Genomic DNA, 57,001 nt, shown 5'->3' with positions numbered 1-57,001 from the left:
AGCGTCGAATCGTCAATCGACGCCCTCGACCAGGAACAACCGGCTGTCCGTAAGCGACTGGCGCAGGGCCAGCAATCCGGCGTATTCCCTGGATTCATAAAAGGCCTTCGCCTTCTCGTAACTGGGAAACCGGATGACGACGACCCGGCCCAGCGGCGGCCGCCCTTCCCTGGCGTCGAATTTTCCGCCGCGCACGATGAATTCACCGCCGAATTTGGCCACGACCGCCGGCGTTCCGGCGACATATTCCTTGTATGCTTCCGGATCCTTGACGTCGACTTCGCCGATCAGATAGCCAAATGACATGCCTTCCCCTCTCACACGCAATTCTCTTTCGAATAGATTAACGCATCCGGCAGGGTATGGAAATCATCAGCCACGACCATTGACCCCTGAAAATACGTGACTTTATGCGCAGACGCGCCGGTTCCACGCCTTCAGCCCCGGGCAAGCGCCAGTACCGCATCGGCGAATTCCTGCGGCGCTTCCTGCGGTATGTTGTGGCCGATCCGCGGAATTTCCCGTCGTTCGTATGCGCCGGAGAACCGGCGTTTATGGGCAACCGATTCCGCGGGCGGATGCACCCCGTCTCCGCCCCCATGCAGCGAAATTGCCGGCACCGTGATCGCCGGCTGCGCCGCGAGGCGCGCCTCGATTGCGTCATAGGCGGGATCGCCCGCCGTGTAGCCGTAACGGTGACGATAAGACTGGATGACAACATCGACGAAGTCCGGATTGTCGAAGGACGGGGCCGACGCGTCATAAACAGAATCGTCGAAGGCCCAGTTCGGCGACCACAAGCGCCACAGCAGCCGGCAGAATTCTTGACGATTGGCCATCAGCCCGGCCCGGCCGCGCGCCGTATGAAAATAATACTGGTACCAGTAGCGGTGTTCCTGTTCGGGCGCGACGGGATATGCCGAACCGGCAATGTCCTGGATATTGTAGCCACAGCCGGTCACCAGGCCCCGCACCCGCTCCGGCCACAGGGCGGCAACGATGCAGGCCGCCCGCCCGCCCCAGTCATACCCGGCGACAACCGCCCGCCGTATATCCAGCGCGTCCATCAACTGCAGCAGATCATGCCCCAGCGCCCCCTGCTGTCCGGAACGGACCGTATCGGCGGACAGAAACCGCGTCGGTCCATAACCGCGCAGATATGGTACAATCGCGCGGCAACCCGCCGCCGCGATCCGCGCCGCCACGTCGTCGTAGCAGCGGGGATCATAGGGAAAACCGTGCATCAGCATGACCGGAACGCCGTCCGCCGGGCCGGATTCCGTATAGGCGATTTCCAGAACGTCGGTCGCAACCCTTTTTAGCTGTATATCCGGCATTTACACACACCATAAAAAAAGGGCCGCTGCGTATGCTGGCGCAGCGGCTCCTGCCCACTCTACCGGTTATACGACCGGCGACATCCCGCCATCGACGTTAATGGCGCAGCCGGTAATGTAGGAGCCTTCCTCGGAGCACAGGAAGGTCGCGATATTGGCGAATTCCTCCGCGCGGCCCAGCCGGCCAAGCGGTATGCCGATCTCCCTGGCGCGTCCGTCCTGATATTCCTGATAGGTCATGTTCCGGTCGGTCGCCAGGTAGCGGTTGAGCTGCTGGTCGCTTTCAATGGTCCCGACCAGCAGGCCGTTGACCAGCACGTTATGCGGCGCGCCTTCCTTCGACAGGACCTTGGTCAGCGCCATGCCCGTCGCGCGGGAAACCGCCGTCGGCGCTCCGCCGGCCTGCGGGGCCTTTGCGCCGAGGTTCAGTACGTTGATGATCCTGCCCCAGCGGCGCTCCATCATCCCGGGCAGCACCCGGCGGCAGGTGCGGATCGCGCCGAATACCTTCAGGTCGAAATCCGATTGCCACTGCTCATCGGTAATATCGAGGAAATTGGCGCGAAACGATGCGCCCGCGTTGTTGACGAGCACGTCGACCGGACCGAGTTGCGATTCGACGGAAGCGATCAGGCTGTTGATGCTGTCAGCGCTGTAGATATCCGCCGTGATCGCCGCGACCTTGCCCGGCCCTGCGGCTTCGACCTCGGCCTTGGTTTGCGCCAGCACATCCTCCCGGCGACCGCAGATCGCGACATGCGCCCCGGCTTCGGCAAAGCGGAGCGCCATTGCACGGCCCAGCCCCCGGCTGCTTCCCGTCACCAGCGCGACACGCCCATCCATATGACATTTCATGGATATTCTCCCTCAATTGGTTTTTTTCAGCGTTGATACAAAGATTTCCCGCCCTGTATAGACCAAGGCGGCAGGCCCCGAAACTCGCGTCTTCCGTGCGGCAGGAATTATTTCTGAACGCGATACGTCGCGACGATCTTGCTACGGCGCCAGTACCCAGTCGCCCAGGGCCAGAATAATTCCGGCAACGACGAGAATACCAGCCACGTCAAGAATGACACCGGCACGCAACATGTGGTTCATCCCGACGGCGCCGCTGCGACTGACTTTGCACCGGGCGGTTATCGGTATGTGCCCGGCCGTTTCAGTATTCCGGCGGCGTGGCCGCTCAGCCGGGTTTCGCTACGGTTTCCTGGCCGATGGAATTATCCACCGGGGCGCCGCGCCGGCGGGCGTGGCATCGTATTATGCGCGGCCACCGGTTCAGGGCCTGGCATACGAAATGAATGTCCGCGGCGCTCCGCGGCAGCGCGTCTTCTGACCGCTCCGATCCGGACGAAAATGTAACGTCACCGTAATATTTGCGGAACGGAATCGACATCTTGCTGCCCTAATTTTCCCTATCCATATCTGGCCAGGGAGAGAACTATCGTGAACAGGCTAACGACAGACAATGCAGTTGCCGACAGGGCGGCAACCGAACCGGAATTCAACCGGATCGCGGACCGGATGGTATCCCGGCGCGGCTTTCTGGCCCGGACCGCGGCCTTCAGCGCCACGGCCTTTGTTATGGGGACGACGGCGCTGACGCCGGCGGCGAAAGCGGCGGGCATGAAGCTGATCGGTTTCCGCGCCATCCCGGCGAGCGGCGCCGATACAGTTACCGTACCCGAAGGCTATAGCTGGCAAACGCTGATCAGCTGGGGAGACCCGCTGTTCAGCCAGGGGAAGCCTTTCGATCAGGCGACCCGCGGTACGGGCGAATCGCAGGAACTGGCCTTCGGCGACAATAATGACGGCATGAGCCTGTTCGCCCTGCCCGATGGGCGTTTCGTCATGGCGGTCAACAATGAATACGACAATCAGGAATGGCTCTTTCCGACCGACAGCAAGGATCGAACCGCCGACGACGTTCGCAAGTCCAAGGCGGCGCAGGGCGTTTCCATTTTCGAGGTCCGGCAGGATGGCGGCGCATGGCAGGTTGTCATCGATGGCGCGCTGAACCGCCGGATCACCGCCGACACGCCGATGGCGATCACCGGGCCCGCCGCCGGGCATGCCCTGCTGAAAACGCCCGCCGATCCCGAAGGCAGGCTGGCCCTCGGCACCTGGAACAATTGCGGCAATGGCCGGACCCCGTGGGGCACCTATCTGACCTGCGAGGAAAACTTTAACGGCTATTTCGCGACCGATGCCGAATATGTCCTGACGGACGCGCAGAAACGGTACGGTATCAAGACTAGGGATCGCGGCGTCCAGTGGTACCAATATGACGACCGGTTCGACCTGTCGAAAAGCCCGAACGAGGCCAACCGATTCGGCTATATCGTCGAAATCGACCCGATGAATCCGGACAGCACGCCGAAGAAACGCACGGCCCTGGGCCGCTTCAAGCATGAGAACGCCGAAGTCACTATCGCGGCGGACGGCCGTGTCGTCGTCTATTCTGGCGACGACGAGCGCGGCGAGCATCTCTATCGGTTTGTGTCGAAGAACCGCTACGTACCCGGCAATGACGCGGCGAATGCCAGCCTGCTGGAAGACGGTACGCTGTATGTTGCGAAATTCGGATACGTCGGCACGGATATGTCCGGCCGGGGCGAGTGGATTGAACTGACCCACGGCAGGAACGGGTTGACGGCTGAAAATGGCTTCAGCAGCCAGGCTGAAGTGCTGATCCACACGCGCATGGCGGCGACGACCGTCGGTGCCACAACGATGGACCGCCCCGAATGGGTCGCCGTGCATCCGACGCAGGCGGAAGCCTATTGCGCCCTGACCAACAACTCGGCGCGCGGCGTGAAGAAAAACAGCGGCGGCGTCGAGCAGCCTGTCGGCGGCCCCAATCCGCGTGAGAAGAACGGGTATGGCCAGATCGTCCGCTGGCGGCCGGACGGCCAGGATCACGGCGCCAATGCCTTCTCCTGGGACCTGTTCGTGATGGCGGGCAACCCGGAAGTGCATCCCGGTACGCATAACGCCGGCAGCGCCAATATCAATGCCGCGAACATGTTCAACAGCCCCGACGGCCTCGCCTTCGACGGTGACGGACGGCTGTGGATCCAGACGGACGGCAATTACCAGGACAAGGACGACTTCGCCGGCATGGGCAACAACCAGATGCTCTGCGGCGACCCGGCAACCGGCGAAATCCGGCGCTTCCTGACCGGTCCGATCGCCTGCGAGATCACGGGCATCAGCTTCACGCCGGATCAGAAAACCATGTTCGTCGGCGTCCAGCACCCGGGCGCAAAGAAAGCGCCCTCGCATTTTCCTGGCGGCGGGGACACGGTGCCGCGCTCATCCGTCGTTGCGGTTACCAGGAAAGACGGCGGCGTGATCGGCGGTTAACCGCACTCCGCATAGCAGACCAACGCGCGGCGGTCGCCTAAAGCAAATCGTGATTAATCGGAATCACCCGGATGATTCCGATTAACACGTGAATTTGCTTTTAATCTAAAATGATAGAGCAGATTCACGCCTTTTATCTGACGCAATTATTGCGTCAGATAAAAGGCGATCTGCTCTATTCAGCGGCCGCCGTTGCCGCTCTGGATCCGCGCTTCAGTTGCATGACGCTGAGGATGCCCAGCAGGTACATTGTGGCGACGACGACGAAGACGAAACGGAATTCGCCGCCATCCATCAGCCAGCCGAAGAGGATCGGGCCGGTGGCGCTGCCGAGGTCCAGGCCGGAATAGACAAATCCGAACACCTTGCCCGTGGCGCCCGGCGGCGTCGCGCCGCGGATCAGGATGTCGCGGGACGGGCCGGTTATGCCGATGCAGAACCCGGTACAGGCCATCAGCCCGATGATCACCGGAATTGGCAGTGCGAATATCGCAATAGTGCCCATGAAAAGGGCGCCCAGGGCCAGCCCGGTGGTTGCAATCAGCGCATGGCGCGAGAAACGGTCGGCCAGTTCGCCGCCGACGATGATCCCGCCGGCGGTTGCCCCGAGATAGGCTGTCAGCGCGATACCGGCAATAGCGAACGGCGAGTCGTACAATTCCATCAGCGCCGCAACGGAAAACTGCTGCACCCCGCCGCCGGCTGCCGCAATCACGGTAAAGTAGAAGAATGCCGCCATCAGCGGCAGGTTGGTCACGAGCTTGCGGTAGAAATCGATACTTGGCGCCGGCCCGCCGGCGCCATCGCCGCCCCCGCGCGGCATCTGGAGAACAGAACGATTGGTGAAAATCACCAGCGCCGCCACCAGACCCATGGCGCCGGCCGTCATCAGAGCGACCCGCCAGCCTGCGAAAACCGCAAGACTGAGGATGATGACCGGAGACATGAAATAACCGATGGTTCCGCCCAGCCCGTGCACCGCGAAGGCGCGCCCGATCCGGGCCGGGCTCACTTTTTCCGACAGGATCGACAGGTCGGCAGGGTGAAAGACGCAATTGCCCAGCGCCGCCATCACCGCCAGCGGCAACAGCATCCAGTAGGCGTCGATACAGCCCATCAGGAACACCGCCGAGGCCATCATCACGACGCCGAACAGCATCAGCCGGTCGGCCCCGTGCCGGTCCACCAGAATGCCGACAAAGGCCTGACAGGCGCCGGACACGCCATACATCAGCGATATGACGAAACCGAGCTGGGTATATGTCACGTCGAATTCGGCGCGAAGCAGCGGAATGAGCGGCGCCAGCGCCATCTGGTAGAAATGGGAGAGCATGTGAGCGAGCCCAACCATTCCGATTACAAGCGTATCGGAGCGTATCGCGGAATCTGTCGTGGCCATGCGGGGATCGTCGCTCAGGAATTTTCGGACGCCGCATGATGCGCCGCGCCAGCCGCCCACGCAAGCGCTGGCATTTTGGTTCCTGAATTACTCCCAAAAAACAGGGTGTTGCGTCAGGATTCAGGATACACGAAACTGTGATTTCAGCGCTATTGCACCTCTCCGCAGCCAGCGTAACATCGCTCCGGAAACGACAGGATCCGAAGGAAGAAAAACGGACCCGGCCGGCCTGAATCAACAAAATGCGCCACCCGGAAGCCGACAGCCTTCGCCACACCATATAGCGGGAGGAAACCATATGGACCGCCAACAAGCCAGTGACTTCGACCAGGAACTCCTGGATCTGTATGACAGCTACGCCCATAACGGAATCGACCGCCGCGAGTTCTTCGACCGCGCGTCGAAATTCGCGGTTGGCGGTCTCGGCGCCGCGGCGCTGCTCGAAACCCTGTCGCCGAATTACGCCCTTGCGAACCAGGTCGAGGCATCCGACCCGCGCATCAAGGCCGATTTCATCGAGTACGATTCACCCAAAGGCCACGGCACGATCCGGGGTTACCACGTCCGCCCGGCCGCCGGCGGCGCCCGCGGCAGCGTCGTCGTCGTGCATGAAAACCGGGGCCTGAACCCGTATATCGAGGACGTCGCGCGCCGGGTCGCGGTCGCCGGGTTCAATGCGCTGGCGCCGGACGGGCTGACCCCGCTGGGCGGCTATCCGGGCAATGACGATGAAGGCCGGGAAATGCAGGCCAAGCTGGACAAGGGCAAACTGCTGGAGGATTTCATCGCCGCCTACCACTACCTGCAGGCCGATTCCGCGTCAAACGGCAAGGTAGGCGTGGTCGGTTTCTGCTATGGCGGCGGCGTCAGCAACGCAATGGCGGTCCGTCTGCCGGAACTGGCCGCCGCGGTGCCGTATTATGGCAGCCAGGCGGCCACAGCGGACGTGCCGAAAATCAACGCGCCCCTGTTGCTGCATTACGCCGGGCTGGATCAGCGCATCAATGCGGGCTGGCCGGAATACGAAAATGCGCTGAAAGAGCACGGCAAGGAATACACGGCTTATATGTATCCCGACGTGAACCATGGCTTTCACAACGATACGACGCCCCGTTATGACAAGGCGGCGGCGGAACTGTCGTGGTCGCGCACGATCGGGTTCTTCAAGGAAAAGCTGGCGTAACCGTCACAGATGGCGCGAAAGGGCCTCTCGCCTTTCCGGGCGGGAGGCCTTTGATTTCCGCAGCAGGGTCATTCGCCCGTCAGATTGAACCGGAAATGGTCGCCATGGCTGCAGATATGGCCGGTCGACGGCGATGCGAAATGTGCCGGCGCAATCATCGTGCCCGTATCGGCATAGCGTTCAATCAGCGCGCGGCGCGTAACCGCGGACTGCACCCTGTCCTCGCAGGCGCGGCTCGACCATTCCGGCCGGACGAGTTGTAGCGGATGGTGCATGACATCGCCTGTCAGCACGGCCTTTTCGCTGCCGGATTCCAGGTTGATGACGAAGTTACCGGGCGTATGGCCCGGCGCCGGTTCGAACCAGATACCGTTATCGAACTGGTGGTCCATTTCGACCAGAACTGCCTGGTTGGCGTCCATGACGGGGCCGATACTGTCCGCGTAGACATTCGGTACCGGGCCCTCTACGCCGGTCTTTTCGCGCTCCATCCAGAATTCCAGTTCCTTTTTCCCGAAAATGTACTTTGCATTCGGAAAGGTCGGCACCCAGCGGCCATCGACCAGCCGCGTGTTCCAGCCGACATGATCGACATGCAGATGGGTGCACATCACGAAATCCACATCTTCCGGCTGTACGCCGGCGGCGGCAAGGTCCGCCAGATACGGATTGTTCATCCGGTGCCACATCGGCCGCGCCGGGCGCTCCTTGTCGTTGCCGACACAGGCATCGACAAGAATCGTGTAGCGCGGTGTCTTGAGGATATAGGACTGAACCGTGATGACCAGTTTGGACGTCGTCGGATCGATGAATTTCGGAAACAGCCAGTTCCGGTTTGCCTCGATAACCTCCGGCGTGGAATCCGGCAGGAATGTCTGGGCCTCGAAAAGCGGTTCTTCGCTCTCGATCACGCGGTTTAATGAAAATTCCCCGATCGTCTGCATATCAAATGATCCCTCTCGTTACAGCCATTGCCTGTAGCACATCAGGTTTGGCTGGATCGCCAGAGGCGATTCCAGTCAAACACGATCTGATGTGGCGTTTCTGGCCGCACGATTACCCACGCCACCCGCGGGGTCAACTGTTTCACTCGATAGGGCGCACGACATGCGCCGCGCCAGATCACGCCCACGACGCGGCATGCAGACTGCCGGGGGAAAATACGGGGGCGGGCATCCCCGCCCCCGGACGCAGATGGTATGTTACGCCGCCTTTTCGCCGACGACGCCCTCGACAGTTTTCCGGTCGCGGGCGGAAAGTGATTTGGGCGTACCGCTTTCGATCTGGATCGTGCGCGGCTTCATCGTCTCGGGAATTTCCTGCTTCAGGTCGATAACCAGCAATCCGTTCGACAGGCTGGCATCCGTCACCTTCACATGGTCGGCAAGCTGGAATTCGCGGACGAAATTGCCGGCCCCGATGCCCTGGTGCAGGTATCGGACATCGCCGTCCTGTTCCGGCCGCTTGCCGGTTACCTTCAAATTCTGCTCGCGGACTTCAATTTCCAGGTCGCCTTCGGAAAAACCTGCGACCGCAATAGTGATGCGATACCGGTCATCGCCTACGGCGACGATGTTGTAGGGCGGATAAGTACCCATGGCAGCGCCGGCCTTGGTGGTGGCGTCCATCATGCGCGCCAATCGGTCAAAACCGATGCTGGAACGGAAAAGCGGGGAAAAGTCGTAGTTCGTCATGGTTTACATCCTCCATCGTGAGCAATGCAATGAGCCCGAAAGGCTCAACCCGAAAATGTTATTGCGGACCCGAGTAGTGGCATCCGACGCGCATGAGATAGGAAGAAGAAAAAATGTCTTCAAGAGCACTTCCGAAAAATTTTTATGCCTCTTGAAGGATGCGGAAATAAAACCATTTTTGAGGCAATCAACGGCGCAACGCAACAGAGCCGGACCGCCGATACAGAGAAATAGCCGCAGTCATTTCTGGACGCAGTCAGTGTAGGAGTGATTCAGATGAGCCTCATGCAGGAAACCGTTCTCGACCGTTTGTGGACGAAATACGAGCACCGCTTTGGCCACCCGCCGCCCATCGCATCCGCGAGTTTCGAGGAAGCGATTTCAAAAATACGCATGGCGCTGGACGGTCGGGAGGCCGGGCCGGCTGTTCCCTATCGCCACAATGAAATCAACAATTCCGGCGGCATGCCGATTCAGGCGCCCTGAGGGAAGATGACAGGCGCCAGACGGCGCCAGAACGAAAAGCGGCCGCCAACGCACCGTTTCGGTGCGCGGGCAGCCGCTTTTTTAACGGATGGTCCGGGGGCTCTTAGCCGCCCTCCAGCTTGGGGATGAAGAAGATTTCACTGCCATCCCTTATCGGCTGAAAATAGGCCGTATTCTCATGGATCTGGCCATCAATGGCGACCGAGGTCTCTTCCTCAAGATGAGTACCGAGCCCCGGAAAACGGTCATCGAGCTGCTTTATGATGCCGCGGAAATTCTTGACCTGCAGGTCAAATTCCTTTTCGCCATTCGTGTACTGATGACTGAACCCGTCCGAGAACACGATATGAACCCGAACGGGCGCAGCCATGATCCTAAAGCTCCGCTTCGGCGCGGTTATCGAGCGCGTCGAGCACTTTCGGCGGCGACATCGGCAGTTCGGTCATGCGCCGGCCAACCGCATTCGCAATCGCATTCGCGATTGCGGCCATCGGCGGGCAGATGCAGACTTCGCCGACGCCCTTGACGCCGAACGGATGGTTCGGATTCGGCACCTCGACCAGGATCGGTTCGATCGTCGTCGGCAGATCGGACGCCACCGGCATACGGTAATCGAGGAAACCGGCGTTCGTGAGACGGCCCTTGTCGTCATAGATGTACTCTTCGTTCAGCGCCCAGCCGATACCCTGAACGACACCGCCCTGGATCTGGCCCTCGACATAGGCCGGAGAAATCGCCGTGCCGACATCCTGTGCCGCAACGAAGCGCAGGATCGTCACCTTGCCGGTTTCCGGATCGACTTCGACATCGCAGAACTGGGTTGCGAAACCGGGGGCCTGGCCGCCGGCATTCACCGCGCCGCTGGCGCCGATCGGGCCACCGGTCGCACCGGCCTTGGACGCGATTTCACCGTAGGAAAGCGGTTCGAACTCGCCGACATTGTGGCTGGCGGGTTTGGCCATGCCGTCTTCCCAGATGACGCCTTCGACATCGACATCCCATATCATCGCCGCGCGGGCACGCAGTTCGTCGATCACCTTCTCGCAGGCCTGGATAACCGCCAGGCCGGTTGCGAAGGTCACGCGCGAACCGCCCGTCACATGGGTATAGGGAACCGAGGTCGTATCGTTCACCGTGGCCCGGACCTGACTGTAATCGATACCGAGCGTTTCCGCCGCCATCGCCGCCATGGACTGGCGCGATCCGCCGACATCCACGCTACCGGTTGCAACCGTCGCCGTGCCATCGGTATTGACGTAAACTGTCGCGCCCGATTCGCCCGCTCCGTTGAACCAGTAACCCGAGGCAACGCCGCGGCCCTGGTTCGGCCCGAGTTTCGCCTTGTAACCCGGATGGTCCATGCAGGCCTGCACGGTTTCCGCATAGCCTTCATGCGCCAGTTTCGGCCCGGCGATGTTCTGCGTGCCGATATGCGCCGCATTCTTCATGCGAAGTTCCAGCGGGTCCATGCCGATCTTCTTGGCCAGGATATCGATGACGCTTTCAACCGCGAAGGCCGCCATCGGCGACCCCGGCGCACGATACGCCGCCGCCTTCGGGCGGTTGCAGACGACGTCGTAGCCGATGGCATGCTGGTTCGCGATGTTGTACGGCGCGAAGGCGCACAGGCAGCCGTTCATCACCGGCGAACCCGGGAAGGCGCCGGCCTGATACCGGAACACGCCCTGACCGGCCGTGATCGTGCCGTCCTTCTTGATCCCCATCTTGAGGGAGATGGACGTACCGGAGGTCGGCCCCGTCGCCTTGAAGACCTCGTCACGCGACATGACGATGCGCACGGGATGCCCTGTTTTCTTCGACAGGGCCATCGCCACCGGTTCCACATAGACGACGGTCTTGCCACCGAAACCGCCGCCGATTTCCAACGGATTGACCTTCAGATCAGCCAGCTTCATGCCGACAATCTTGGCCGTCAGGCCGCGAACCACGAAGTGGCCCTGGCTTGAACTCCAGATTTCGCCCTGGCCGTCCGCATCGTAACGCGCCAGGCAGGAATGCGGCTCAATATAACCCTGGTGAACGGCCGCCGTCTTGAAATCCTTCTCGACGATGATGTCGGCGTCCTTGAATCCGGCTTCGACATCGCCCAGCGAGAATTCGAGCTTTTTCGAAATATTCGACGGCTTGGTCGGCGCCGGTTCAACTCCGCGCGTAATCATGTCCTCAAACAGAAGCGGCGCATCTTCCTGCATCGCGAAATCGACATCGATGGCGTGCGGCAGCACTTCATATTCGACCTTGATCAGCTTGCAGGCCGCGGCCGCCGTGGAAGCGTCGATAGCGGAAACAGCCGCGACCGCATGGCCTTCATACAACACCTTTTCGCGCGCCATGATGTTCCGGGTGACGTGCCAGAAATTGACCGCAACACGTTCCGGGCCGATATAGTCGAACTTCTGCTCCGGGAAATCCTTCGCCGTCATGACCGCCTTCACGCCCGGCAACGCCTCGGCCGCCGACGTATCGATCGACTTGATCCGCGCATGCGCGTGCGGGCTGCGCAGGATCTTGCCGTAGAGTGTTCCCGGCAGGATGTAGTCACTGCTGTACTTGGCGGTACCGGTCACTTTCGGAACGCCGTCCGGACGAATATGGTCGTGGCCAATCGATTTATACGGCTTCTTGATCTCGTTCATGTGTGTTTTCCCTTCAAAAGAAGTATCCTCGCCAGATCGTCCCGATCACGCAAAATTTTGCCGGACGCGGGCACCGCTGCCCCGACGTCCTGCATGACATACCGGTCGAGAGATGACGTTCGTATCTTGGGGACACTTTACCGTTGCGGGAAATGGAGACGCAAGCCGTATTGCCCTGAATTCATGTGGAATCGAGATACCCACGTCCATTTTCGGTCCGGCATGCTCCCCCGACAGTCCCCGTCCCGGTGTTCCTATCCGGTAACCTATGCGTCATGGATGCGAGAACAAGCCCAACCGGCTAATATTTCCGACACCGGCGCAATCGTGACAGGGCCACAATCCGGGTTATAGTCTCGCGTGACATATTTTCCTAATTTGGCGGCAAAGGGCCAATCCATGGGCCGCCCTCGACCATTGACCGGTCTTCCGGAAATCGCGGCGACGCCATGACGACGGCCGCGGCGGACCCTAGCGCCGATACGGCAGAGTCGCGCCGTTTCCTTATTCTGGGCACCGTCACGCTCTCGACGCTGCTGTTCGCCATGACGACAACCAATTCCTATGTCGTATTGCCACAGTTGCAGGGATCGCTTTCCGCCACACAAGACCAGATCGCCTGGTCGGTCACCTTCAACCTGATGGCGACCGCCATAATGACGCCCATGTCCGGCTGGCTGGCCAACCGGTTCGGCCGCCGGGCGACCATGCTTTACTGTGTAGCCGGGTTTTCCGTAGCCTCGGTGCTATCGGGCACGGCGACGACGCTGGAATCACTCATCGCGTTCCGGATTGGCCAGGGGGTTCTCGGCGCGCCAATTGTTCCCCTGTCCCAGGCAATCATCCTGAACACCTTCCCGCGCAACCAGCATGGCCTGGCGACCGCGATCTGGGGCCTGGGGGTTGTTTGCGGCCCGGTGATCGGCCCGACGATCGGCGGATTTGTCGCCGAGGAATACACCTGGCGCTGGGTCTTTTTCATGACAGCCCCGGTCTGCGTGCTCGCGGTATTCCTTGTATATGTCTTCATCACCGACAGCCGGCGCAGTCTCGGCACGCGGCTGGACTGGACCGGCTTCCTGGCGCTGTCCATCGCCATCGCCGCCTTCCAGCTCATCATGGACCGGGGCGACCGGCTGTACTGGTTCGAATCCCTGGAAATAATTCTGGAAACGGCCATTGCCGCCTTCGGACTGTACGTTTTCATCGTCCACACGCTGACCACCGACAGGCCGTTCCTGCCGCCGCAATTGCTGCTCGACCGGAATTTCGCACTGGGGCTGTGTTTCGCCTTTGCTTTCGGCGCCCTCTCCTTTGTGCCGATGATCCTGATTCCGCCGCTGCTGCAGGATCTGCGCGGCGTTCCCGATTCGGTTGTCGGTATCGTACTGGCCTCGCGGGGAATTGGCAGCATCATCGGGAATTTTGCCGTCGTCGCGATGGGCCGGATCGACCCGCGCATCGGCCTCGCCATCGGCTTCGGCAGCCAGGCATTAAGCGGGTTACTGATGGCGCAATATGATCTGGATGTCACGATCTGGAACGCAATGTGGACCAGTGCATTCCAGGGTTTCGGCAACAGCTTTCTGTGGGTGCCCCTGACCGTCCTGACCTTCGCAACGCTGCAACCCCGTCAGATGGGCGAGGCGACCGCCGTTTTCCACATGATCCGCAATCTGGGCAGCGCGATATTCATCTCTATATGCGTCGGCGCCGTCGTTCACTATTCCGGCGTCAACTATGCTGTCATCTCGGAACATGTATCGCCGTTCAACGAGGTGTTTCAGTTTCCCGGCATCGCGGGCGCCTGGAGCCTGGACGGGCTGACCAGCCTGTCCAGGATCGGCGACGAGGTCGAGCGGCAGGCGGCGATGATCGGTTATACCAACGCCTTCTATCTCTTTTCCGCTGTCGCGGCCGCCGTGATACCCTTTATTTTCCTGCTGAAACGGCCAGTATCGGCCGACTGAATCGCCGAAGTCCGTGGGGCTGAACCGTGTCGGGTCAACCGGCCGCGGCGGACAGGTGCCCGGCCGGCCATTCGTTGACCATCGCCCGCATTTCGCCATAAACCTCCCGCCAGTCCGGCGCTCCGGCAAAGGAGGTATTGCCCTCGGCAATTCTTGCCGCCAGCGCCTCGGTTTCCTCATCCGCGAGCAATCCGGACGCCATGGCGCGCCACAACCCGTCATCCGGCAATGCGCGCAGCAATACCGGCATTTCCTCCGCCATCTCGCGCAGCAGTTGCTCCACAATGTCGATACGATTCATGAACCACGCCCCTTACGGTGTTCGATCTTGTCACAGCATCTTAGCAAGCTGTATGCCGTACCGATACAAGCCGCATGCCGAACTGGTTGTTTCTTCATCGGATCGTTATAATATCCGCCGACTGACCGGTGACGCGGGCAGGATTGCCGAATCATACGCTCATTGCGGATTTTTGCCCTTTCAGCGGCCACGCGGCGCGGTTATATGGAGCCCATGACAATGCATTCCCAAACATGGCTCCGGCCGGCAATGGAATACGGTCCGTTGGGCATATTCTTCGCCGTATACCTGACCTTCGGGCTGATCCCCGCGACCGCCGCGCTGATGGCAGCGACGGTCGTTGCGATTGCGGCTTCCTATATACTGCAACGTCGCGTTCCGGTCATACTTGTCGTAACCGCCACCGTCGTCCTTGTATTCGGCGGCCTGACGGTCCTGCTGGACGATGAGCGCTTTATCAAGATGAAGCCGACCATCGTGCAGGGCCTGTTCGCCGTCGTGCTGCTGGGCGGACTGGCGGTTGGAAAGCCGCTGCTGAAGCCGCTGATGAGCGCCGCATGGCAACTTACCGACCACGGCTGGCGCACGCTGACCTTCCGGTTCGGTGTTTTTTTTGCCGCCATGGCCCTGATCAACGAGTTTGTCTGGCGCACCCAGAGCACCGATTTCTGGGTCAACTTCAAGATCTTCGGCGCGCTGATCCTGACCCTTGCCTTCACGGCCTGCCAGGCGCCGCTGATCATGCGCTATCAGGTCGTCCCCGAAGACAAAAAAGACGAAGATGATTGACCTTCAATAAGATATAACACATCAGGTTTGTCGTCAGTCCTTCGAGATTTCGCCCCAGGCGTTGTCGAGTGCGTTGGTACGCGTCGCGAAGACATCCTGCCCGCGCACTTCGTCATAATGCCGCAATGCCCAGTGCGATGACGGAAAGGCCAGATCGTCCCATGGTATGTCGTCCCAGGCGAACAGCGCGACCGCTTCGCTTTCCTCGCCCGCCGCGAATTCCGGTTTCAGCAGTCTGGCGCGGTAGATCAGGTGTATCTGGCTGATCCGCGGAACATTGTAGACCGCCAGCAGGGCGTCGATTTCAATCTCGGCGCAGGCTTCCTCACGTGTTTCGCGTATTGCGCCATGGGCGGCCGCTTCATGCAGCTCCAGAAACCCGGCCGGAATCGTCCAGCGCCCCTTGCGCGGATTGATCGCGCGTTTGCACAGGAGAAACCGATCCTCCCATGTCACGACCGCGCCAACGACGACCAATGGATTTTCATACTGGATATAGTTGCAATCCGGACAGACAAGACGCTGCCGGTTGTCGCCGGCAGGCACCGCCCGCACGCGGGGTCCGGCCCCTTCAATGCTTTCTGATCCCGTTTTGTTGCTCGCGTCTGACATGCCGATAGTCTGGATCGCACACGCGATCCAGACAAGTAAAAGTATCGAAAATGATCGGTATTCCGCCGCACGACGGAAATTCTGTCAGAACCGTGCAAGGTCGACGCACCGCATCAACCCTGCTCTTTCATCTATGCAAAAACATCCACAATCGTGCCTCGTGACGCGTCGCCGGATGAGGTTGTCGCACTGGTCGCAGATGTGCTTGCAGCAGATGTCGCCTCGGTACTCTTGGTGTTGGACGCGGCGGATACCTGCAATTCCTGCTGGGCAGCACGCTGCGTACTGCTTAATTGCGCCGAAGAAATTGCCGTAGACACGGTTGAGCCTGCAACTTCACCTATAGCCACCAGTTTCTCCTTGGCTTGCTTCAAAGGATCGCTAATACCCGGAAGATACATACCAGGTATTAATAAAGCTCTAATGTGAATAGTTAACGGGAACACGTTTGATTCAGGGCCGCTTGCGGACCCGCCAGACGACATTGGCGGCGTCATCGGCAATCAGCAGGCTGCCGTCCCGCGCAAGCGCCAGTCCAGCCGGGCGGCCGATAACCTGCGCGGCACTGTTGCCGCGCCAGCCCTCCTTCGTATCGACCCAGAACCCGGTAACGAAATTCTCATAACCGCCGGTCGGGCTACCGTTTTCAAACGGCACCCGGACCACCTTGTATCCGGTCGGCCTTGCCGCATTCCATGACCCGTGCAGCGCGACCAGCGCATCGTCGCGCCAATCCGGGGGAAACTGGTCGCTATCGGCGAACGCCAGGCCAAGCGGCGCCGAGTGCGCCTGGAACAGGACATCGGGGACAATGCTTTCCTGCACGAGATCGGGCCGGCGTTCCGCAAAAAACGGCTGCGGATTGGCGCCGATATAGGCATAGGGCCAGCCATAGAACCCGCCGTCGCGTACGCTGGTCAGGTAGTCCGGCACGAGGCCGTCGCCCAGCCCGTCACGTTCATTAACCGCGGTGTATAACGCGCCGGTGCGGGGATGTACGGCAATACCGACGGGGTTGCGCAGGCCGCTCGCGAAAACCCTGCCGCCCGTACCATCCGCATTGAATCGCATGATGGTCGCGCGCGGCGGCAATTCCTCGCCAATATTCGTGACGCTGCCAATCGCGGCATAAATGAACCGGCCGTCGGCATCGAATGCTATGTTGCGCGTCCAATGCCCCCCCGGAACGCCAAACACGCCCGGTGGGGTAATCCGCTCCGGCGCCTGTCCGGCGCTGCGCTGGCCGGCGCGATAGGGAAGCCGCCAGATGCCGTGCAGATCGGCGATATACAAATAGCCGTCCCGGAACGCGAGTCCGTGCGGCCCATCCAGCCCGGTCACGAATGGCGTGACTTCTTCGGCGCGGCCATCCCTGTCGGAATCGATCAGCAGCGTTACCTCGTCGATTCCGGTCTGCGCCAGGAAAACCTCGCCGCTCGGCGCCACGGTCATCCAGCGGGCATGGCTGAGCCCTGAGGCGAAGATGGTCACCTCATATCCCTCCGGCGCCACAGGCATCTGTGTGTCGTCGCGCCGGATCACGTCCATCCGGTTGGATACGCTTCGCGTTGCGTAAGGTACAGGCAAGTCCTGTGCCCGTATGTGGAATTTCTGTCCCGGGCGGTCCTCCGGCGCTGCGGCGTTCGCCGGAAACACCGCCAGCAGTAATATGGCAAGATAAAGCCACGCCATTGATTTTCCCCGAACTTAATGATTTCCTGATAAACTTATCAACGAATCGTTAAATTATTGGTTTTAACCTGGCAAAGACAGCGCGACGTCGCGAAGATAAAGAAAGCCCGTGCGGAAGTAACAAATATTTAACCAGATTTACACCTAATCATAACAGGAGGCGTGACGCCTCCAGAGAAAATTGAATGGCATGCAGCACCTAGAAGACACGGTTCCATGGCGGAAGCGGCCCGAGGTCGGCAATCTGGATTCCCTCCTCGCGTTAGCCCGTGACCGGACCCGCGCTGGCCGGGAAAACCTTGCTTCCGCCGTAGGCGATCTTTTCGGCACCGAAAGCGGCACGCTCAACAAGTCCGAGCAGGCCATAATGTACGATATCCTGAGCAAGCTGGTCCGGGATGTCGAGACGACAGTTCGGCAAAAGCTGGCGCAAAAGCTGTCCGGGGTGGACACTGCCCCGCATGAACTCATTATCGAACTGGCCAACGACCAGATCGAGGTTTCGCTGCCGGTTCTGCAACGCAGCGATGTCCTGCGGGATTCGGAGCTTATCGAAATCATCCATCACCGCACGATGGAGCATCAACTGGCGATATCGATGCGGCCGGAGGTCAGCGAGCCTGTTTCCGACGCGCTCGTCGAAACGAATAACCCCGTGATCATCGCGACGCTTCTGCAGAACCATGGCAGCAAGATGTCGGTCAAAGCCCTGGCGCGTCTGGTCGATCACTCGGAACGGGAGGAAGCCTACCGCAAACCCCTGCTGAAGCGGCGCGAACTGAGCCAGGAAATGGCGCAGAAGATGTACTGGTGGGTATCGGCGGCGCTGCGTCAGGATATCATGTCGCGATACAAACTGTGCCCGGATGATTTTGACGTCGCCATGGAGAGCGCCGTACAGGACAGTCTGCATGAAAGCGGCCATGCCGTACGGCCGGCGGACGATTCCCTGACGTCGCTTCTGACACTGGACGAAGTCGCCCAGCACCGGATGGTCAAGGCACTGCGCGAGGGAAAGATCCCGATGTTTCAGTCCATCCTGTCCCAGGCGAGCGGATTGCCGCTGCCCGAAATCCGGCGGATCATGTTCGAGGCCGGCGGCGAAAACCTCGCCATTGCCTGCCGGTCGATCAATCTGGCGCCAAATGTGTTTGCCGCAATCTATCGATTGCTTCGGTCGGGCGGTCGTTCGGAAGAAAGCCTGCCGAGCGGCGACCTGACCCGGGTCACGTCGCTTTATCTGGATGTAAACCCGGACCACGCAAAGGCGGTCACCCGGCAGTGGCGCCGGAACCCGAACTATGCCGCCGCGATCCAGCAGATTTCGACGGGTTCGTCCAGTATCGGCTGACGGGCCGTCAGGGTGTCCCCGAAGGCTTTCCCCCTGACGTGTTAAATTTCGCAATCTCCTGTATGATGGTCGCCAGTATCGGAAGATCGCGTGCGTCATGACCTCATCCGAACCGGCGGCACGAAAATTTAATGTAGAAGCGCTGCTGCAGATGGCGCTCGACCGCACGGTTACGGGACGCGGCGAACTCGCCCGCTCGATCGCCGATCTCTGCCTGGAAGATGATTCCGGGCTGAACGAGCGGGAAATACGATTGATCTTCGATATCCTGTATCGGCTGATTCACCGCGTGGAAATGAAAGTGCGGCGTGACCTGGCACAACGGTTGGCATCCCGGGACGATGTGCCCCGCGACTTGATCGTTACCCTCGCGAACGACCAGATCGATGTCGCGTACCCGGTCCTTGTCGGCAGTACGCAGTTGCAGGATGAGGATCTGATCGCCATCACCCATGACAGGGCCGTATCGCATCACATCGCCATAACGCTGCGGGAATACATCAGCATCGCGGTTTCGGACGCGCTGATCGCGACGGATAATGTGGAGGTCATCGATTCGCTGGTCCGCAATCCTGCTGCCGAATTATCGGAACCGACGATCGCGCGACTCGTCGAAATGTCCCGTGACAGGCCACCCCTGCGCCGGCCGCTGCTGCAGCGTCCGGAAATAAATCCCGACCTCGCCTGGCGAATGCATCGGTGGGTTGGCGATGCGTTGAAGAAATTCATTGACGATTTATATCCGGGCGGCATCGACCAGATCGGCGACGAGATTGACGTTGCGGTTCGCGATGCAATGGCCGCCGGTCGTCCGGCGCCGCCGCCCGGCCGTTCGGAACCGGTTTCCGACATTGAAAACAGCGGCGGCATTACGGTCGAGGTCCTGATCCAGGCCCTGCGCGATCAGGATGTTGAACTGTTCGAGGCGCTGTTCGCCAGGCTGGCCGACATCGACCTGCTGGCTATGCCCATGATCGTTTACGACCCCGGCGGCGAACCCTTTGCCGTGGCGTGCAAGGCCTGTAACGTGTCGGCGCGGAATTTCGAGGAACTGTACCGGTTGCTGACGGCGTCGCTTTCTGGCGATAATGACGATATTTCTTCCGAATCTACGACAATCCGGTCATTTTACGAACGTCTTGACGGCAACGCGGCGCGCCGGGTGCTCAACGAATGGCGCCGGACACCGGCTTCGGTCTGGCAGGTTTCGCCATAGCTCCGGATGCCTCACGGCGTTCGCACGGAGATATTTCCAGCAAACCATGATCTGACTAGTGCTGCAGCTTTCCAGCAATTACTGTACATTCCCGCATTCGCCGCTACGGATTTCCGCAAATCAACCGCGCCAGGAGCAATAATGCCGCTGCAAGGAGTGCCGATAGCGTTGTTGGGCCTTGTCGCGATTGGCATCGTATTATTGTTGATTTCGTTCCGGTTCGCCCGGGGGCGGGCCATGCGCCAAATGCTCTCCGCCGGCCTGTTATTCCTGTTTGTCAGCGCCTTTGCCATCGCTGCCGACGACCTGCCGGCAACGGTCAATATCGAAAGCGAGCATGCTTTCGCGATTTTGTTCCGTCAGTTCGCCAGTGTGTTGTGGTGGCTGTCGCTTGCCAATCTTTCGATTCGGATGACCGAGGTCCTGCTGTGGCGGGGCCTGTTCAGCGAACAGAATATCCCGAAGCTGCTGAAGGATGTCCTCAGTGCGATCTATTATATCGGCGCCCTGTTCGCCATCGTCGCCTTTGTTTTCGAGCAGCCGGTAACCGGGTTGCTGGCGACTTCGGGCGTCGTCGCCATTGTCCTTGGCTTTGCGTTGCAGAACACGCTGAGCGACGTATTCTCCGGCATCGCCCTGAACATGGAGCACCCCTACCGTCAGGGTGACTGGATCCGCCTCGATAACGGATTCGAGGGCGAGGTCGTCGAGGTCAATTGGCGCGCCACCCATCTGCGCAGCCGCCAGGATACGGAGATCGTCCAGCCGAATTCCGGCATGGCGACGGCGCGCATCACGAACTTTCACTATCCGGACCGCGGATATGCCTTCAACATACAGGTCCGCATCGACTATCGGGTGCCCCCGGCGCGGGTAAAATCCATCCTGAAGGCGGCGGCCATGGCATGCGACCGGGTCAAGAAACACCCGGCGCCGGTGCCCAGGGTCCTGAGCTTCGAAGACTCTTTTGTCATGTACGACATGAAGGTGTGGGTATCCGATTACGGCCAGCATCCCGACAATCTGGACGAAGTCCTGACCCGCGTATGGGAACATCTGCGCTGGGCCGGCATTTCCTTCGCCTTCCCGCAGCGTAATGTGCACCTGTATGACAAGGAGGAACGCGACGAACAGGAATCGCTGGCGGTCAGCGAATTGTTGCAGCAGATCGACCTGTTTGTGACGCTTCAGGATGACGAAAAGGAGCTGCTTGCCTCGCAACTGGAGCAGCGCCGGGTTCGGGCGGGCCAGCGAATTGTCGAACAGGGCGCGGAAGGACAGTCGCTATACGTCATCGCGGAAGGATTGCTGGAAGTCAGGGTCATGTTTGAAAACGACGGTGTCGAACACAAGGTGGCGCAGGTCGGCCCCGGGGATTTTTTTGGCGAAATGTCGCTGCTGACCGGGGCGCCGCGCAGCGCCAGCGTCGTCACCCTGACCGATGTCGTCGTTTACAAGATCGAAAAAATTCATATCGAGCCGATCCTGAAAGCCCGGCCGCTTATCGCCGAATCCCTCGTGGAACTGCTGAGCGCCCGTCAGGAAGCGACCCAGGCCCTTGCCAATAGCCCAACAGCCGCTGGCGGGGCCGGCGATACGGGCCACCACGGCTATGCGGAGCAGATGCTCAGCCGGATCCGGGGATTTTTCCAGCTCCACTGACGCGAATGGTCGCGGTTCAGCCCGCGTTGAGCGCCGCGACGCCGGGCAACTCCCGGCCTTCGAGCCATTCGAGAAAGGCGCCGCCCGCCGTCGAAACATAACTGAAGTCATCGGCGACGCCCGCATGGACCAGGGCGGCGACCGTATCGCCGCCGCCGGCCACGGTTGTCAGGACCCCCGCCGCCGTCAGTTTCGCCGCCGCCCGCGCCACCGCGACGGTCGCGGCATCGAAGGGCGACACCTCGAACGCGCCAAGCGGCCCGTTCCAGACCAGCGTGCGGCATTCCGCCAGATGCGCTTCGATCGCCGCGATGCTTTGCGGGCCGAAATCGAGTATCATCCGGTCGTCGGGCACGGCATTTACGGGCACCGTCGCGCTCTCGGCGCCTGCCTTGAATTCCGCCGCGACAACCGCATCAACCGGCAGCACGACGGTGCAACCCGCCGCCGCTGCGCGCGCGAGGATATCGCATGCGGTATCGGCCAGGTCCTTTTCACACAGGCTGGCGCCAACGGCGATACCCTGCGCGAACAGAAACGTATTGGCCATACCGCCCCCGATGATGAGCCGGTCGACGCTGGCGACAAGGTGTCCGAGCACATCCAGCTTGCTGGACACTTTCGCCCCGCCGACGATGGCCGCGAGCGGGCGGACCGGGTTCTCCAGCGCCGCGGCCAGCGCCTTCAGTTCCGCTTCCATGTTCCGTCCCGCCGCAGCCGGCAGCAGCCGGGCGATGGCGTCAATCGATGCATGGGCGCGATGGGCGGCCGAAAACGCATCGTTCACATAGACATCGCCGAGCGCCGCCAGACCGGCGGCGAACTCCGCATCGTTCGATTCTTCGCCGGCGTGAAAACGCAGATTTTCGAGCAACAGCACGCCATCCGGCGCCAGCGAATCGACCGCCGCCAGCGCCGGCGCACCGATACAATCCGATGCAAAAGCGACGGGCCGGCCGCCAAGCGCCTCCGACAGCGCCGCGGCGACGGGACGCAAGGTCATTTCGGGAACGACCTTGCCTTTCGGACGGCCGAAATGCGACAGCACGACAACCCTGGCGCCTTTTTCGATCAGTGTTTCGATTGTCGGCGCAAGCCGGTCCAGCCGCGTTGCATCGGTTACGGCGCCATCCCGCATGGGTACATTCAGGTCGCCGCGAACGAGCACGCAACGGCCGGCAACATCGATATCATCCAGTGTCTTGAACATGGCTCTTCAATACTTTTCCGATTATTTTATAGCTGCCGCTTACTATAGCACATCAGGTTTAAAGGGAACGGCAACAGGTTCCTTTTAAACCTGTGAAGGTGCTATATCTTCAATAAGATAGATCAGATTCACATGATTGTTGTGGATCGCCAAAGGCGATTCCAGCCAACCATGATCTGATCTAGCACGCCGAAACGCGACGGGGTATCCTTCCCGGACCGAAATCGGGAAAGCGGTATGTCCATGCTGAACGAGGCGCAGCACGCCGAACTGGCCCAGTGGTTGCGGGACAGCGAGGAAATCACGCCGGCGGACGATGAAATCGTGGGAACCCGGAAGACGCTTGGCTATTACATTGAGTGCTGGGGGCCGCCGCATGAAATAACGTCGCTGGACAGCGGCGCGGAATTGTCGATATGGCGTGGTGAGGGATACGCTTTCTGGATCGCGGATTTCGGCGAGGTAAGAGCCGCAGCCGTATATTGAACCAGGCAGGAGCTGGATTACAGGTGAACGATCGCGAAAACCATATGGCGGCATTGCGCCAGACAGGATTCTGGGGCCGGGCAGCGGCGGGTTGCCTGATCATGGCGGAGGAAACCGGCCGGATACTGATCCCGCACCGGTCCGAACACTGCCAGCAGCCGAATACCTGGGGGACCTGGGGCGGCGCCCTGGACCACGGAGAATCGCCCGTGGATGCGGTACTGCGCGAGCTATCGGAGGAAGCGGGATTCCACGCGCCCGTGGAGACGATTCCGCTGTATGTCTTCCGGCACGAATCGGGGTTTCAGTATCACAACTTCCTGATCACGACGGCCCGGGAATTCGAACCGGCCATCAACTGGGAGACACAGGCCTTCGCCTGGACCGAGTTCGGCAACTGGCCCGAACCTGCCCATTTCGGCCTAAAGGCGTTGCTGGCGCATGATGAGAGCCTGGCAATCCTCAGGCAAAAGGCCATGGCGGCCGTCAGGCGGCTTTAATCCGGTCCGGCGCGTTTCGCCGGCCGCAACAGCATCAGCCCCACAATCAGTGCCGGCACGGCGCAGACAATAAAGCCGAGGCGATAACTGCCGGTGACGCCAAGCAGCGTCGAATACAGCAATGGCAGGGTCAGCCCACCGAACTGGCCAAAGGACAGAACGCCGCCGGTCACGGCGCCGCGCATCGAATCCGGCGCAAGACGCACCGCCTCCGCCAGCAGTACCCCGTGCCACGAAAATACCGTTGCGCTCACGCCCGCGGCGACCAGCACGATCATCAGTTTGGACCAGCCTGCGTCGAACAGGCCGGTCAGGCCAACGGTTCCCGCCATCGCCATTGCCAGTACCGCCAGCATGACACGCGGCGATACGTAACTGCTGCTGAGCCAGCCCCAGAAAATACGGCCCAATACCGCGACGGAGGTCGCAATTGCAAAAACCTGACCCGCTTCCTTGAGGCTGTAATCGAGATGCGTCAGGTAGATCACGAAATACGCGGTGAAGGTTGCCTGCAACCCGACAAAGGCGAAACAGCCGAAGGCCAGGCTGCGAATTTCCGGCTTGCCGAGAACCAGGGATATGGTTCCCTTGAAATCCGACAGGCGGAATTTCCGGGTCATGTCCTTGTCGCTGTCGAATTCGCCGCGGAGCGGCTCCAGCATGACAGCGAAAACGATGCAGGAGGCGCCGATGATCAGCAGGGTATCGCGCCAGTCGAACCTGTCGGTAAGAAACGGACCGAGCAGCCCCGCGATCAGCAGTCCGGCCGGAACGGCTGTCTGCTTGATGGAAAAAACAAGGGGCGCCCGTTTCGGCGGCGAGTAACGGCCCAGCAGGTGAGAACTGGCCGGAGTCGAAAACGCCGAACCGCCGATAACAATCGCCGACAGGACCAGTATCGGCAGGATCCCCGGCGACGCCAGCCACAGGCCGAGGCCCATCATGACCAGCGTCACCTGGCTCATCCGCAAGGCGCCGTACCGTACGATAATGCTGCCGCAACCGACCTGGACGACCAGCGAGGTCGCCGCGATCATGCCGATATAGATACCCAGCCAGGACGGGTCGATATCCAGATCCACGAGGATCACCGGCGCCAGGATTGCCGGCAGGACCTTGCCGAGTGCGATAAAGGTCTGCTGCACGAACATCGACCCGAGGGCCAGAAGGAGCCACTTCATACCAGACAGGCCTCCGCCACCCACACTGTGTTCATCGTTGGATTTCTCCGCCGCAACAATATGCCGTCAGGCGGATTTCGACCTGATCGAGACTTCACCCATCCGGTCCGGATGTCCGCGATCGTACTGCACCGGCATATAGGGTCGCGGGTCGCCCAGTTCATGCGCGGCATGCCACGCCCAGCGCGGGTTGTAGAGGAAACCGCGCGCCAGCGCGACCATGTCCGCATGACCGTCCTGCAGGACCTCCTCGGCCTGGCGGGGTTCGGTAATCAGGCCGACGGCCATCGTCTTCATGCCCGTCGCCTTGCGGATCGCTGATGCAAACGGCACCTGGTAGCCGGGCGTGACGGGAATCCGCTGCAATGGCGACATCGCGCCGCTGGACGCCACGACATAATCGCAGCCGCGATCCTTGAGCATCGCCGCAAAGGCGACCGTGTCCTCGATCGTCATGCCGCCATCGATCCAGTCGACGGCGGAGACCCGGACGCCCAGCGGCTTGTCCTTCGGCCAGACCGCCCGCACCGCTTCGAACACTTCCAGTGGAAAGCGGGCCCGGTTGGCGATGGCGTCGCCGCCGTACCGGTCATTGCGTTTGTTACCGAGCGGCGACAGAAAGGTTGCCAGCAGGTAACCGTGCGCCGCATGCAGCTCAATCATGTCGAAACCGATCCGTTCGGACCGGATCGCACCATCGACGAAGGCCTGCTTGATCCCCGCCAGTCCTTCGTCGTCCAGCGCCTTCGGCACCGGCCAGTGATCGTCGAAGGGAATGGCGGAGGCGGCGACCGTCTGCCAGGCGCGGTCCCCTTCGGCGCGCGGCCCGCGACCGTGGAACGGCGCGTGCGACGAGGCCTTGCGTCCCGCATGGGCAAGCTGGATACCGAGCGGCGCTGTGCCGTGGATACGGCTGAAATCGATGACTTGGCGCAGCGCCGCCTCGTTTTCATCGTTATAAAGCCCGAGACATTCCTGCGTGATCCGTCCTTCCGGCGTAACGGCGGCCGCTTCCGATATGAACAACCCGACACCGGCATAGGCATATTGCGATATATGCTGAAGATGCCAATCCGTGGCGCAGCCTTCCCGCGCGCTGTACTGGCACATCGGCGATACAACAATCCTGTTCGGCAGGGTGAGGCCGCGCATTTCCAGCGGGCTGAACAACAGACTCGACATGGCGGGTATTCCTTTCCAGAAATCTTGTTATTGGGGCATGACCGGCGAACGGAATCAGTCTTCGTCCTCTGGCTGCAGGCTTGAAACCAGGACGCTGCACGGCGCAACGGCCAGCAGGTTCTTTGAGGTCGATTTACGCCACCACCGCTCGATCGTCATGAGACGGCGGTGGCCGACGACGATCAGGTCGGCATTGATTTCCCGCGCCGTCGCGGCGATTTCATCGACCGGGTCGCGGAACCCCAGCCGTCCTTCCGCGTTGATGCCGCGCTTGCGCAGCCGCTCGACCCCATCCTGCAGGAAGGCATGAATTTCCCGCTGTTCCTCGGTGACGAGATCCGCCGGGTTCACGTCGCCGGCAATCGGGATTGCCGTGGAGGACGTAATAATCGCAAGCAGATGAACGTCCGCACCGCAGAACTGCGCCAGTTCCGCCCCCTGACGCAGGGCCGCGCGGTATTCCGGGCTGCCGTCATATGCAAGAAGTATTTTCTTAAACATTCTTCACCCGCCCCGCCCGTTGCAATATCCATGTCGGAATTAACGCACAAACGAATACGAAAGACACAAACAGGAATCCGTCCTGGAACCCCTGTGTTTGCGCCTGTGCCGCCACCACCTCGCCAAGATAGTGCAGGGCGCCCGGTTCATGCAAAGCGGCCGGTACGCCGCTCTTATCGAGCAGGGATTCCACCGACGACAGGAACCCGCGAACGGCGGGATTGTCCGCCGTCTGCGTCGCGGTCAGCGCATCGCTGTGAAATTCCGTGCGCTGGGACATGAACAGCACCAGCGAATTGATCCCGATGGAACCGCCAAGCTGTCGCATGAAGTTCAGCGTACCGGAGCCGCGCTGCAACTGGTCGGGAGACAGGGTCCGCATCGCGCTGGATACCAGCGGCGGCATGATCAGCGCCATGCCGAGCCGCCCGATACAGGTAAATCCGGCGATCAGCCAGAATGCCGTATTGGTGTCGGCGCCGGACAACAGGCCCGTACCGACGGCGAAACACAGCAGCCCGACCATGATCGGCATATATGCTGGCACCCTGTCCGCAACACGGCCCGCAATGGGGAACATGATAATCAGCATGATACCGGCCGGCACGAGAACGGCCCCGGCCGCCGTCGCCGAATATCCCTGCACGGTCTGGACAAAGACGGGTATGGCGTAACTCGACGCCATGTTGCCGAACCCGAAGACGACTCCGACCAGAACCGCGGAAGCAAAACCCGCATTGCGGAAGAGGTTCATGTCCAGCAGGGGCGAGGTATTTTGGAGCTGCAATGCAACAAACATTGCGGTCGCCGAAACACCGATGATCACCCGCAGCAGGATTTCGTTAGACGTCCAGCCATAACGCTGTCCGTCCGCCATCGCGGATAGCAGCGCGACCAGTGCGATAGCCAGGGTGATGAAACCGTACCAGTCGAACGGAGGCAGCTTGCGGAAGGTCAGACGGCCCGGCATCAGTATTGCGCCGAATACGAAGGCCAGCGCGGTAAGCGGCAGCGGAATGTAAAAAATAGCGCGCCACGAGAACGTGTCTATGGCGATCCCGCCGACCAGCGGCCCGAGCCCGGGCGCCAGCATGATTGACATCCCGTACATGCCCATCGCCAATCCACGCTGATTGGCGGGAAACACCTGGAACAGGACGACCATGATCAGCGGCTGGCTGACGCCGGCGGAAAACCCCTGCAATATCCGCCCGACAATGATGAAATCGAAACTCGGACTGGCCGCCGCAATCGCCGTACCGATGAAAAACACCAGGATGATCAGCAGGAAGGTGATGCGTTGCCCGAACGCATCCACCAGCCAGTTGTTGAGCAACTGGCTGAGCGTCATGGTCGCAATAAACGCGGTTGCCATCCACTGGGCGCGATCCTGGCCGATACCATAGGCGCCCATGACGCTGGGGACCGCGACATTGACGATTGTCACCGACAGCACCATCGACATCACGCCGAGCATGCCGGCGAAGGTCACCAGATAGCGGTATTTCGGGCCGAACTGTTCGAACCGGTGCTCGATGGAATCAGGTACGATTTCCCTTTCCGCCACGAATTCACCCTTCGCCTATCGCCGCCGGATATTTCACAGGCATTTCCGCTGCGCCCCATGCCAGGGCACTTCCTGCAATGCGCAATTAATTGTCACGGATATCGATATTTATCTCGACCATCATGCCGGGTCGGAGCTTTCGGTCCCGCTGTTCGACAGCGATCCGTACCGGCAGGCGCTGGGTAATCTTGGTGAAATTGCCGCTGGGGTTGGGGCTGGGCAACAGGGCGAATTCCGCGGTAGTGGAATTGCCGATCGCGATCACATGACCGATGAACCCCGGGTGGGTGTCGCCATTGTCCTGTGAGGCCACCCCGAACAGGGCAAGCGCACGATCTATAAGACCTTCGCCCGGATAGGCGTCGACGGAAATCTCCACCCGCTGGCCGATGCGCAGTTTGCGGACTTCGGTTTCCTTGACATTGGCTTCGACCCAAATGGTTTCAGGGTCATGCATCAGTACCAGCCGCTGGCCGGGCGTCACATATTCCCCCATGTCGACGAAGGTCTTGTCAATAACGCCCTTTACGGGCGCGCGGATCTTCCGGTCGCCAAGGTCAAGCTTCTGACGCGCCAATTGCGCCCTCAATTCGTTCTCCTCGTAAACCAGCTTGGCAATCTCGCTATCGAGAACGTCAAGCTGCGCTCGCTCTGCTTCGGCTTCCGCCATCTTGTTGCGGGCCGCCTGAACCGCGGCCAGGGCCGTACGATGTTCACCCGAAAGCTGCTGTTCGCGGGCCAGCGCTTCATCATATTGCTTGCGGGCGATTATCTTCTTTTCGAAGAGCGACCTGGATCGCTGGAATTCGGATTGCGCCAGCTGCAATTGCGGTTTCAGCGCCGCCAGTTCCGCTTCCGCTGTACCGAGAAGCGCCTGTTCGGTGCGATACCGGGAACTGGTCTGGATATCGACCAGCTTCTTTTCCGCCATGAGGCGCTGCCGGTCGGCCTCGATACCCTGTATCCGCGCTTCAAGCTGGGTTACCAGCAGCTTCGACTCGCGGGAATCAATCTCGACGATGACCTGACCCCTGTCCGTTTCGTCGCCTTCGGTGACGCGGACCCGGTCGATCCAACCGGCGACCCGACTGCTGACCGTAATCAGATTGCTGCCGATACGGGCATCGTATTCATAGACATGCGTAAACCGGGATATGATTTCCTGAACGCCCAGATACCCGCCAATTCCGAGAACGAGGACAAGCACGAGATACCGGACCCAGCCGCGCCCTCTGCGCGCAGGCTTGTGTTGCGCGGCATCTTTTGCATCCGAGTCCTTTGTCTCCGGACTCTCCTTTTCGGTATCGGGCAATCTGTCGTCTCCTTAGCAGAGCAGGCTTTCGAAAACAGTGCAGGCTCTAGACCGGCGTTTGCACAGTGGTGACGCCATGGCGACCGCAACCGTCGTCAAACAGCCTGTCTGCAAATACCGAAGCGCGTCACACGATCGATGACACTTAAATAGCGACCGAAGACCGTATTCGAAGCATTTCCGGTCCCGATCACACCATCACAAAACATACACATTAGTACGTATCTATCAATATCATGGGCGGATCAACCGGTTATAGAAATGCTACCGAACCTCTAGAAAAGGATTTGCGCGCCGAAATTACGTCTGGGATCCAGTTCCTTCGGGATGCGGTTGAGCGGTACCGCAAAGCCGGACCGGTCGCAGGGGAGGAATTCACCGCTGCCCTGTCCGGCATGCAGTTCGCCACCGTCGATGACGACGCGGCCCCGGCTCAACACGGTCACGGGCCAGCCTTGCAGCTTCATGCCTTCGTAGGGCGTATAGCCGGTATTGTCATGCAACATGTCGGCGCTGAGGGTCACCTCGCGCGCCGGATCCCAGATAGCCATATCCGCATCCGAGCCGACGGCAATGGCGCCCTTGCGCGGGTAAAGCCCGTAAAGCTTCGCCGCCGCAGTCGCGGTCAGATCGACGAAACGCTGCAGATCGATCCGCCCCTTGCCGACGCCTTCCGAAAACAGCAGGGGCATCCGTGTCTCGATCCCTGGCAGGCCATTGGCGATCTCCTTGAAGGATGCGTTCGGCCCGGCCTTCAGCTTGCCGGTTTCGTCAAAGCGGTACGGCGCATGGTCGGAGGAAAACACCTGAAACACACCCGTCTGAAGCCCGTTCCAGATGGCTTCCTGCCCCGCCTTGTCCCGAGGCGGCGGGCTGCAGCAGTACATCGCGCCGTCCATCCCTTCGCGGTCCAGGTCGTCGAGCGTCAGGAACAGGTATTGCGGGCAGGTTTCACCATACACCTTCAGCCCCTTCGCCTGGGCCATGCGGATTTCCTCCATTGCCTCCTCCGCGGATACATGGACAATCAGCAATGGCGTATCGACCAGACGGCCCAGCGCGATGGCCCGGTGCGTCGCCTCGCCTTCCGCGATCTGGGCATGGCTGACGCCGTGAAACTTCGGCGCCCGGTTGCCGCCGTCCAGCAGACGCTTCGTGAGCCAGCGGATCATGTCCCAGTTCTCCGCGTGGATCATGGTCATCGCGCCCTCGCGCCGCGCCGCGGTCAGCACGTCGAGCATCTGGTAATCGTCCAGCTTCGTGCCTTCATAGGTCATGTAAACCTTGAACGAGGTATAACCGTCACGTATCAGCGCCGGGAGTTCCTGGCCCAGCACCTGCTCGGTCGGATCGGCAATGATCATGTGAATGGCGAAATCGATCACCGCCCTGGCGTCGCCCAGCGCCCGATAGTCATCGACGACCCGGCGCAACGATTCCCCGCGGTTCTGTATGGCAAACGGGATGACCGTGGTCGTCCCGCCAAACGCCGCGGCCGTCGTTCCACTGCGAAAATCGTCCGCCGACATGATTCCCATGCCGGAAAGCTGCTCGATATGGCAGTGGCTGTCGATCCCGCCCGGCAGAACCAGCTTGCCGCCCGCATCGATTTCCCGGTCGCCCGCGGCAATGCCTTCGCCCAGCGCCGCAACGCGTCCGTCCCGGATTCCGATGTCACACCAGGCAGTGTCGGCCGCGGTAACAACGGTACCGCCGCGAATGACCAGATCAAACGTCGCCATCTTGCGCCCCTTCACCAAATCTGCTGCGTTGTTTCAAGGACGATCTTCCGACAATAGGTTCCCGATGTCATCCATCAGGGAATCGCCCGCCATGCTTCCGGGTTTTAGCGATGCCGCCAGGGGTTTGCGCCGCCGATTGAGCCCGTTTAGCTGGAAGTGAAATGTGTTTATAGTGAATTTACGTTAACGAAATGGTAAGCGCGCCCAAATTACATTAAGATTTGGATTAAAGTAATTATTCAACAGGTTCAGGCAGCATCGTGCTGCATTATTGTCGGGAATAACCAATGAACAGGATGGCACCGGCCGAAATTGACGGCGAAAAACTGTTCGCGCTTGCCCGGGATAAAACACCCGATGCGCAAAAAGCGCTGGCGGAAGCACTCGGCTCGCTGCCTTTCGCCCGTGACGGAACCATGACGGACCGCGAGCGCGGGTTGATGTTCGATATTCTGGGCCATCTGGTCCACGAAACAGAAATGTCGGTTCGCCGGACGGTCGGTGCATGCCTGGCGGAGATACCGGATGCACCGCGCGACCTGGTCCGGCTGCTGGCCAATGACAATATCGAAATCGCCTATCCGCTGTTGACAAAGAGCGGCTCGCTGCACGACGAAGACCTGATCGAGATCATCAAGCAGCGCACGCAGGAACACCAGCTTGCCGTTTCGATCCGGCGGAACCTGAGCGAGGACGTCTCCACCGCGCTGGTCGAAACCGAAAACGAAAATGTCATCCGGTCGCTGCTGAAAAACACCGATGCGAAAATTTCCCGTGCCACAATGGAGTATCTTGTCGAACAGTCGCAGCGGGTCGATTCGTTCCAGGAACCGATACTGCGACGCCGCGATGTTGACCCGGAACTGGTCAAGCGGATGTTCATCTGGGTTTCCGCTATCCTGCGGCAGGTTATTATCGACGACTGGGACTTCGACGCAGCAACCATCGACAGCCTGATTGAGCGCGCAACCGTTCGCGAGATTCAGGCCGCGGCCTATGATGCAAGGGAGCTGTCAAAGTCCCAGCGACTTGCCGACAATATGAAATCTATCGGCAAGATGAATCCCGAAACCATGGTAAAAGTGCTGCGGGAGGGCGAGGTTGCGTTGTTTATCGCCATGTTCACGAAGTTCACCGCGCTGGACGAGAAATTCGTTCGACGCATGCTGTTCGAGCATGACGGCAATGCCCTGGCGATCACCTGCCGCGCCGGCGGGATCGGCAAGGCCGTGTTTGCCTCTATCTTCGCCCTTACCCGGCAGGGAAGCAAAATGAAAGAGGAAGAGATCGCCAGGGAAACCCAAAAATGCCTGTCGGTATATAACGAGACATCGCCGGAATCGGCGATGGACACCGTTCGACGCTGGCAGGCGAATAGCGTTTCGCATCTGTCCCCCGGCCGATAGAAGGCAGCAAGGCAATGCCGGATTCAACCCATGACGACCAGGATGTCGTCGACATCACGCCACGGGTCGACGACAAGACGATTGCGGCGATGGCCATCGGCAAAGCCGCGGCCGCCGAGCACCGGCTCTACAACCTTTCACGCCTTGTTTCCGCCTGGATATGGGAAACCGATGCGGATTTCCGGCTGACCAACGTCTCGCACCGCATCTTCGAAATCCTGGGAATCCACCCGCAGGAACTGATCGGCCGGAGGCTTGGCGAAATCGGTTCCTTCATTACACTGGAGGATTTTCCGGAAGGCGGCGAAAGCCAGTCCACCTTCCGGGATGTCTTTTTCGAAGCAGCCGGCCGTAGCGGCCAGAAACATCTGTTCCTGATCAGCGGGTTACCGGTTTACGATCAGGATTCCGGCGCGTTTCAGGGCATGCAGGGTATTGCAGAGGACGTCACCCGGCATCCCCGCGCCGACGCGGAATTCGAAAAGCTCTTCGCGGCGCTGGAAGACAGCCTGATCATGGTCATGATCGCCAACTCGGAAGGCGAAATCGAGTATGCCAATGCCAAGTTTCAGGAAGCGACCGGCTACAACCTCGACGACCTGAAACAGATTTCGCCCGAAGTGCTCATAGAGTCCGCCAAGGCGAAAAGAGAGGAGCGCTGGGAGACGCTTCGCGACGGAAACGAATGGCGCGGCGAAACCCACTACCGGCGCAAGAATGGCGCGTTATTTCCCGTCATTGAAACGATATCGCCGATCCCCTCTCCCGATGGCGGGATCGACCGGATCCTATGGGTTGTCGAGGACGAAACCGCGCAGCGCGTCTATCGCAAGCACCTGTCGCCACGCACATCGCCTGAACTCTTCACCGACATGCCGAGCCGTATAAAGAACGCCGTCTTTTTGGTGCTGTCCAGCGATAACTGCCTGATCACCAAACTGCAGATGGAAAATATGGCGCTTGACGACGCGCTGAACCGCCTGCCCATTGGGGTTATCGTCGCCGATGCCTTCAGCCGTCCGATCCGCATGAACCGGTCGGCGCAGGAAATCCTGGACATGAATGACGGCCTGACGCTCGGCCGGGACGGGCTTCAGGGCACTGTTGACGGCAAGACAGTCCGGATGCGCGATATCATCTGGCGCACCGGCCGGGAGGCCAGTACGAAAAGCAGAACGGATGCCACGGGCGCGGTCGCGCTGGAGCGTCCATCCGGATACCGCCCCCTGTCCGTTGTCGTGACACCGCTGCGCAGCGAATCGCATTATTTCGACAAGGATCGGCCCGCGGCGCTTATTTTTGTCAGCGACCCCGAATCCCACCCTGAAATCGACGAGAACCGTCTGAGCCGGTTGTATGGATTGACCCGGGCGGAATCGCGCCTTGCCGTTCTACTGGCGCAGGACCTGAGCCTTTCCGATGCCGCGGATGAACTGTCGGTCAGCCAGCATACGGTCCGCACCCATGTCAAACGCATCTTTTCCAAGACGACCACCGAACGCCAGTCGGGCCTGATCCGGCTGCTGCTCAGCGGTCCCGCCCAGGTCCGGAAGGACTGAACCGGCTCGGCTGCTTGACAGGCGTGGGCGGCGATGGCCTGCTTCGGAAGGTAATTGCGGCGGCAAAGGGGGATTGCACCACATGAGCGGAAATCACGAACTCGACCCGCAGGGCCTGGCGCGGGCCTTCGGCCTCGACAGCCTGGCGGATGCCTATCCCGACGATGTCATGCGGGCCGCAACCTTCGCAAAATCGCTCGCAGAGAGCCTGCCGCGCGATCTGAAACCCGCGGAAGAGCCGGCGCACGTGTTCCGCCACGAAGCGCCCAGGGCGGTACCGGGAGCGGAAACATGACCGATTTCGCGCGTCTTTCAATTGCCGCCGCGTCGAAGAAGATACGAAGCGGGGACATCTCGCCGGTCGAATACACCCGGGCGCTGCTGGACCGGATCGAAGCCCATGACGCCGGGATCAATGCCTTTATACGGGTTCTGCCCGAACCGGCCCTGGCTGCCGCCAGGGAAGCGGAAGCGGAAATCGTCGCCGGCAACTGGCGCGGCCCGATGCACGGGGTTCCCTATGCGCTGAAAGACATCATCGACGTGGCCGGCGTTCCGACCACGTGCCACTCGAAAATTCTTGCCGGCAATATTGCCGAAAGCGATGCCGAAGTCGGCCGCCGGCTGAAGAACGCGGGCGGAATCCTCATCGGCAAGACCTCGACCCATGAATTCGCCATTGGCGGCCCCTCATTTGACCTGCCCTGGCCGCCAGCGCGCAATCCATGGAACCCGGACCATTTCACCGGCGGTTCGTCGAGCGGTTCGGGCGCCGCCCTCGCCGCCGGGTTCGTGCCCGCGGCGCTGGGGACCGATACCGGCGGATCGGTCCGCAATCCGGCTTCGTTCTGCGGCATCACCGGCATGAAGGGAACCTATGGACGCGTCAGCCGGCGCGGAGTCTTCCCGCTGTCCTTCTCGCTGGATCATGTCGGGCCGATGACCCGCGGCGTGGAAGACAATGCGCTGCTGATGAATGTCATTGCCGGCCCCGACCCGGCGGACCCGGGCAGCGCGCCCGTGGCCGTACCGGATTTCACCGCGCTGCTGGGACAGGACATAAGGGGCATGCGGATCGGCGTCATCCGGCATTTCTACAACCGCGATATGGAAGCCGACCCGGAAATGGCGCAGGGCATCGAGCGGGCGATAGACGTGCTGCGCGGGCTCGGCGCGGAAATAAGCGAAATCTTCCTGTCGCCGCTGAATGAGTACGCTGCGGCAAACCGGATCATCCTGCTGTCGGAGGCTTTCGCGCTGCATGAGAAATGGTTTCGCGAGCGGCCGCAGGACTACGGTGAGTTGTCACGCAAACGGATTATCGGCGGCGCGTTCATCCGCGCGGCGGATTACGTTAACGCAACACGCATCAAGGCCCGCCTCGTCCAGGAACTGGCCACGGCAATGCAGGGCGTGGATGTTGCGGTGACCGCATCCAGCATGGACCCTCCCGGCCGGCTCGACGACGCCGACGGTCTGGAGGCCAATTACGGGCGGCAGGCCCGGGCCCCCTTCAACCTGACCGGCGTTCCCGCGATTGCGATCCCGACCGGCCTGTCGAATTCCGGGTTGCCGCTGTCGATGCAGATCGTCGGTAAACCGTTCGACGAGCCCAGGGTCTACCAGGTCGCCCATGCCTATGAGCAGGCGACCGGCTTTGGCGCGCAAATTCCCGACCTTGAAAGTATCCGTATCCATGCCTGAATTCCTGCTGAACTCGCTCGCCGATATTGCCGCCGCATTGCGGTCGGGGAAAACCACCGCCACCGCCCTTGCCGAGGAAGCGAATGCCAATAACGCCCGCCGGGGTCCGACGCTGGATGCGTACAAGACCCGCAATCCGGCGCAATTTCTCGCCGAGGCGCGGGTGGCGGACGCTGCATTTGCCGCCGGGCTCGATTTCGGCCCGTTACAGGGAATTCCCGTTTCGGTGAAGGACCTGTATGGCGTGTCCGGCTATCCGACATTTGCCGGGACACCGGCGGCCCTTTCGGATCAGTGGACCACGGAGGGTCCGGTCGTCGAGGCCCTGCGCCGGTCGCTCGCCACCATCTCCGGCAAGACGCATACGGTCGAATTCGCCTTCGGCGGCCTTGGCACGAATGCGCATTGGGGAACGCCGCGCAACCCCTGGGATGCGGAGGCGCACCGCGCGCCCGGCGGGTCCAGCGCCGGCGCCGGGGTCAGCCTGTGCGAAGGGTCCGCCGTCATTGCGCTGGGCAGCGATACGGCGGGGTCCGTCCGCGTGCCGGCCAGTTTTACCGGCGCCGTCGGTGTCAAAACCAGTTTCAGGCGATGGTCGGTCGACGGTGTCGTGCCGCTGAGTCCCAGCCTCGACACCACCGGCATTCTGGCGCGAACGGTCTCGGACGCCATTCTGGCATTTGCGGCGATCGACCCCGTTACCGCCGTGCCGCCGGCCGTGCTGCTTGCCGGACTCAGCGAACTGGACGTATCGGATACCCGCATCGGCCTGTGCACGCGGCATTTCGCGGATTGCAGCCCCGGCGTCGCCGAGGGCGTGCAGGCGGCGCTGGATGAACTCGCCGCCGCCGGCGCGCAGATCGTCGATGTCGACCTCCCGGAAGTCATGGAAGCCGAAGAAATTTTCATACGCGGCGGCCTTGCCGCCCCCGAGTTCGCCGCGTTCATCAACAATGTAATGTCGGCGCGAAAGGCCACGCTGGATCCCAACGTCGCCGGCCGGTTCGCCAGCATGGAAGCGATTACCGCCATCGAGTATCTGAAACGCCGCGATCGGCTGGTTTACCTGGCCGCCGCCATCGATGACTGCCTGGCCGATATCGACGTTCTGGTGGGCCCGACAGCGCCGATCACCCCGCCACGGCTGACGGAGATCGCGACGCCGGAAGACTATCGGGCGCATAACATGCCGGCCCTGCGCAATACCCAGACCGCCAATCTGCTGTCCCTTTCGGCGGTGACCATGCCCGTCGCGCTGGATGACGCGGGAATGCCCGTCGGCCTTCAGATCATGGCGCCGCTTAACGAAGATGAACGCGCCCTTGCCGTTGCGCTGGCGTTTGAACGGACGCTCGGCACCTGCCGCGAACGCCTCGGCACGCCGCCACTCTGCCGATAACCCGGCAACCCGATCCGGCATCACGGGAATCCGGTCGCGACAGTCCCGTTTTCGCGCCATTAATTTTTTTTAGTCCATGGACCGTATTCTTTGCCCCATACAAGCGGCAGCGAGCAGGACGAACTCCGTGCAGGATAGTTACGGCGCTATTACTTCAGTTAAATTCGAGCAGAAATTTTTTACGTCGGTCGACGGATCCTATTTTCGTAAATCGCCCCTGACCGAGGAGCCCGTGTTCATTCTCAATCTGGGCGGTGAGGAGATCACCCTGCCGATCAAGGGAATTTGCCGGGAATTCGGTATCAAGGAGAACTCTGCGGACTTCGCGATGCTGGAAATGGTGGCGGCAGGCCTGGATTACGTAAAGATACTGATGCCGGGCGACACGTTTCCCAAAGAGTTGCTGACCGGCGAAGCGTCCTGGGACGTCAGTGCAGAACATCGAACCATCGCAAAGCAGCGGGTCTGCATGAAGCTCGTGTCCTGGGTCTCGGGCGACGAAAACCGGATTACTGAGCCACGGGAACTGATCCGGATCGCCGACGACCCGCAGATAAAGGCAAAAATCAACGCAGCGTTCGAACAAGCTGCCGCAGCACTGGATAATCCGAACGCCACCAGGGACATGGTCGTCGACCTGATCGAGGAACTGGCCTATGAACTCGCCTATATCGAAAAACTGCGCGACCGGTTCCGCAGTGTGCTGGCCATGGAGGCGAAGGTAAAACGTGTCCGGCATGCATCCGCAAAGCAACGCAGCCTCCTCGATACCGCCACATCGGTCACCAAACTGACTTCGATCGCGGCCAGGGAATTCGAGCGTGAATTCGCTTTGGCAGACGGTCAGACGAACGAAATCATCAGCATGCTCCAGAACATCCACGCACAAAAGGAATACATTCGGGGAGTCCGCGACTCGGTCAACCGTCGCATGGTCGCATGGGATGACGTGTTGCGCGCCTGGGATCGGCAGTCAGGAATAATTTCCGCCGACACGCCGGACCTGATGCGCGACACATACCGTTTCCTCGCACCGCGATACATGCAGACCGACGATTGGCTGCTGGCCGCCCAGGTGAAACAGACGGTCGATATCGAAAAAATCGGCTCCCAGTGGTAGGCAGGCAACTTCGCGGCGGCACAAGCCCTGCCCCGGATCAGGCTTCGGCGTCCAGCCCCATGAGGTCCCGGGCATAGGCTGCCGCTTCAAAGGGTCTCAGATCCTCGGCGCCTTCGCCGACGCCAATGGCGTGCACCGGCAATCCGAATTTTTCCGCCAGCGCGACCAGCACCCCGCCCTTGGCCGACCCGTCCAGTTTCGTCACCACCAGCCCGGTCACCGCGACCATGTCCCGGAAGATTTCAACCTGGCTGTGTGCGTTCTGCCCGACCGTCGCATCCAGCACCAGGATGCAGTCATGCGGCGCATCGGGATCCAGCTTCTTTATCACGCGGTTGATTTTTTCCAGGCCGGCCATCAGGTCCTTCCGGTTCTGCAACCGGCCGGCGGTATCGATCAGCAGGATATCCGCGCCTTCGGCCTTCGCGGTCTGCAACGCATCGAAGGCCAGGCCCGCGGCATCGCCGCCCTGCTTGCCGGCGATGACGCGGCAACCCGCCCGCTCGCCCCAGATCTGCAGTTGCGAAACAGCCGCCGCACGGAATGTATCGCCCGCAGCCAGCATCACATTATAGCCTTCGTCCTTATACTGCTGCGCCATCTTGCCGATTGTCGTGGTCTTGCCGCTGCCGTTCACGCCGACAACCAGCACCACATGCGGCCGGCGGCCGGGAACAATGCCCAACGGCACCGCCACCGGGTTCAGTATGGCCGCGATACCTTCGGCCAGCGCCGCACGAACCTCGTGATCGCTGACTTCCCTGTCGAAACGCGTCGCTGCCAGGCTGGCGGTCAATCGTGCCGCCGTCGCGGGGCCCAGATCGGCCGTAATAAGCAGGTCTTCCAGTTCCTCCAGCGCCGCCGCATCCAGCTTGCGCCTGGTGAAAATGCCGGAAATGCCGCCAACCAGCTTGGAGGATGATTTCGACAGCCCGGCTTTAAGGCGGCCCAGCCAGCTTGTTCCGGTCATGCCGCCAGCCTGCCTGTCAATTGCGCGCCGTCGCGGCCCGTGACCCGTAACGTCGCCATGCTGCCGTTCGGCAGGCCGGATTCGCACAGGATCGGCGCATAATGTTCGGTGCGGCCAACGTCGTCCTGCTCCACCAGCACCGAAGCGTCCCGCCCGATCCTGCTGTCCAGGAACCGCGCCGCCGCCGCGTCGCCGGCCTCGCGAAGCAGTCGGGCGCGTTCGCGCCGCACGATCATGTCGACCTGCGGCATCCGCGCCGCCGGCGTGCCGGGCCGGGCCGAATAGGGAAAGACATGCAGCCATGTCAGCCCGCATTCCTCGATCAGATCGTATGACCGCCGGAACATGTCATCGGTTTCGGTCGGGAATCCGGCGATCAGGTCCGCGCCCAGCACCACATCGGGACGCGCTGCGCGGATGCGGTCACAGATGGCAATCGCTTCGTCGCGGCCGTGCCGCCGCTTCATGCGCTTCAGTATCATGTCGTCGCCCGATTGCAACGACAGGTGAAAATGCGGCATCAGACGCGGTTCGTTTTCAATCAGCCGCAACAGGTCGGCGTCGATTTCGATACAGTCAATCGATGAAATGCGCAGGCGCGGCAATTCGGGCACATTTTGCAGCAACCGGCGCGCCATTTGCCCCAGCGCCGGGCGGCCGGGCAGGTCCGTCCCGTAAGACGTTATATCCACCCCGGTCAGGACAATTTCGCGATATCCGTTTTCGACAAGTTGCCGGACCTGCGTAACGATTTCGCCGATGGGTACCGAGCGGCTGTTGCCGCGCCCGAACGGAATGATGCAGAAGGTGCAGCGATGATCGCAACCCTGCTGAACCTGCACGAAGGCGCGGGCGCGACCGTCGAAACCCTCGATCAGATGCCCCGCCGTTTCGCGCGCCTGCATGATGTCGCCGACCTGCACGCGCATGTTGGCGATATAGGATTCGGGCCGCAGTTTTTCCGCATTACCAAGCACCCTGTCGACTTCGGGCATCGCCGCGAAGGCTGCCGCGTTCACCTGCGCCGCGCAACCGGTCACGATAATTTCAGCGTCAGGATTGGCGCGCCGCGCCTTGCGGATCGCCTGCCGGGCCTGGCGTTCGGCTTCCGCCGTGACGGCGCAGGTATTGAAAATGATCGCGTTGCCGCGGTCGGACACGCAGTCGCGGATGACTTCGGATTCAAAGGCGTTCAGCCGACAGCCGAACGTGACGATTTCCGGTTCCTGGCGCTGGCCCGTCCTCATGCCGTGCCCACCGCATCGTCCAGAACGCCCGTGTAGACAAAGGCGACCGGGCCGCTCATCACCACATGATTGTCATCGCGCCACTCGATGAACAAAGAGCCGCCGTCCAGGATCACTTCGACCCTGCGATCCGTCAGGCCGCGACGCGACGCCGCCACGGCAACCGCGCAGGCGCCCGACCCGCAGGCCCGGGTAATCCCGGCCCCCCGCTCCCAGACGCGCATCCGGACACGGTTCCGGTCCAGCACGGTCACGAATTCGACATTGGTGCGCTCGGGAAACAGGGGATCGTGTTCCACCCGCGGACCCAGCGTCGCCAGTTCAACCGCTTCCGCGTCATCGACGAAAAACACGCAATGGGGATTACCCATGCCCACCGCCGCGGGCTGGCTGTAAGGCCCGGCCGCGAAGTCGAGCGCCAGCGTATCCACCTCCCGACTGAGCGGAATACAGCGCCAGTCCAGTTGCGCTTCCCCCATATCGACCGCGACCTGCCCGCGCGCATCCACATAAGCCGGCAACAGGCCGGCGGCGCTCTGCAACGTGATTGTATTGTTCTGCCGCGCCTGCATCAGCCGCGCCGCGATACAGCGTGTTGCGTTGCCGCAGGCGCCGGATTCGCTGCCGTCCGAATTGTAGAACCGCAGGAAAACATCGGCATCGCCGTTCTTCGGCGGCTCCAGCAGGACAAGCTGGTCGCAGCCGACGCCATGCCGCCGGTCGGCGATCAGCCTGACCTGGTCAGCGGACAGCGTAACGGGTTCGTCGCGCACATCGATGATGACGCAATCATTACCCAGGCCGTGCATCTTGGTAAACGGTATCATTGTCACTTATCCGCGTTCGCCGCCTTATATGGCCTGCAACATGGGCATGTCCACCCGATTTGGCCAAAGTCGATTGCCTATCAGATGCTTGACTTGCCCCGATGCGGGGCGTACAAGCGCCCATTCTTTCGGGAAACGCAGTGTTTCCGGCCCCAAGGGGCTCCGCCAGTCCGCGAGTATCGCGCACTGGCGCGTTTTGCGTTTGCCGTGACGGAACCGTTTTGAGGGTGTCATGTTCGAGTCGCTTTCAGGTCGTTTGAGCGATGTGTTCGGGAAGCTTCGAGGCCGGGGCGCGTTAAGCGTCGCCGACATCGACGCGGCGATGCGCGATGTCCGCGTGGCGCTGCTGGAAGCCGACGTGGCGCTGCCGGTCGTGCGCAGTTTCATCGACCGGGTAAAGGAAAGCACGGTCGGCCAAGAGGTCATCCGCTCTGTCACGCCGGGCCAGATGGTCATCAAGATCGTCCATGACGAACTTGTCGCGACACTGGGCGCGGATTCCACGGGACTTGACCTGAACGCACCGGCGCCGGTGGGGATCATGATGGTCGGGCTGCAGGGGTCCGGCAAGACGACAACAACCGCCAAGATCGCCGCGCGCCTGCAGAACCGCGACCGCAAGAAGGTCCTGATGGCCTCGCTGGATACCCGGCGGCCGGCCGCCCAGGAACAGTTGAAGGTGCTGGGCGAACAGGCGGGCGTATCGACGCTGCCGATCGTCGCCGGTCAGCGCCCCGTCGAAATCGCCAAACGCGCCGGCGACGCGGCGCGTTTCGGCGGATATGACGTCATCCTGTATGACACCGCCGGCCGGCTGCAGATCGACCAGGGGTTGATGGACGAAGTCGCCGCGGTCCAGACCGCGGTCAGGCCGCATGAAATTCTGCTGGTGGCGGACGCCATGACCGGCCAGGACGCGGTCAACGTCGCGGAAGGGTTCAAGGCGCGCCTGCCGCTCACCGGTATCGTGCTGACACGGGTCGATGGCGACTCACGCGGCGGCGGCGCGTTGTCGATGCGGGCCGTGACCGGCTGCCCGATCAAGCTGATCGGTACCGGCGAGACCCTTGAGGCACTGGAGGATTTCCATCCCGACCGGATCGCCGGCCGCATCCTTGGCATGGGCGACGTCGTCAGCCTGGTGGAGAAAGCCGCCGAAGGCATCCAGCAGGACGAAGCCGAAGCGCTCGCCAAAAAGATGCGGAAGGGTGAATTCGACCTGAACGACATGGCCAAGCAGCTGAGCCAGATGCGCAAGATGGGCGGCATTTCCGGCATGCTGGAACTGTTGCCCGGCGTCGCCAAGGCCAAGGCGGCAATGGCAAAACAGAATATCGATGACAGGGCGATCCTGCGGCAGGAAGCCATCATATCGTCGATGACCCGCAAGGAACGCCTCCAGCCCAAGGTCATTCATGCATCGCGCAAGAAACGCATTGCGGCGGGATCCGGGACATCGATCCAGGACGTCAACAAGCTGCTGAAGCAGTTCATGACGATGCAGAAAATGATGAAGCGGGTAAACAAGATGGGCAAGAAGGGCCTGATGCGGCACGGCATCGAGGGGCTCCTGCCACGCATGTAACGGTTTCCACGCAACGATTTCACGGCCGCCGGTGGCGGCGTTCGAACGATACCAACACCCAGCAAGGTTTAAACGTTAAGGAGACGAAAAGTATGGCGCTGAGAATCAGACTCGCCCGCGGTGGTGCCAAGAAGCGCCCGTATTACCGCATTGTCATTGCCGACTCGCGCATGCCGCGGGATGGCCGCTATATCGAAAAGGTCGGCAGCTACGATCCGATGCTGGCCAAGGATAATCCCGACCGTATCCAGCTTCTCGAAGAACGCATCCGGCACTGGCTGTCGGTCGGCGCATTGCCATCCGACCGGGTTGCCCGGTTCCTGGGCCGGGCCGACATCATTCCGATGCCGGCGTTTTCGACAAATCAGACCAAGCAGCACCTGCCGAAGGCCAAGGCGCAGGAACGGCTGAAGGAAGCGGCGGATTCGGCCGCCAAGGCAGCGGAAGCCGCCAAGGCAGCAGAGGAAGCCGCCAGGGCCGCCGCCGAAGCACCGGCGGAAGAGGCGCCGGCTGAGGAAGCGCCTGCGGAAGAAGCCGCCGAAGAAGCCAAGGCAGAGTAACGGCAGGTTCCGGTGAGCAGTCAGATGGCAAAAATGGCGGAAACGAAGGTCTGTGTCGGGGTCATTACCGGCGCGCAGGGCATTCGTGGTCAGGTCCGGGTGAAAAGTTTCACCGCGGAACCGACCGATATTGCCGCCTATGGGCCGCTGACCGACGCCAATGGCAGTCGCGAATTCCGGCTTGAGCTCACCGGCTCGGCAAAGGGGGTTCTGCTGGCAAGGGTATCCGGAATCATCGACCGCAATGCGGCGGAAACGCTGCGCGGGATCGAACTCTATGTCGATCGCGACGCATTGCCGGAACCCGAAGAGGAAGAATTCTACCACGCGGACCTGATCGGCCTGCCCGTTGTCCTGTCGGACGGCACGCCGTATGGCGCCGTGCGCGCGCTGTATGATTTCGGCGCGGGCGACGTGATAGAACTCATTCTCGATGCCGGCGGCGTCGCGGTATTGCCGTTTACCCATGCCGTGGTGCCGGATATCGACCTGGAGGCAGGCCGGATCACCGTCGTCCCGCCAACGGAAATCGAGGCGCGCGGGGAAGAGGATACAGACCAATGAGTATCTGGACCGCCCGCGTGCTGACCATTTTCCCCGACATGTTTCCGGGACCGCTCGGTCATTCGCTTGCCGGCCGTGCGCTGGAAGAAGGGCACTGGAGCCTGCAGGCCATCGACATTCGGGACTTTGCCACCGATGCCCATCGCACGGTGGACGATTCACCGTTCGGCGGCGGCCCCGGCATGGTGATGCGGGCCGATGTGCTGGAAGACGCGCTGGATTCGGTCGCCGATGCGCCGGGACCGGTCATCTACCTGACGCCGCGCGGCAAACCGTTCGATCAGGCAACCGCGGCATCGCTTGCCGAAGGACCCGGTGCGACGCTGCTTTGCGGACGTTTCGAAGGCATCGACGAAAGGCTGATCGAGGAATACCGTTTCCAGGAAATCAGCGTCGGCGATTTCGTGCTGTCCGGCGGCGAGCCGGCGGCTATCGCCCTGATTGACGCCTGTGTAAGACTGCTTCCCGGTGTCATGGGCGCCGCGGATTCACTTGTCGAGGAAAGCTTCGCGCAGGGGCTGCTCGAATACCCGCAATATACCCGGCCGGCGCAATGGCGCGGACGGAACACGCCGGAAATACTGCTTTCCGGCCATCATGAAAAAATTCGTGCCTGGCGGTTGGCCCAGGCGGAACGTATCACGCGCGAGCGGCGCCCGGACCTCTGGGACCGGTACGTCGAACGGGCGAAGCAAACGAGGACAAATCCATGAATATCATCGAACAACTCGAAAAAGAGCAGGTCGAGACGCTGACCGAAACCCGCGCGGTTCCGGATTTTCAGGCCGGCGACACATTGCGCGTCCATGTGAAGGTCATCGAAGGAACGCGCGAACGCGTTCAGGTCTTCGAGGGCATGTGCATCGCACGCAAGAATGCGGGCCTCAACAGCGCCTTTACGGTGCGCAAGATCAGCTATGGCGAAGGGGTGGAGCGTATTTTCCCGCTTTACAGCCCCCGGATTGACCAGATCGAGGTCGTGCGGCAGGGTGCGGTGCGCCGTGCGAAACTGTATTATCTGCGCGGACGCCGCGGCAAATCGGCCCGTATTGCCGAACGCAGCATGTCGCGCCGCGCCGGTTCGCAGCAGGATTCGGGGACGCCGGACACCGGCAGCGAAAGCTGATTGGAACGGATTTCGTGAATCTGTTTCAAGGTGGTATGAGATAATGTCCTTTGCCAGAAAGGACAGCAGGGCTTAAATCGCTGGGGGGAGACAGCCGCCCGACAGGCTATGCCAGGCAGCATGTCCAGAGAAAAATCACTGTGATTCCGGTAATAATGCCTGCTTCGGGGCAGGAACGGGATGAGGGAGCGAAATGGCCAAATCGCGTACATTGTTCGACAAGATCTGGGACAGCCACGTTGTCAGCGTACAGGATGACGGGTCCAGCCTTCTGTATATCGACAAGCACATCATTCACGAAGTCACAACGCCGCAGGCCTTCGAAGGCCTGAAGGCGGCGGGCCGGAAGGTACGGCAGCCGGAAAAGACCCTGGCGGTCATCGACCACAACATCGCCACGACCCGCGGCGGGGTGGTCGAGGAAGACTCGCTCCTGCAGATCGAAACCCTGCGCGCCAATGTTGCCGAATTCGGTGTCCAGTTGTTCGAGGTCGACGACCCCCGCAACGGCATCGTCCATGTGATCGGACCGGAACAGGGATTTACCAATCCCGGCAATACGCTCGTCTGCGGCGACAGCCATACCGCCACGCATGGCGCCTTCGGCGCGCTGGCTTTCGGTATCGGCACATCGGAAGTCGAGCACGTGCTGGCGACGCAGACCCTCATCCAGGCGCCCGCGAAGAACATGCGCGTGACCGTCACGGGCGAACTGCCCTTCGGCTGCAGCGCGAAGGACATCGTCCTCACCATCATCGGCACCGTCGGCATTGGCGGCGGCACCGGCCATGTCATCGAATTTGCCGGGCCGGCGATCCGCGCGCTGTCGATGGAAGGCCGCATGACGATTTCCAACATGGCGATCGAAGCCGGCGCCCGCGCCGGGCTGATCGCGCCGGATGAAAAGACCTTCGAATACGTCAAGGGCCGGCCGTTCGCGCCGAAGGGCGCGGCCTGGGAAACGGCGCTGGCGTACTGGAAGACGCTGCCTTCGGACGAAGGCGCGGTATACGACAAGGATGTCACCATCGACATCAGCGGCATTGAGCCGAAAGTGACCTGGGGAACGACCCCGCAGGACGTGGTGCCCATAACCGGTGTCGTGCCGGACCCGAAGGACGCGGCAAACCAGGGCGAACGCGAATCCATGGAGCGCGCGCTGAAATACATGGGGCTGGTTCCGGGCACAAAGATGCAGGACATTGAAGTCGATGTCGTCTTCATCGGTTCCTGCACCAATGGCCGGATCGAGGATATCCGTCAGGTCGCCAAAGTAGCCAAAGGCCGCAAGGTCGCCGGCAGCGTGCAGGCAATGATCGTCCCCGGCTCCGGTCTGGTCAAACTGCAGGCCGAAGAAGAAGGGCTCGACAAGATACTGCTGGAAGCCGGCTTCGAATGGCGGGAGCCCGGTTGCTCGATGTGCCTGGCCATGAATGTGGACAAGATGCAGCCGGGACAGCGTTCCGCCTCCACCTCGAACCGCAATTTCGAGGGCCGTCAGGGACGCGGCAGCTTTACGCATCTGGTCAGCCCGGCCATGGCGGCGGCGGCGGCCATCACCGGCCATCTTGCCGACCCAAGAGAATTTCTGAAAGACTGATCGCAACCCCGAAGGGGACGAGGGAGGATGTCGTAATGGAAAAGTTCAGGAAAGTGACCGGCGTCGCTGCGCCGATGGACATGATCAACATCGATACGGACAAGATCATTCCGAAGCTGCACCTGCGCACCATCAAGCGCACCGGGCTTGGCAAGTTCCTGTTCGAGGAACTGCGCTACACGCCGGACGGCAAGGAAAATCCCGACTTCATCCTGAACAAGGAGCCGTACCGCAACGCCAGGATCATTATTGGCGGCGACAATTTCGGCTGCGGCTCGTCGCGTGAGCACGCGCCCTGGGCGCTGATGGATTTCGGCATCCGCTGCGTGATTTCCACCAGTTTCGCCGACATTTTCTACAACAACTGCTTCAAGAACGGCATCCTGCCGATCCGCGTATCGAAGGACGAACTGGATGCGCTCATGGCGGACGCCAGCGATCCGGAAAATCCGGAACTGACCATCGACCTCGAGGAAATGCTGATCCGCCGCCCGAACGGCGCCGCCATTTCCTTCAAGCTGGAGGAATTCCGGCGCGACTGCCTGCTGGACGGGCTGGACGATATCGGCATCACGATGCAGAAAAATGAGTCGATCGGCGCGTTCGAAGAAAAGCAGCGGCTTAGCCAGCCCTGGCTTTATCCGGCCGCGGCGGAATGAGCACACCAAAAACCCTGTTCGACAAGATCTGGGACAGCCACGAGATTGACGTAACAGAAGATGGCCTCAGCCTGGTTTATGCCGACCGTGTTCTGATCATGGAGATGCAGCCGCAGGCCTTCGAAGCCCTGCGGTTGAACGGGCTGACGGTCCGTCATCCGGAAAAGATCATCGGCGTCATCGATCACGTCATACCCACCAAGGATCGCGACAAGCCCATCGCCGATCCGGTTTCGCGGATGATGGTCGAGCAGGCGCGGATTGACTATGCGGAATTCGGCGTCGAACTGATCGACATGTTCGACCCGCGCCAGGGTATCGTCCATGTCATCGGGCCGGAACAGGGGTTCACCCTGCCCGGCGTGACCCTGTTCTGCGCCGACAGCCATACGGCCACCAACGGCGCGCTCGGCTGCTTTGCGATGGCGGTCGGCACCTCGGAAGTAGAGCATCTCCTGGCAACCCAGACGCTCACCCTCCCCCGGCCGAAAACCATGCGCGTCACCGTTGACGGCGTATTGCCGGCCGGCTGTTCCGCCAAGGACATCATCCTGGCGATCATTGGCAGGATCGGCACCGCCGGCGGCACGGAGCATGTGATTGAATATGCAGGCTCCGCGATCCGCGACCTGTCCATCGAAGGCCGTATGACCGTCACGAACATGTCGGTCGAAGCGGGCGCCCGCGCGGGCATGATCGCCCCCGACGAAAAAACCTACGAATACCTCAAAGGTCGCCCGCGCGCACCGCAGGGTGAAGCCTGGGACAAGGCGCTGGAATACTGGAAGACGCTACCGACGGACCCCGATGCCGACTTCGACAAGGAAGTCGTCATGGACGCGGCGCAGATCGCGCCGCAGGTCACCTGGGGTACGAATCCCGAGGAAGTGGCGCCCATCGACGGCAGGGTTCCCGACCCGCGCGATGCAGAAAGCATCGACCGGCGGCGTATGATGGAACGGTCGCTGCGTTACATGGGCCTGCAGCCGGGCACCGCGATGGCCGATATCGAAATCGACCGGGTCTTCATCGGTTCCTGCACCAACAGCCGGATCGAGGACCTGGAAGCCGCCGCCGCCGTTGCCCGCGGCCGCCGCGTGGCGGATGGCGTCAGCGCCATGGTCGTTCCCGGTTCCGGGCTGGTCAAGCGCGAAGCCGAGGCGCGGGGGCTCGACAGGGTCTTCATCGAAGCCGGATTTGAATGGCGCGATCCCGGGTGTTCAATGTGCATCGCCATGAACGGCGACAACATCGAACCGCACCAGCGCTGCGCCTCGACCTCCAACCGGAATTTCGAGGGCCGCCAGGGACGCAATGGCCGGACCCATCTTGTCAGCCCCGCCATGGCCGCCGCGGCGGCCGTCACCGGGCGGCTTACCGACATACGCACACTTGAACCGAAGTCGTCCTGAAACAAATCAGGGCCGTAAAAAAAGGAACGAAAATGGCGGCGAACAAATCTCTCCTTATCCTGCCGGGCGACGGCATCGGCCCGGAAGTCATGGGCCAGGTACGCAGGGTCATCGACTGGTTCGACAACCGCCGCGAAGTCACCTTCAATGTTACCGAGGACCTTGTCGGCGGCGCCGCCTATGACGCCCACGGCACGCCGCTGACCGACAATACACTGGCGGCGGCGATGGCGGCTGACGCCGTACTGTTCGGGTCAGTCGGCGGCCCGAAATACGACGATGCGCCGCGCAACCTGCGTCCGGAAATGGGCCTGCTGCGCCTGCGCAAGGAACTGGACCTGTTTGCCAACCTGCGGCCGGCGATCACCTTCGATGCGCTGCTGGACGCCTCCAGCCTGAAACCGGAAGTGATCAAGGGGCTTGACCTGATGATCGTGCGGGAGTCGACCGGCGGCGTCTATTTCGGCGAGCCGCGCGGGATTGAAACGCTGCCGGACGGCCATCGCCGCGGCGTGGACACGCAGGTCTATACCGATACCGAAATCAGCCGCGTCGCAGAAGTGGCCTTCGACCTCGCCCGGGTTCGCCGCGGCAAGGTGACATCGGCCGAAAAGGCCAATGTGATGGAAACCGGCGTGCTGTGGCGCGATGTCGTCACGAAGCTGCACGCAGCGAAGCACACCGATATCAGCCTTGAGCACATGTACGCGGATAACTGCGCCATGCAGCTGGTCCGCGCGCCGACCCAGTTCGACGTCATCCTGGCCGACAACCTGTTCGGCGATATCCTGTCCGATTGCGCCGCGATGCTGACGGGATCGCTGGGCATGCTGCCGTCAGCAACCCTGGGTGCGCCGGATGACAGCGGCCGCCGTCGTGCCCTGTACGAGCCGGTGCACGGCAGCGCGCCCGATATCGCCGGCAAGGGGCTGGCCAATCCGCTGGCCTGCCTGCTGAGCTTCGCCATGTTGCTGCGCTATTCCTTCGATCTGCATGAGGATGCAGATCTGATCGAGGAAGCGGTCCGTAACGTACTGCAAAGCGGTGTCCGGACCACGGATATCATGGGCCCTGGCGCGGCGCGGGTTTCGACCAATGTGATGGGCGACGCCATATTGCGGGAACTGGACAAACAGGCGGCCTGACCGGATTGTGGCGTCGGAAAACGGCCACAGGATACGGGATACGACGAAACGCCCGTCCAGGCGCCCGCACCGACCCACCAATCCGGCCCTTGATTACGGAGCAAGGCGGGACTAGTTTACGGTGCAGACGGATTAATGGAGGTTTGACCATGCGTAAAATTGTCATTACTTCGATTGCAGCGCTTGCCGGGATTACCTTCGCCGCGTCGGCCCAGGCGGATGGCGATTGCGGCTGGGGCGAACATGTCGCTTCCACGCCCAAACCGGTCGTGACAGCGGACAACGCAACGCCGATGCCGCAGACGCCGGCGACCGCTGACTCCAAAAAGGGCGGCTGACCGCCGACCCCCGTTAACGGAATTATTTTCGGGCGAGGGGGAAACTCCTCGCCTTTTCTTATTGTCCGGTCGCCATAACCGTGCGCCGGCAACGACTTACAGCAGGACCAATACGATGGGGTATAGAGTTGCAGTTGTCGGCGCGACAGGAAATGTCGGTCGGGAAGTATTGACCACACTGTCGGAACGGGACTTTCCGGTCGACGATATCGTCGCGCTGGCGTCCGACCGATCCAGCGGGAGCACCATCTCGTTCGGCGAGGACGACGTGCTCACGGTACGGAAACTCGACGATTTCGACTTCAAGGGAATCGATATCGTCCTGTCCTCCCCCGGCGCCAAAGTGTCGGCGGTTTTCGCGCCGCGCGCCGCGAAAGCCGGCGCCGTGGTAATCGACAATACGTCGCAATTCCGTATGGACCCCGATGTTCCGCTGATCGTGCCGGAAGTGAACGGCCATGCCATCGCCGATTATGGCCGCCGCAACATCATCGCGAATCCGAACTGCTCAACCATCCAGATGGTCGTCGCGCTGAAGCCGCTGCACGATCTGGCGGTCATCGAACGGGTCGTGGTCAGCACCTACCAGTCGGTTTCCGGCGCGGGTCGCGCCGCGATGGATGAATTGTTCAGCCAGACACGCGGTATTTTCGTCAACGACGCGATGGAAAAGCGTGAATTCACGAAACAGATCGCGTTCAATGTCATCCCCCAGATCGACATCTTCATGGAAGACGGCTCAACCAAGGAAGAGTGGAAGATGGCGGCCGAAACCAAGAAAATCCTCGATCCCCGTATCAAGGTCTCCGCGACCTGCGTGCGGGTCCCGGTCTTCATTGGCCATGCCGAGGCGGTCAATATTGCCTTCGCCAACCCGATCTCGGTCGAGGAGGCGCGCGCCGCGCTGTCCGCGGCGCCGGGTGTCATCGTGGTCGATCACCATGTCGAGGACGGTTTTGTCACGCCGGCCGAATGCGCCGGCGAGGACGCCGTCTATGTCAGCCGGATCCGCGACGATGGCTCGATCGAAAACGGGCTGAACCTCTGGGTGGTGTCCGACAACCTGCGCAAGGGCGCGGCCCTGAACGCGGTGCAGATCGCCGAAGCGCTGGTCGCGGGGTATCTCGAAAAAGCGGCGTGAGCCGCCGGCGGCCGGCTTCCCCATGGTAACAGCGGCATCCGGCCTCCCTGCCCCGGGGGAAGGCCGGAACGGATCTTCAGCACATTGCCGACGCGCCAAACACATAGGGCGGCGCAAGTATATCGTCCAGGCGTTCAACAAGCATGAGGTCGTCCGCTGTAACGGATGCGGCCAGTAGCGCGTGTATACCGGAAACCGCGAGCGCCAGCGCCTGCCCGGTATCCTTCCCGCCCAGAATATGGCCGACATACAGTGCGACGAACGCATCGCCCGCGCCATGCGCCGGAATATCGATAAAGGGCGCCGACGATTTCCAGACGCCATCCGCCGTTACGGCGATTGCGGCAATCGAACAACCCTCGCGGATTCCCGTAACGATAACGGTCGCCGGCCCGGCCCGGCGCAGGACCCGCGCTGCCTGAACCGCATCCACGGCCGAGTGGATCGATACGCCGGAGAGATATTCTGCTTCGAAGACGTTTGGCGTAATGATGTCGGCAGCCGGGATCGCCAGATCACGAAAGAATTCCGGTATACCGTCGGCGACATAGAAGCGGCCGTTATCGCCCATGACCGGATCGCAGCACCAGAAAGCGCCGCCGCCTGCCGCGCGAATCCGCGCCGCCACGTCGAAAACCACCGGCCCCGTTTCCGCACTGCCGAGATACCCGGACAACACGGCGTGGCAATCCGCAAAAAGCCCCCGGGTATCCAGCCCTGCCGCCAGGGCGGCAATTTCCATCGCCGGGCGCACGCCGCCCGTGAACGCGCCATGGGCGGGATGGTTCGAATACGCCACTGTATCGATAGGCCAGACATCGTGGCGAAACCGCTGCAGAATTGGCACCGCCACGGCATTGCCGACATAGCCGCTGGTGACCCTGGACTGAATGGAAAGAATTGCCATGACAAGCAGAATAGCCGCCTTGCAAGGTAAGCGAAGTCTAAAAAAATTCATTCAGGGGCGGACAGGACGATGCCGAGGCGGTCTTTTCCAGGCCGCCTCGGCATCCAGGAGGCCAGGCCTCCACGATACGTGCTCCGGACGCTACGCCGCGCATCAATGAATTCGGTCTCCCTGGCAAGCAGACCGATTCCATATTTGCCTGACGGCTTCCCGAGCGAAGCCGCGGCGGTCCGGTTTCGGCGACCCCAGGAAGGAGCCGCCCGTGGTACAGGCCTGCCGAAGGGAGAAGCCCGCATAGCGGCCGCACAAATCCGCCACAGGCTCCGGACGAGCCCACGCGACGAACACATGCGGTTCGGCAAGACGCACCGGCAAAACGGTCCGAATGCCGATACAGCCAATCCACACCGGTATCTCCCGTTATCGAGAAAACAGTCGGCGGCAGTTCCTTGTGAACCCGCGACCGGCGTCCGCTCCACAACCGCAAAACCCGGTACTACCACGTATCGCTAGCGATAGTCCTGAAATGTCGGCGCCTTGTCCACGGCCAAAACCCATCCGGGAAATAATGTTGTGTACAGAATTCACAGGGATGCACAACCGGCGCACAGATTATACACGCAACTATCCACAGGGTTCCCGACGCGCCCTGTCCGGCAGGAGAATCCCGCCGGGCGGCATCACGAATATTGCAATAACATCAATAATTAATCGCCGATTTCATACCCTGTTAATAATTTGACATCAACCTGGTATCGTTGACTTGCCCTGGAATCAGGGCTAATTCAAACGCTGCGATAGTGTCGGAACGACTGTATCGTACGGCTGGTGTAGTGGTGGTTGAGGGGAGTTCGACATGAGCAACGGCGACAGACCGCTTTCGCCGCACCTCCAGATATATGCATGGCAATGGACAATGGCCTTGTCGATTCTGCATCGGGCGACCGGTGTCGGACTCGCGGCCGGTACGTTGCTGATGGTCTGGTGGCTGCTGGCGCTCGCGAACGGCGCGGAATCGTTCGAGACGGTTCAGACGGTTATCGGCTCCTGGATCGGCATACTGTGCCTTCTGGGCTGGACCTGGGCCCTGTTCTATCATTTCTGCAACGGTATCCGGCATCTGTTCTGGGATATCGGCATGGGGTTCGAGCTCGATACGGCGCGCAATTCCGGTTACACGGTCATCGTCGCATCCGTCGTATTTACCGGCCTGGCCTGGGTTGTCGGCTATATGGCAATGGGGGCGATGTAATGAGCCTGAGAACACCTCTCGGTCGCGTCAGGGGCCTCGGTTCCGCAAGAAGCGGCACGCATCATTTCTGGATGCAGCGGGTTACGGCCGTTGCGCTGATCCCGCTGACGCTCTGGTTCGTCTACGCGGTGATGTCGCTTGTCGGCGGCGATCATGCGACCGTATCCGCCTGGTTGCAGGTGCCCTACAACGCCCTGCTGATGATCCTTCTGATCGTCGCGACATTCCATCACATGCAACTCGGCCTGCAGGTTGTGATCGAAGATTACATCCATGGCGAAGGCGTCAAGATTGCCAGCCTCATGATCATGAAAGGCGGCAGCCTGATACTCGGCGTCGCCGCGGCCTTCGCGGTCCTAAAAGTAGCGTTCGGAGGGTGATGGGCGATGACTGAAGCATATCCGATTATCGATCACACCTATGACGTTGTTGTTGTCGGCGCCGGCGGCGCGGGGTTGCGCGCGACCTTCGGCCTCGCCGAACAGGGACTGCGGACGGCCTGTATCACGAAGGTATTTCCGACCCGCAGTCATACGGTTGCGGCGCAGGGCGGCGTTTCCGCCGCCCTCGGCAATATGGGCGAAGACAACTGGCAATGGCATATGTACGACACCGTCAAGGGGTCGGACTGGCTGGGCGACCAGGACGCCATCGAATACATGTGCCGCGAAGCTGTTCCGGCGATTGTCGAACTGGAACATTACGGCGTGCCGTTCAGCCGCACGCCCGATGGCAAGATCTACCAGCGGGCCTTTGGCGGCATGACCACCCATTTCGGCGAAGGCGCCCAGGCGCAGCGGACATGCGCCGCGGCGGACCGGACCGGCCACGCCATGCTGCACACGCTGTACCAGCAGTCGCTGAAGCATCAGGCCGAGTTCTTTATCGAATATTTCGCGCTCGACCTGATCATGGAAAACGGCGAGTGCCGCGGCGTCATGGCCTGGAACCTGGACGACGGCACGATCCATCGTTTCCGGGCGAAGCAGGTCATCCTGGCGACCGGCGGATGCGGGCGCATCTATTTCTCCTGCACCTCGGCCCATACCTGCACCGGCGACGGCGGCGGCATGGCGTTGCGGGCGGGCCTGCCGATGCAGGACATGGAATTCGTACAGTTCCACCCGACCGGCATCTACGGCTCGGGCTGCCTGATTACCGAAGGATCGCGCGGCGAAGGCGGTTACCTGACCAACAGCGAGGGCGAGCGTTTCATGGAACGCTATGCGCCATCCGCCAAGGATCTGGCCAGCCGCGATGTCGTCAGCCGCTCCATGACGATGGAAATCCGCGAAGGCCGCGGCGTGGGCGCGAAGAACGACCATATTTACCTGCATCTGGAACATCTCGATGCCCACCTGATCGAGGAACGCCTGCCCGGCATCGCCGAAACCGCGCGTATCTTCGCCAATGTCGACGTCACCACGGAACCGATCCCGGTTATCCCGACCTGCCACTACAATATGGGCGGGATCCCGACCAACCGGTTCGGCGAAGTCGTCACCATAAAGGATGGGAACCCCGATTACGCGGTGCCGGGACTGATGGCGGCGGGCGAAGCCGCCTGTGTGTCCGTGCACGGCGCAAACCGGCTCGGATCCAACTCGCTGCTCGATCTGGTGGTGTTCGGCCGGGCCACGGCCCTGCGTTGCGCCGAGACCATCGACCGTTCGGAATCGCACCGGCCCCTGCCGAAGGATGCGGGCCAGTATGCGCTGGACCGGCTGGACAAGGCCCGCCACGCGAATGGCGGCACGCCGACATCGGAACTGCGCCTGCAGATGCAGCTTGCCATGCAGAATAACTGCGCGGTGTTCCGGACCCAGGAAATCATGGACGAAGGCGTCGCCAAGATGGCCGAGGTCGCCAGGGGCGCGGCGGATATCAAGGTCACCGACCGGTCCATGGTCTGGAACTCGGACCTGGTGGAAACGCTGGAATTCGAGAACCTGCTGGAACAGGCGCTTGTCACCATTGAATCGGCGGCCAACCGGAACGAGTCACGCGGCGCGCATGCACGCGACGATGTTCCCGACCGCAATGACGAGGAATGGATGAAGCACACGGCGGCCTGGATCGACAGCGACTACAAGGTCACCATCGACTACCGTCCGGTGCATATGGAAACGCTGACCGATGAAATGGACACCGTGCCGCCGAAAGCACGCGTGTACTAAGGTGCGCTGAGCAAAAATAGGAAGTCTGACAGATGGTTGAATTCAATCTACCGAAGAACTCCCGGATTCGCGAAGGCAAGTCCTGGCCGGCCCCGGAAGGCGCAACCAATACCAAGAAATTCCGGATCTACCGCTGGAACCCCGATGACGGCAAGACGCCCCGGGTCGACACCTACACGATCGATATGGACGATTGCGGGCCCATGGTTCTGGACGCGCTGATCAAGATCAAGAACGAGATCGACCCGACGGTGACATTCCGGCGGTCCTGCCGCGAGGGCATCTGCGGGTCCTGCGCGATGAACATCGGCGGCGAAAACACGCTGGCCTGCACCAAGTATATCGAGGATGCATCCGGCGACGTGAAGATCTATCCGCTGCCGCATATGGCGGTGGTCAAGGACCTGGTGCCCGACCTGAAAACTGCCTATGCGCAGCTTTCGTCCATCGAGCCCTGGATAAAGACGGAATCGCCGCCGCCGCCGGATACGGAGCGCCTGCAGACCCAGGAAGACCGGGCAAAACTGGATGGGCTGTATGAATGCATCCTGTGCTTTTCCTGCTCGACGAGCTGCCCCAGCTACTGGTGGAACGGCGAACGCTATCTGGGTCCCGCCGTCCTGTTGCAGGCCTATCGCTGGATTGTCGACAGCCGTGACGAGCATACAGGCGAACGGCTCGATGCGCTGGAGGACCCGTTCCGGCTGTACCGCTGCCATACAATCATGAACTGCTCGAAGACCTGTCCCAAGGGCCTCAACCCGGCGCAGGCCATCGCCAATATCAAGAAACTTCTGGTCGAACGACAGCTGTAACGGCAGGCGGCACAAGTTTCAGGAGGGGCGGAAACGCCCCTTCAGACCGCTGACAAACCCCGTCGGATTTCCGGCGGGGTTTTCCTTTTGAG

At 61.2% G+C, this 57,001-nt stretch carries 53 protein-coding genes; 31 read left to right on the top strand and 22 right to left on the bottom strand.

Annotated elements, in window-relative coordinates; all coding sequences use genetic code 11:
* Positions 1-12: 12 nt before the first annotated feature.
* The 3 genes from WD767_00265 to WD767_00255 form a co-directional block, all read right to left on the bottom strand.
* On the bottom strand, positions 13-306 hold the full coding sequence (locus tag WD767_00265) for a DUF1330 domain-containing protein (protein ID MEX2614509.1): 294 nt from the start codon (positions 304-306) through the stop codon (positions 13-15).
* A 131-nt stretch (positions 307-437) separates the two neighbouring features.
* Positions 438-1,337, bottom strand: coding sequence for an alpha/beta hydrolase (locus WD767_00260; GenBank protein MEX2614508.1), 900 nt, complete (start codon positions 1,335-1,337; stop codon positions 438-440).
* 66 nt (positions 1,338-1,403) lie between these two features.
* The gene (locus WD767_00255) at positions 1,404-2,192 is read right to left on the bottom strand and encodes an SDR family oxidoreductase (protein MEX2614507.1); all 789 of its coding nucleotides are present in this window, start codon (positions 2,190-2,192) and stop codon (positions 1,404-1,406) included.
* A 669-nt stretch (positions 2,193-2,861) separates the two neighbouring features.
* Here WD767_00255 and WD767_00250 point away from each other — a divergent pair.
* Complete coding sequence (locus WD767_00250; protein MEX2614506.1) at positions 2,862-4,703, top strand: PhoX family phosphatase; 1,842 nt, start codon at positions 2,862-2,864, stop codon at positions 4,701-4,703.
* A 175-nt stretch (positions 4,704-4,878) separates the two neighbouring features.
* Here WD767_00250 and WD767_00245 read toward each other — a convergent pair whose 3' ends face one another.
* Positions 4,879-6,054, bottom strand: a complete 1,176-nt coding sequence (locus tag WD767_00245; GenBank protein ID MEX2614505.1) for an MFS transporter — start codon at positions 6,052-6,054, stop codon at positions 4,879-4,881.
* Positions 6,055-6,400: 346 nt separating this feature from the next.
* Between WD767_00245 and yghX the strand changes: the two genes are divergently transcribed.
* Positions 6,401-7,285 carry a YghX family hydrolase gene (gene yghX, locus WD767_00240; GenBank protein ID MEX2614504.1) on the top strand — a complete coding sequence of 295 codons (885 nt, stop codon included), beginning with the start codon at positions 6,401-6,403 and terminating at the stop codon, positions 7,283-7,285.
* 68 nt (positions 7,286-7,353) lie between these two features.
* On the opposite strand, the gene WD767_00235 is transcribed toward yghX, so the two are convergent.
* Both WD767_00235 and WD767_00230 read right to left on the bottom strand, forming a co-directional pair.
* On the bottom strand, positions 7,354-8,229 hold the full coding sequence (locus WD767_00235; protein MEX2614503.1) for an MBL fold metallo-hydrolase: 876 nt from the start codon (positions 8,227-8,229) through the stop codon (positions 7,354-7,356).
* Between the two features lie 258 nt (positions 8,230-8,487).
* Positions 8,488-8,979 carry an Hsp20 family protein gene (locus tag WD767_00230; GenBank protein ID MEX2614502.1) on the bottom strand — a complete coding sequence of 164 codons (492 nt, stop codon included), beginning with the start codon at positions 8,977-8,979 and terminating at the stop codon, positions 8,488-8,490.
* A gap of 276 nt (positions 8,980-9,255) precedes the next feature.
* Here WD767_00230 and WD767_00225 point away from each other — a divergent pair, with 276 nt between their 5' ends.
* The gene (locus tag WD767_00225) at positions 9,256-9,465 is read left to right on the top strand and encodes a hypothetical protein (GenBank protein MEX2614501.1); all 210 of its coding nucleotides are present in this window, start codon (positions 9,256-9,258) and stop codon (positions 9,463-9,465) included.
* A 103-nt stretch (positions 9,466-9,568) separates the two neighbouring features.
* On the opposite strand, the gene WD767_00220 is transcribed toward WD767_00225, so the two are convergent.
* Together WD767_00220 and WD767_00215 are read right to left on the bottom strand one after the other, a co-directional pair.
* Positions 9,569-9,835 (bottom strand): MoaD/ThiS family protein, encoded by a 267-nt coding sequence (locus WD767_00220; protein ID MEX2614500.1) that lies wholly within the window; start codon positions 9,833-9,835, stop codon positions 9,569-9,571.
* Positions 9,836-9,839: 4 nt separating this feature from the next.
* Positions 9,840-12,122 (bottom strand): xanthine dehydrogenase family protein molybdopterin-binding subunit, encoded by a 2,283-nt coding sequence (locus WD767_00215; GenBank protein MEX2614499.1) that lies wholly within the window; start codon positions 12,120-12,122, stop codon positions 9,840-9,842.
* A 449-nt stretch (positions 12,123-12,571) separates the two neighbouring features.
* Between WD767_00215 and WD767_00210 the strand changes: the two genes are divergently transcribed.
* Entirely contained in the window at positions 12,572-14,092 is a 1,521-nt protein-coding gene (locus tag WD767_00210; GenBank protein MEX2614498.1) for a DHA2 family efflux MFS transporter permease subunit, read from the top strand.
* A 34-nt stretch (positions 14,093-14,126) separates the two neighbouring features.
* Here WD767_00210 and WD767_00205 read toward each other — a convergent pair whose 3' ends face one another.
* A complete protein-coding gene (locus tag WD767_00205) occupies positions 14,127-14,393 on the bottom strand; it encodes a hypothetical protein (protein ID MEX2614497.1) in 267 nt (88 codons plus the stop codon).
* Between the two features lie 219 nt (positions 14,394-14,612).
* Between WD767_00205 and WD767_00200 the strand changes: the two genes are divergently transcribed.
* Entirely contained in the window at positions 14,613-15,182 is a 570-nt protein-coding gene (locus WD767_00200) for a septation protein A (GenBank protein MEX2614496.1), read from the top strand.
* A gap of 33 nt (positions 15,183-15,215) precedes the next feature.
* Here the strand turns inward: WD767_00200 and WD767_00195 are convergent, their stop codons facing one another.
* Both WD767_00195 and WD767_00190 read right to left on the bottom strand, forming a co-directional pair.
* Complete coding sequence (locus WD767_00195; GenBank protein ID MEX2614495.1) at positions 15,216-15,794, bottom strand: NUDIX hydrolase; 579 nt, start codon at positions 15,792-15,794, stop codon at positions 15,216-15,218.
* Between the two features lie 453 nt (positions 15,795-16,247).
* Positions 16,248-17,486: a PQQ-dependent sugar dehydrogenase gene (locus WD767_00190; GenBank protein ID MEX2614494.1), complete on the bottom strand. Its 1,239-nt coding sequence runs from the start codon at positions 17,484-17,486 to the stop codon at positions 16,248-16,250.
* Positions 17,487-17,676: 190 nt separating this feature from the next.
* Between WD767_00190 and WD767_00185 the strand changes: the two genes are divergently transcribed.
* The 3 genes from WD767_00185 (at position 17,677) to WD767_00175 (ending at position 21,715) form a co-directional block, all read left to right on the top strand.
* Positions 17,677-18,837: a DUF2336 domain-containing protein gene (locus WD767_00185; GenBank protein ID MEX2614493.1), complete on the top strand. Its 1,161-nt coding sequence runs from the start codon at positions 17,677-17,679 to the stop codon at positions 18,835-18,837.
* 97 nt (positions 18,838-18,934) lie between these two features.
* Positions 18,935-20,053 carry a DUF2336 domain-containing protein gene (locus WD767_00180; GenBank protein ID MEX2614492.1) on the top strand — a complete coding sequence of 373 codons (1,119 nt, stop codon included), beginning with the start codon at positions 18,935-18,937 and terminating at the stop codon, positions 20,051-20,053.
* Positions 20,054-20,194: 141 nt separating this feature from the next.
* Positions 20,195-21,715 carry a cyclic nucleotide-binding domain-containing protein gene (locus WD767_00175; protein MEX2614491.1) on the top strand — a complete coding sequence of 507 codons (1,521 nt, stop codon included), beginning with the start codon at positions 20,195-20,197 and terminating at the stop codon, positions 21,713-21,715.
* Between the two features lie 16 nt (positions 21,716-21,731).
* On the opposite strand, the gene WD767_00170 is transcribed toward WD767_00175, so the two are convergent.
* Positions 21,732-22,925: a phosphoglycerate kinase gene (locus WD767_00170; protein MEX2614490.1), complete on the bottom strand. Its 1,194-nt coding sequence runs from the start codon at positions 22,923-22,925 to the stop codon at positions 21,732-21,734.
* Positions 22,926-23,162: 237 nt separating this feature from the next.
* On the opposite strand from WD767_00170, the gene WD767_00165 reads away from it, so the two are divergent.
* Both WD767_00165 and WD767_00160 read left to right on the top strand, forming a co-directional pair.
* The gene (locus tag WD767_00165) at positions 23,163-23,411 is read left to right on the top strand and encodes a hypothetical protein (protein MEX2614489.1); all 249 of its coding nucleotides are present in this window, start codon (positions 23,163-23,165) and stop codon (positions 23,409-23,411) included.
* Positions 23,412-23,434: 23 nt separating this feature from the next.
* A complete protein-coding gene (locus WD767_00160) occupies positions 23,435-23,911 on the top strand; it encodes an NUDIX hydrolase (protein MEX2614488.1) in 477 nt (158 codons plus the stop codon).
* On the opposite strand, the gene WD767_00155 is transcribed toward WD767_00160, so the two are convergent.
* The 6 genes from WD767_00155 to hydA form a co-directional block, all read right to left on the bottom strand.
* Complete coding sequence (locus WD767_00155) at positions 23,908-25,092, bottom strand: MFS transporter (protein MEX2614487.1); 1,185 nt, start codon at positions 25,090-25,092, stop codon at positions 23,908-23,910. The genes WD767_00160 and WD767_00155 overlap by 4 nt on opposite strands.
* Positions 25,093-25,158: 66 nt before the next feature.
* Positions 25,159-26,274 (bottom strand): NADH:flavin oxidoreductase/NADH oxidase, encoded by a 1,116-nt coding sequence (locus tag WD767_00150; GenBank protein ID MEX2614486.1) that lies wholly within the window; start codon positions 26,272-26,274, stop codon positions 25,159-25,161.
* A gap of 54 nt (positions 26,275-26,328) precedes the next feature.
* Complete coding sequence (locus WD767_00145) at positions 26,329-26,775, bottom strand: universal stress protein (protein ID MEX2614485.1); 447 nt, start codon at positions 26,773-26,775, stop codon at positions 26,329-26,331.
* Positions 26,768-28,342, bottom strand: a complete 1,575-nt coding sequence (locus WD767_00140; protein MEX2614484.1) for a DHA2 family efflux MFS transporter permease subunit — start codon at positions 28,340-28,342, stop codon at positions 26,768-26,770. The genes WD767_00145 and WD767_00140 overlap by 8 nt, the downstream gene beginning before the upstream one ends.
* A gap of 85 nt (positions 28,343-28,427) precedes the next feature.
* The gene (locus WD767_00135; protein ID MEX2614483.1) at positions 28,428-29,654 is read right to left on the bottom strand and encodes an HlyD family secretion protein; all 1,227 of its coding nucleotides are present in this window, start codon (positions 29,652-29,654) and stop codon (positions 28,428-28,430) included.
* Positions 29,655-29,929: 275 nt separating this feature from the next.
* Positions 29,930-31,396 (bottom strand): dihydropyrimidinase, encoded by a 1,467-nt coding sequence (gene hydA, locus WD767_00130; GenBank protein MEX2614482.1) that lies wholly within the window; start codon positions 31,394-31,396, stop codon positions 29,930-29,932.
* A 287-nt stretch (positions 31,397-31,683) separates the two neighbouring features.
* On the opposite strand from hydA, the gene WD767_00125 reads away from it, so the two are divergent.
* From WD767_00125 to WD767_00100, 6 genes are all read left to right on the top strand, one after another.
* Positions 31,684-32,802, top strand: coding sequence for a DUF2336 domain-containing protein (locus WD767_00125; GenBank protein MEX2614481.1), 1,119 nt, complete (start codon positions 31,684-31,686; stop codon positions 32,800-32,802).
* Between the two features lie 14 nt (positions 32,803-32,816).
* Positions 32,817-34,361, top strand: a complete 1,545-nt coding sequence (locus tag WD767_00120; GenBank protein ID MEX2614480.1) for a PAS domain-containing protein — start codon at positions 32,817-32,819, stop codon at positions 34,359-34,361.
* Positions 34,362-34,443: 82 nt separating this feature from the next.
* Positions 34,444-34,656 carry a hypothetical protein gene (locus WD767_00115; protein MEX2614479.1) on the top strand — a complete coding sequence of 71 codons (213 nt, stop codon included), beginning with the start codon at positions 34,444-34,446 and terminating at the stop codon, positions 34,654-34,656.
* Positions 34,653-36,065 carry an amidase gene (locus WD767_00110; GenBank protein MEX2614478.1) on the top strand — a complete coding sequence of 471 codons (1,413 nt, stop codon included), beginning with the start codon at positions 34,653-34,655 and terminating at the stop codon, positions 36,063-36,065. The genes WD767_00115 and WD767_00110 overlap by 4 nt, the downstream gene beginning before the upstream one ends.
* Positions 36,058-37,464: an amidase gene (locus tag WD767_00105; protein MEX2614477.1), complete on the top strand. Its 1,407-nt coding sequence runs from the start codon at positions 36,058-36,060 to the stop codon at positions 37,462-37,464. The genes WD767_00110 and WD767_00105 overlap by 8 nt, the downstream gene beginning before the upstream one ends.
* A 127-nt stretch (positions 37,465-37,591) precedes the next feature.
* Positions 37,592-38,584 (top strand): hypothetical protein, encoded by a 993-nt coding sequence (locus WD767_00100; protein ID MEX2614476.1) that lies wholly within the window; start codon positions 37,592-37,594, stop codon positions 38,582-38,584.
* 37 nt (positions 38,585-38,621) lie between these two features.
* Here WD767_00100 and ftsY read toward each other — a convergent pair whose 3' ends face one another.
* From ftsY to dapF, 3 genes are read right to left on the bottom strand one after another with little or no spacing between them, the layout of a single operon-like run.
* Complete coding sequence (gene ftsY, locus WD767_00095; GenBank protein MEX2614475.1) at positions 38,622-39,554, bottom strand: signal recognition particle-docking protein FtsY; 933 nt, start codon at positions 39,552-39,554, stop codon at positions 38,622-38,624.
* Complete coding sequence (gene mtaB / locus WD767_00090) at positions 39,551-40,801, bottom strand: tRNA (N(6)-L-threonylcarbamoyladenosine(37)-C(2))-methylthiotransferase MtaB (protein MEX2614474.1); 1,251 nt, start codon at positions 40,799-40,801, stop codon at positions 39,551-39,553. Before mtaB ends, ftsY begins: the two co-directional genes overlap by 4 nt.
* Complete coding sequence (gene dapF, locus WD767_00085) at positions 40,798-41,628, bottom strand: diaminopimelate epimerase (protein ID MEX2614473.1); 831 nt, start codon at positions 41,626-41,628, stop codon at positions 40,798-40,800. The genes mtaB and dapF overlap by 4 nt, the downstream gene beginning before the upstream one ends.
* 232 nt (positions 41,629-41,860) lie before the next feature.
* Between dapF and ffh the strand changes: the two genes are divergently transcribed.
* The 11 genes from ffh to WD767_00030 all read left to right on the top strand — a co-directional run bounded on the left by ffh (position 41,861) and on the right by WD767_00030 (position 51,758).
* The gene (ffh, locus tag WD767_00080) at positions 41,861-43,213 is read left to right on the top strand and encodes a signal recognition particle protein (GenBank protein ID MEX2614472.1); all 1,353 of its coding nucleotides are present in this window, start codon (positions 41,861-41,863) and stop codon (positions 43,211-43,213) included.
* Positions 43,214-43,305: 92 nt separating this feature from the next.
* A complete protein-coding gene (gene rpsP / locus WD767_00075) occupies positions 43,306-43,773 on the top strand; it encodes a 30S ribosomal protein S16 (protein ID MEX2614471.1) in 468 nt (155 codons plus the stop codon).
* 12 nt (positions 43,774-43,785) lie between these two features.
* Positions 43,786-44,337, top strand: coding sequence for a ribosome maturation factor RimM (gene rimM, locus WD767_00070; GenBank protein ID MEX2614470.1), 552 nt, complete (start codon positions 43,786-43,788; stop codon positions 44,335-44,337).
* A complete protein-coding gene (gene trmD, locus WD767_00065; GenBank protein ID MEX2614469.1) occupies positions 44,334-45,050 on the top strand; it encodes a tRNA (guanosine(37)-N1)-methyltransferase TrmD in 717 nt (238 codons plus the stop codon). Before rimM ends, trmD begins: the two co-directional genes overlap by 4 nt.
* Positions 45,047-45,463, top strand: coding sequence for a 50S ribosomal protein L19 (gene rplS / locus WD767_00060; GenBank protein MEX2614468.1), 417 nt, complete (start codon positions 45,047-45,049; stop codon positions 45,461-45,463). The genes trmD and rplS overlap by 4 nt, the downstream gene beginning before the upstream one ends.
* Before the next feature lie 193 nt (positions 45,464-45,656).
* Entirely contained in the window at positions 45,657-47,063 is a 1,407-nt protein-coding gene (leuC, locus tag WD767_00055; GenBank protein ID MEX2614467.1) for a 3-isopropylmalate dehydratase large subunit, read from the top strand.
* 35 nt (positions 47,064-47,098) lie between these two features.
* Positions 47,099-47,722: a 3-isopropylmalate dehydratase small subunit gene (leuD, locus tag WD767_00050; protein ID MEX2614466.1), complete on the top strand. Its 624-nt coding sequence runs from the start codon at positions 47,099-47,101 to the stop codon at positions 47,720-47,722.
* Positions 47,719-49,134 (top strand): 3-isopropylmalate dehydratase large subunit, encoded by a 1,416-nt coding sequence (gene leuC, locus WD767_00045; GenBank protein ID MEX2614465.1) that lies wholly within the window; start codon positions 47,719-47,721, stop codon positions 49,132-49,134. The genes leuD and leuC (WD767_00045) overlap by 4 nt, the downstream gene beginning before the upstream one ends.
* Before the next feature lie 32 nt (positions 49,135-49,166).
* Complete coding sequence (gene leuB / locus WD767_00040; GenBank protein MEX2614464.1) at positions 49,167-50,279, top strand: 3-isopropylmalate dehydrogenase; 1,113 nt, start codon at positions 49,167-49,169, stop codon at positions 50,277-50,279.
* Between the two features lie 149 nt (positions 50,280-50,428).
* Positions 50,429-50,617: a hypothetical protein gene (locus WD767_00035; GenBank protein ID MEX2614463.1), complete on the top strand. Its 189-nt coding sequence runs from the start codon at positions 50,429-50,431 to the stop codon at positions 50,615-50,617.
* A 115-nt stretch (positions 50,618-50,732) separates the two neighbouring features.
* Positions 50,733-51,758 carry an aspartate-semialdehyde dehydrogenase gene (locus WD767_00030; GenBank protein MEX2614462.1) on the top strand — a complete coding sequence of 342 codons (1,026 nt, stop codon included), beginning with the start codon at positions 50,733-50,735 and terminating at the stop codon, positions 51,756-51,758.
* A gap of 76 nt (positions 51,759-51,834) precedes the next feature.
* Here the strand turns inward: WD767_00030 and pdxY are convergent, their stop codons facing one another.
* A complete protein-coding gene (gene pdxY, locus WD767_00025; protein MEX2614461.1) occupies positions 51,835-52,665 on the bottom strand; it encodes a pyridoxal kinase in 831 nt (276 codons plus the stop codon).
* A gap of 856 nt (positions 52,666-53,521) precedes the next feature.
* Between pdxY and sdhC the strand changes: the two genes are divergently transcribed.
* The 4 genes from sdhC to WD767_00005 are packed head-to-tail and all read left to right on the top strand — an operon-like array spanning position 53,522 to position 56,909.
* Positions 53,522-53,917, top strand: coding sequence for a succinate dehydrogenase, cytochrome b556 subunit (sdhC, locus tag WD767_00020; protein MEX2614460.1), 396 nt, complete (start codon positions 53,522-53,524; stop codon positions 53,915-53,917).
* The gene (gene sdhD, locus WD767_00015; protein ID MEX2614459.1) at positions 53,917-54,297 is read left to right on the top strand and encodes a succinate dehydrogenase, hydrophobic membrane anchor protein; all 381 of its coding nucleotides are present in this window, start codon (positions 53,917-53,919) and stop codon (positions 54,295-54,297) included. The genes sdhC and sdhD overlap by 1 nt, the downstream gene beginning before the upstream one ends.
* 6 nt (positions 54,298-54,303) lie before the next feature.
* A complete protein-coding gene (sdhA, locus tag WD767_00010) occupies positions 54,304-56,094 on the top strand; it encodes a succinate dehydrogenase flavoprotein subunit (protein MEX2614458.1) in 1,791 nt (596 codons plus the stop codon).
* 32 nt (positions 56,095-56,126) lie between these two features.
* Positions 56,127-56,909, top strand: a complete 783-nt coding sequence (locus tag WD767_00005) for a succinate dehydrogenase iron-sulfur subunit (GenBank protein MEX2614457.1) — start codon at positions 56,127-56,129, stop codon at positions 56,907-56,909.
* Positions 56,910-57,001 lie beyond the last annotated feature (92 nt).

The sequence above is a fragment of the Alphaproteobacteria bacterium genome (assembly GCA_040905865.1).
Lineage (GTDB): Bacteria > Pseudomonadota > Alphaproteobacteria > UBA8366.
This window is presented reverse-complemented; position numbering and strand designations above follow the sequence as displayed.

What these genes read in the sequence shown, in the direction of transcription:
- WD767_00105 (MEX2614477.1), top strand. Translation starts at nt 36,058, where the DNA reads ATGCCTGAATTCCTGCTGAACTCGCTCGCCGATATTGCCGCCGCATTG.
- WD767_00145 (MEX2614485.1), bottom strand. Translation starts at nt 26,775, where the DNA reads ATGTTTAAGAAAATACTTCTTGCATATGACGGCAGCCCGGAATACCGC.
- WD767_00155 (MEX2614487.1), bottom strand. Translation starts at nt 25,092, where the DNA reads ATGAAGTGGCTCCTTCTGGCCCTCGGGTCGATGTTCGTGCAGCAGACC.
- yghX (MEX2614504.1), top strand. Translation starts at nt 6,401, where the DNA reads ATGGACCGCCAACAAGCCAGTGACTTCGACCAGGAACTCCTGGATCTG.
- sdhD (MEX2614459.1), top strand. Translation starts at nt 53,917, where the DNA reads ATGAGCCTGAGAACACCTCTCGGTCGCGTCAGGGGCCTCGGTTCCGCA.
- WD767_00210 (MEX2614498.1), top strand. Translation starts at nt 12,572, where the DNA reads ATGACGACGGCCGCGGCGGACCCTAGCGCCGATACGGCAGAGTCGCGC.
- WD767_00225 (MEX2614501.1), top strand. Translation starts at nt 9,256, where the DNA reads ATGAGCCTCATGCAGGAAACCGTTCTCGACCGTTTGTGGACGAAATAC.
- ftsY (MEX2614475.1), bottom strand. Translation starts at nt 39,554, where the DNA reads ATGACCGGAACAAGCTGGCTGGGCCGCCTTAAAGCCGGGCTGTCGAAA.
- sdhA (MEX2614458.1), top strand. Translation starts at nt 54,304, where the DNA reads ATGACTGAAGCATATCCGATTATCGATCACACCTATGACGTTGTTGTT.
- WD767_00220 (MEX2614500.1), bottom strand. Translation starts at nt 9,835, where the DNA reads ATGGCTGCGCCCGTTCGGGTTCATATCGTGTTCTCGGACGGGTTCAGT.
- rplS (MEX2614468.1), top strand. Translation starts at nt 45,047, where the DNA reads ATGAATATCATCGAACAACTCGAAAAAGAGCAGGTCGAGACGCTGACC.
- WD767_00180 (MEX2614492.1), top strand. Translation starts at nt 18,935, where the DNA reads ATGACCTCATCCGAACCGGCGGCACGAAAATTTAATGTAGAAGCGCTG.
- WD767_00255 (MEX2614507.1), bottom strand. Translation starts at nt 2,192, where the DNA reads ATGAAATGTCATATGGATGGGCGTGTCGCGCTGGTGACGGGAAGCAGC.
- sdhC (MEX2614460.1), top strand. Translation starts at nt 53,522, where the DNA reads ATGAGCAACGGCGACAGACCGCTTTCGCCGCACCTCCAGATATATGCA.
- WD767_00230 (MEX2614502.1), bottom strand. Translation starts at nt 8,979, where the DNA reads ATGACGAACTACGACTTTTCCCCGCTTTTCCGTTCCAGCATCGGTTTT.
- WD767_00205 (MEX2614497.1), bottom strand. Translation starts at nt 14,393, where the DNA reads ATGAATCGTATCGACATTGTGGAGCAACTGCTGCGCGAGATGGCGGAG.
- WD767_00175 (MEX2614491.1), top strand. Translation starts at nt 20,195, where the DNA reads ATGCCGCTGCAAGGAGTGCCGATAGCGTTGTTGGGCCTTGTCGCGATT.
- WD767_00215 (MEX2614499.1), bottom strand. Translation starts at nt 12,122, where the DNA reads ATGAACGAGATCAAGAAGCCGTATAAATCGATTGGCCACGACCATATT.
- WD767_00170 (MEX2614490.1), bottom strand. Translation starts at nt 22,925, where the DNA reads ATGTTCAAGACACTGGATGATATCGATGTTGCCGGCCGTTGCGTGCTC.
- WD767_00125 (MEX2614481.1), top strand. Translation starts at nt 31,684, where the DNA reads ATGAACAGGATGGCACCGGCCGAAATTGACGGCGAAAAACTGTTCGCG.
- ffh (MEX2614472.1), top strand. Translation starts at nt 41,861, where the DNA reads ATGTTCGAGTCGCTTTCAGGTCGTTTGAGCGATGTGTTCGGGAAGCTT.
- rpsP (MEX2614471.1), top strand. Translation starts at nt 43,306, where the DNA reads ATGGCGCTGAGAATCAGACTCGCCCGCGGTGGTGCCAAGAAGCGCCCG.
- pdxY (MEX2614461.1), bottom strand. Translation starts at nt 52,665, where the DNA reads ATGGCAATTCTTTCCATTCAGTCCAGGGTCACCAGCGGCTATGTCGGC.
- WD767_00195 (MEX2614495.1), bottom strand. Translation starts at nt 15,794, where the DNA reads ATGTCAGACGCGAGCAACAAAACGGGATCAGAAAGCATTGAAGGGGCC.
- WD767_00035 (MEX2614463.1), top strand. Translation starts at nt 50,429, where the DNA reads ATGCGTAAAATTGTCATTACTTCGATTGCAGCGCTTGCCGGGATTACC.
- WD767_00265 (MEX2614509.1), bottom strand. Translation starts at nt 306, where the DNA reads ATGTCATTTGGCTATCTGATCGGCGAAGTCGACGTCAAGGATCCGGAA.
- leuD (MEX2614466.1), top strand. Translation starts at nt 47,099, where the DNA reads ATGGAAAAGTTCAGGAAAGTGACCGGCGTCGCTGCGCCGATGGACATG.
- trmD (MEX2614469.1), top strand. Translation starts at nt 44,334, where the DNA reads ATGAGTATCTGGACCGCCCGCGTGCTGACCATTTTCCCCGACATGTTT.
- WD767_00190 (MEX2614494.1), bottom strand. Translation starts at nt 17,486, where the DNA reads ATGGCGTGGCTTTATCTTGCCATATTACTGCTGGCGGTGTTTCCGGCG.
- leuC (MEX2614465.1), top strand. Translation starts at nt 47,719, where the DNA reads ATGAGCACACCAAAAACCCTGTTCGACAAGATCTGGGACAGCCACGAG.
- WD767_00030 (MEX2614462.1), top strand. Translation starts at nt 50,733, where the DNA reads ATGGGGTATAGAGTTGCAGTTGTCGGCGCGACAGGAAATGTCGGTCGG.
- WD767_00260 (MEX2614508.1), bottom strand. Translation starts at nt 1,337, where the DNA reads ATGCCGGATATACAGCTAAAAAGGGTTGCGACCGACGTTCTGGAAATC.
- WD767_00165 (MEX2614489.1), top strand. Translation starts at nt 23,163, where the DNA reads ATGTCCATGCTGAACGAGGCGCAGCACGCCGAACTGGCCCAGTGGTTG.
- WD767_00110 (MEX2614478.1), top strand. Translation starts at nt 34,653, where the DNA reads ATGACCGATTTCGCGCGTCTTTCAATTGCCGCCGCGTCGAAGAAGATA.
- WD767_00235 (MEX2614503.1), bottom strand. Translation starts at nt 8,229, where the DNA reads ATGCAGACGATCGGGGAATTTTCATTAAACCGCGTGATCGAGAGCGAA.
- WD767_00115 (MEX2614479.1), top strand. Translation starts at nt 34,444, where the DNA reads ATGAGCGGAAATCACGAACTCGACCCGCAGGGCCTGGCGCGGGCCTTC.
- leuC (MEX2614467.1), top strand. Translation starts at nt 45,657, where the DNA reads ATGGCCAAATCGCGTACATTGTTCGACAAGATCTGGGACAGCCACGTT.
- dapF (MEX2614473.1), bottom strand. Translation starts at nt 41,628, where the DNA reads ATGATACCGTTTACCAAGATGCACGGCCTGGGTAATGATTGCGTCATC.
- hydA (MEX2614482.1), bottom strand. Translation starts at nt 31,396, where the DNA reads ATGGCGACGTTTGATCTGGTCATTCGCGGCGGTACCGTTGTTACCGCG.
- WD767_00200 (MEX2614496.1), top strand. Translation starts at nt 14,613, where the DNA reads ATGCATTCCCAAACATGGCTCCGGCCGGCAATGGAATACGGTCCGTTG.
- WD767_00005 (MEX2614457.1), top strand. Translation starts at nt 56,127, where the DNA reads ATGGTTGAATTCAATCTACCGAAGAACTCCCGGATTCGCGAAGGCAAG.
- leuB (MEX2614464.1), top strand. Translation starts at nt 49,167, where the DNA reads ATGGCGGCGAACAAATCTCTCCTTATCCTGCCGGGCGACGGCATCGGC.
- WD767_00120 (MEX2614480.1), top strand. Translation starts at nt 32,817, where the DNA reads ATGCCGGATTCAACCCATGACGACCAGGATGTCGTCGACATCACGCCA.
- WD767_00150 (MEX2614486.1), bottom strand. Translation starts at nt 26,274, where the DNA reads ATGTCGAGTCTGTTGTTCAGCCCGCTGGAAATGCGCGGCCTCACCCTG.
- WD767_00185 (MEX2614493.1), top strand. Translation starts at nt 17,677, where the DNA reads ATGCAGCACCTAGAAGACACGGTTCCATGGCGGAAGCGGCCCGAGGTC.
- WD767_00245 (MEX2614505.1), bottom strand. Translation starts at nt 6,054, where the DNA reads ATGGTTGGGCTCGCTCACATGCTCTCCCATTTCTACCAGATGGCGCTG.
- WD767_00250 (MEX2614506.1), top strand. Translation starts at nt 2,862, where the DNA reads ATGGTATCCCGGCGCGGCTTTCTGGCCCGGACCGCGGCCTTCAGCGCC.
- mtaB (MEX2614474.1), bottom strand. Translation starts at nt 40,801, where the DNA reads ATGAGGACGGGCCAGCGCCAGGAACCGGAAATCGTCACGTTCGGCTGT.